Source organism: Bradyrhizobium sp. USDA 4461, from assembly GCF_054055655.1.
Genome location: NZ_JBSRXM010000001.1, coordinates 2,108,029 through 2,164,942, shown reverse-complemented (window position 1 = coordinate 2,164,942; position 56,914 = coordinate 2,108,029). Strand labels below are relative to the sequence as shown.

Genomic DNA, 56,914 nt, shown 5'->3' with positions numbered 1-56,914 from the left:
GTCCGAGACGTAGAGCTGGGTGATGCCGAGCGGCGGGCGCGCATCTTCGGCGCAGATCTGCCGGAACGCATGATAGGCGAGGTAGGCGCCGCCCTTCATGTCGTAGATGCCCGGACCGAACGCGCTGTCGCCTTCGATCTTGAATGGTAACCGTTCGATGAATCCCATCGGATGGACTGTGTCGAGATGGCTCAACACCAGAATGCCCGGCGTGTCCTGCCCCCAGGATGAGCGCGCGACCAGATGATCGCCGCAGCCGTCGCGTCCGGCAACGCGCTCGACCGTGGCCGGCAGCTCGCGATATCCAGCTGCGACGAGATCGGCCAGTTTGTTGACCTGATCCGGCCGCTCGGTCGGAGACTCGATCTCGACCCAGCGGCGGATGCCGTCGAGGATGTCGGCGGTTTCAAACGGATTGCTGGACATGCTGTTGTCGTCGCCTGTGAATTTGGCCTGTGAATTCGCTTTGTCATTCAGCGCACGCGCCGAAACCGGATCCGGAAACGCGTTAAAGCGGCTTTCCGAAAAGATCATGCTCAAACAAGGAGCTAAGCGCGAAGAAGCCCTAATCTGCCTGATCGCAAATTAGCCCGCGCTGGAATGACATATTCCAGATTTGACGATCGCTCAAACGGATATGGGGCTGAATCAGATCTGTTCGGAGGCCTCGCGTGCCGCGATCTGTTCGACCAGTTCGACGATGCTGCGGCGGAGCTTGGCGTCCGCGATCCGCGTGAAGGCGCGAGTCAGGGCCAGGCCTTCGGCGGTCGCCAGAAAATCCGAGACGTAGGTCGGCGAGGAGCCCTCGCCGAAGCCGTCGGCGGTCTTGACGCCGCTCGGGCCGCCGTCGAACAGGAAGGAGACCGGCACTTGCAGGATCTCGGAGATCTGCTGCAGCCGGCTGGCGCCGACACGGTTGGTCCCCTTCTCGTATTTCTGCACCTGCTGGAACGTCAGGCCTAACGCCTCGCCCAGTTTTTCCTGGCTCATGCCGAGCATGATGCGTCGCATGCGGACGCGGCTGCCGACATATTTGTCAACAGGATTGGGCGCTTTGGTGGACATCTCCAACTCTCCTAGGGGATTGCGCGCCCGTGGATGAGGCAAGTTGGAAGGGGAGTATGCCTCAGGCGCCGGTGCCGTCAAATCCTGCAGGGAGGATCGGGACAAAATGCGGACAATTTGCGCAAAGGGGCTGACTTGGCTTGTGATTTCGCGTGGACCCGTACAATGCGAAGTGCACGGTCGATCTGTCAACTAGTGGAATCGCGCAGAGGTAAATTTCGACGTTTTTTCGGGTTCGCGACAACCGGCGATATGCAGCGATCAGGCTTTTCGCCTGACAAAACGCCTTCGCAATACGATTGCGAGGGCAACCAACACAATTACAGCGGCGGGGACGTTGCCGACACGCGCATAGATCGTCGGCGCGATGGCCGCCGGCAGGCCGGCGTCGAGCACGCCTTCGATGCCGAGCCCGAGTTGCGCGACGATCCGGCCGAGCGGGTCGACGATGGCCGAGATGCCTGTATTTGCGGCGCGCACCAGCGGCAGGCCTTCCTCGATCGAGCGCATCCGGGCCTGTTGCAGATGCTGATAGGGGCCGGTCGAGATCCCGAACCAGCCGTCATTGGTGACGTTGACGATCCAGCCGGGACGATCGTCGCGGCTCACGACATTGCCGGGGAAGATCGCCTCGTAGCAGATCAAGGGCAGTGCGCGCGGCGCATTGGGAATGTCGAGCGTCCGGCGGATCGTCCCGGGAATGTAGCCGCCCTGCACCTTGGTGAGCTGCACGAAGCCAATCTTCTCCATCCAGTCCTGGAACGGCAGATATTCTCCAAAGGGGACAAGGTGAAGCTTGTCGTGGACCGCTAGCACACTGCCGTCGTGGTCGATGACATAGATGGAATTATATGCTCGTGTGATGCGGACATTGGGCGGCAGATCGGGCGCGCGCACCGAGCCGGTGATCAGCACGGTTCCCTTCGGCAAGAGGTCGGCGATCTGCGCCATCGCGTCGGCTTCCTTGGTCAGGAAGAACGGAAACGCGGATTCCGGCCAGATCAGGATGGTGGAATCGCTCACGCCGGTGGCGTGCGGCCCGGACGCACGATCCGACAATGTGAGATATTTCTGCATCACCGCCGCCTTGGCGGAGTAGTTGAACTTGGCATCCTGCTGCAGATCGGGCTGCATGATGCGGAGCTTGACGCCGTCGACCATGGTGGTCGGCTCTCGCGCCAGCCGGACTGTGCCGAACCCCAGCATCGCGACGAGAACCAGCGCCGCGGCGGCCGGCGCACGCCATGGCTTGCGGCCGCGCGAGGCGCCGTCGATCAGCACGGCCGGGCTTGCGAAGATCGCGACGGTCAGGAACGTCATTCCCCACAGTCCGATCAGCGACGCGGTCTGTGCCAGCGCCAGCGGTTCGGTCAGCGCATAGCCGAACGCATTCCACGGGAAGCCGCTCAAGAGATGGCCGCGCAGCCATTCCGAAATCGTCAGGCTGACCGCCAGCGCCAGCACGCGCGAGGCGTCGCGCGGCCAGATCAGCCGCGCCAGTGCGAAGCCGAACGCGGTGAACAGCGCGAGATAGGCCGGCAGGCCGAGCACCGCGAACGGCGTCAGCCAGGCGAACGTGTCGGCGTCGACGAAGAAGGCGTAGCCGATCCAGTACAGTCCCGGCACGAAATAACCGAGGCCGAACCAGAAGCCGCACAGCGCCGCGGCGGGCAGTCCGCGCCAGCGGCCGGCGGCGCTGCCGTCGATCAGCCAGACCGCGATGGAAAAGGTCAGGAACAGCACCGGCCAGGCGTTGAACGGCGCCATCGCCAGCGAGGACAGCGCACCGGCCGCGAGCGCGAGCACGGCGCGCTTCCATCCCCAGGTCAGGATGACGGCAAGGCCGATCGATCGGAGCCGGTCGGAGAGCCTCACTGCGGTCCGGCTCCCTCGCCGGGCGGCGGCATGTTGTCATTCGCCTGCGGGTTTCCGGAGTCGGGGGCCTGCTCGCGGCGCCGCTCGCGTTCCTTGCGCGGCGCCGGCCGCTCCTTGCGCGTCGTGATGCGGACGCGCTTGACCCGCCGCGGATCGGCGTCGAGCACCTCGACCTCGTAATTGCCGGGCCCCGAGATCACCTCGCCGCGCACCGGCAGGCGGCCGACGAACGATACCAGATAGCCGCCCAGCGTCTCGACCTCCTCGCCGGCCTCGCCGGTCACGAAATCCTCGCCGATCACCGAACGGACATCGTCGAGGCTGGCGCGCGCGTCGGCGATGAAGGAGTTGTCGGGCTGACGGACGATCGACGGCGGCTCGTCGGAATCGTGCTCGTCGTCGATCTCGCCGACGATCTGCTCGACAATGTCCTCGATCGAGACCAGCCCGTCGGTGCCGCCATATTCGTCGACCACCAGCGCGAGATGGATGCGCGAGGCCTGCATCTGCGCCAGCAGGTCGATCGCGCGCATCGATGGCGGGATGTAGAGCAGCTTGCGGATGATGTTGGCGTCCGCCAGCGGCAGCGCGAGATCGACGCTGCGCAGATCGAGGCCCGCGGGAAAAGGCTTCTTGCGCTTGGTCTTGGTCGCTTCGGTGACGCGCGCCTTCGCGGTCATGAAGGCGAGCAGGTCGCGGATGTGCACCATGCCCTCGGGGTCGTCGAGGGTTTCGTTGTAGACGACCAGCCGCGAATGCGCCGCGCTCTCGAACAGGCTCATCAATTCGCCGAGCGGGATGTCGCGCTTGACCGCGACGATGTCGGCGCGATGCACCATGACGTCGGCGATCCGCCGCTCGTTCAGCGACAGGATGTTGCGCAGCATGGTGCGCTCGATCGCCGAGAAGCCGACGTCGTCGGGCGTCGAGGCGTCGAGCACCACCTGCAGATCGTCGCGCACCGAGCCGGCCTTCCAGCCGAACAGGGTACGGATCGCGCGAACCAGCCAGCCCTCGGCCGCCGGGCGCTGCAGCTCGCCCTCATGCACCACCGCGGGCAGGTTGCTCACGTTGCGCGGATTGTCGTGGGTCGGTTCGGAGTCCGGCATGTCAGGCGGTCCGATCCGCATAGGGGTCGGGAATGCCAAGGGAGGACAGGATCTCGCGCTCGAGCGCCTCCATGTCCTCGGCATCGTCGTCGTTCTCGTGGTCGTAACCGATCAGGTGCAGGAAGCCATGCACCGCGAGATGGCTCAAATGATGGTCGAACGGTTTCTGTTCTTCATCGGCCTCCCGCCGCGTCGTCTGATAGGCGATCGCGATATCGCCGAGCATGCGCGGGGCGTCGTCGGGGCCGCCGGACCCCTCCGGCTGCAAGGCCGGGAACGACAGCACGTTGGTCGGCTTGTCGATGCTGCGCCAGTTGGCGTTCAGGGTGCGGATGCCGGCATCGTCGGTCAGCATCACCGCAAGCTCGGCGCCGGCGACATCGGCATCAGCGATCTCGGCGGCAGCCTCGATGGCGCGGTGAATCACCGCGTCGGCATGGGGCTCGGCCTGCCAGCATTCGGCGGTGACGAGAACCTCGGTTGCAGGAAAAGCAGACACGTTGGTTTCAAAATCTGCGTTATGGCCGGAATCCGCGTCGTGCGGGCTCGCGGCCGAAGCTATTGGGCTCAAGATCTGGCGTTTGCCGGCTTTTGCGGCAATCCCTCATAGGCGGCCACGATGCGTGCCACCAATTCGTGGCGGATGACGTCCTCGGCCTTGAAATGCACCTGCGCGATGCCCTCGACGCCGTCGAGCAGCTTCACGGCTTCCGTGAGCCCCGAGGCCTGGCCATGCGGCAGGTCGACCTGCGACGGGTCGCCGGTGACGATCATCCGGCTGTTCTCGCCGAGACGCGTCAGGAACATCTTCATCTGCATCGTCGTGGTGTTCTGCGCCTCGTCAAGGATGATGGCGGCGTTGGTCAAGGTGCGGCCGCGCATGAAGGCGAGCGGCGCGATCTCGATCTCGTTGCCCTGCAGCGCGCGCTCGACGACGCGGGCATCCATCAGATCGTACAGGGCATCATAGATCGGGCGCAGATACGGATCGACCTTCTCCTTGAGGTCGCCGGGCAGGAAGCCGAGCCGCTCGCCGGCCTCGACCGCGGGCCGCGTCAGGATGATGCGATCGACCTCCTTGCGCTCGAACAGCTGCGCGGCATGGGCGACCGCGAGCCAGGTCTTGCCGGTACCGGCCGGGCCGATGCCGAACACCAGCTCGTGCCGCTTCAGCGCGCGGATGTAGGAATCCTGCGCCGCGGTGCGGGCGCGCACCGGACGCTTGCGCAGATTGATCGTTTCAAACGTCGGCTTCGCGGTCTTGTTGTCGAACTCGAACAGCGAGCCCTGCGCGATCACGGCGCGGATCGCGCCCTCGACTTCGCCCTGATCGAGGTCGTGTCCCTCGATGGCCTGCGCATAGAGCGTCTCGAGCACGCGCCGCGCCGCGTCGCAGCCGTCGCGGGAGCCTGCGATGGTGAGATGATTGCCGCGGGAATCGACCACGACGCCAAGCCGGCGCTCGATCAGCGCGAGATTCTGTCCGTAGGGGCCGACCAGAGCGGATGCGGCACGGTTGTCGTCGAAATCGATAACGACCTGAGTTTCAGGGGGGCGGGTCTCAGGTGGCATTTGCATGTCGCGGTCAGGTTTGCGGCTGGGAGCGAGCGAAGACGAATCCGATGCGCTTTTTGGCAAGGATTTCAGGCTCCAATGGTCTGCGAAATGAGGCCAGGTGCTGCCGGCGTCGCAAGCTCGCCGATCAGGCTGTAGCGCTCGAGGCTGTCGACCCGCACCGAGCGGACCTGGCCGATAATGTCAGGCGAGGCCATCACATGGGCGGGCTGCAGATAGGCGGTGCGGCCGACGATCTGGCCCGGATTGCGCGCCGCGCGCTCGAACAGCACATCGACCGTTGTGCCAATCGCAGCCCGGTTGAAGGCCGATTGCTGGCTGTCGATCAATTCCTGAAGCCGCCCCAAGCGCTCGTCCATCTCGGCTGCTGACACCGTCTCCCGCATCTCCGCCGCCGGCGTGCCCGGCCGTGGCGAATACTTGAATGAATATGCCGCAGCGTACCCGATTTGCGTGACAAGCGCGAGAGTGGCGGAAAATTCTTCCGCGCTCTCTCCGGGGAAGCCCACGATAAAATCTGATGAAAAAGCAATGTCTTGCCGTGCAGCCCGGAACCGGTCGATGACGCGCCGGTAGTCATCGGCGGTATGCTTGCGGTTCATGGCGGCAAGGATCCGGTCCGACCCCGACTGCACCGGCAGGTGCACGAACGGCATCAGTCCGGGCAGGTCGCGGTGCGCCGCGATCAAATCGTCATTCACATCGCGCGGATGGCTGGTGGAATAACGCAGCCGGATGACGCCGGGAATTGCGGCAAGCCGCTGCAACAATTTGCCGAGCGACCAGATGCGGCCGTCGGGGCCTTCGCCGTGATAGGCGTTGACGTTCTGTCCGATCAGCGTGAACTCGCGCACGCCGTTGTCGGCGAGCTGCTTCACATCGTCGATGATCTTGCCGACCGGACGCGAGACTTCGGCGCCGCGTGTATAGGGCACCACGCAGAAGGTGCAGAACTTGTCGCAACCTTCCTGCACCGTGACGAAGGCGGAGATGCCGCGGGCACGGATCGCATCGGGCTTCGGCTGCGGCAGGAAGCCGAACTTGTCCTCGATCGGAAACTCGGTTTCGAGCGCGCGGCCGTTTTCCCTGGCGCGCTTCAACAGCTCCGGGAGATGATGATAGCTCTGCGGCCCGACCACGATGTCGACGGTCGGCGCCCGCTGGATGATCTCGGCGCCTTCGGCCTGCGCGACGCAGCCGGCGACCGCGATCTTCATCTCGCGGCCCGCCCGCGCCGCCTCCTCCTTGGCAACGCGGAGTCGGCCGAGTTCGGAATAGACCTTCTCCGATGCCTTCTCGCGGATGTGACAGGTGTTGAGGATCACGAGGTCGGCGTCTTCGGCGCTCGCGGTCTCGACAAAGCCCTCGCCGGCCAGCGTGTCGACCATGCGTTGCGCATCGTAGACATTCATCTGGCAGCCATAGGACTTGATGTGCAGCTTGCGCGGCGTCGTCATGGAACCCTGAGCGCGAAAATGGAAACGGCGCCATCCGGGCGCCGGGGCTCAAATATAGCCTAAACCGGCGAAAATCCAGCTTGTTGGGTGTCATTCCAGGATGGTCCGAAGGACCAGACCCGGAATCTCGAGATTCTCGGTGCGCAATTGCGCACCTGAGGGTTCGATGCTTCGCATCGCCCCGGAATGACGGGGGTGAGGCTCAGCCAGCGAGCGCCGTGGCACCAATCCGGGCGATCAAATCGGGCAATTGACGCATATCGGCGAAGGTCACGGTCGCGCCGGCCTGGCGCAGCATGGCCTCGTGTTCCGCCGTGCAATGGCTGCCGCCGTAAAAACCGAGCACGGTCATTTCGGCGGCGCAGGCGCCGGTGACGCCGGCCACGCTGTCCTCGATCACGACGCAGCGCGAAGGGCTCGCGCCCATCTGTTCGGCGGCGAACAGGAAGAGATCGGGCGCCGGCTTGCCGCGCTTGACCTGGGTGGCTGAGAAAATATGCGGCGCCAGCTGGTCGTATAGCCCGGCGCAGGTCAGGCCGTGATGGATCTTTTCCGGCGTGCCGCTGGAGGCCACGCATTTCGGCAAGGTCAGCGCGGCGATCGCGTCGCCGACATGCGCGATCGCATTGAGATCGTCTTTATATAAACTCAGTGTCGCGTGCTTGACCTCGGCCTCGAACGTCTCGGGCAGCGCGCGGCCGATCTCGCTCTCCACGAGCCGCCGCGCCTCGCGGTCGGACACGCCGAGGAAGCGCTTCAGCACGCCGTCGGGTGTGATCGGAAAACCGTGCCGCGTCAGCGTGTCCGCATGGGCGCGACAGGAGATCACCTCGCTGTCGACAAGCACGCCGTCGCAATCGAAGATGACGAGATCGAAGCTCATGGTGCGATGATGGGCAGCACGCGCCTACGGCTTGCTGTCGTCGTCGAGCGGCACGCAATACAGCTCGAGCCGGTGATCGACCAGCTTGTAGCCGAGCTTGCGTGCGATCTCGGCTTGCAGCTTCTCGATTTCCTCGGAGGTGAATTCGATCACCTTGCCGTCGCGCAGGTTGATCAGATGGTCGTGATGGCTCTCGGGCATCTGCTCGTAGCGGGCGCGGCCCTCGCGGAAGTCGTGGCGCTCGATGATCCCTGCATCCTCGAACAGCTTGACCGTGCGATACACCGTCGAGATCGAGATCTTGTCGTCGACCGCGACGCAGCGGCGGTACAGCTCCTCGACGTCGGGATGATCCATGGCCTCCGCCAGCACCCGCGCGATCACGCGGCGCTGTTCGGTCATGCGCATACCGGTCGCGGCGCAGCGCGCCTCGATGCCGGTATTCTTTTGCGCAGGCGTGATTTTCACCGTCGTCATTGGTCCAAGCCTTGGGTCCAAGCCTTGAGGGGCAGAGCAGGGCGCTGTTCTGCCATCGCGCCGATGTTACGACAAGTCGCGCCGCATCAGAAGCGCGTTCAAATGTTCCCCGCCCGGCTGCTTGTAATAGCGTTCACGGCGGCCGATCACGCCGAATCCGGCCCTTTCGTAGAGCCGTCGCGCCGGCGCATTGTTCTCTTCCACTTCGAGGAAGATGGTGCGGATGCCGCGGCCGGCAAGATGGCCGAGATGGGTCAGCAGCAGGTCGCGCGACAGGCCGCGCCCGCGCTGATTGGAATCGATCGCAATCGAGAGGATTTCGGCTTCGTCGGCGGCCATCCGCGACACCGCAAAGCCGATCACCTTGCGGCCCTGCCGCAGCCGGTGCACCAGCGTGTTGCGCTCGGTCAGCATCGCCTCGAATTCGCCTTCGCCCCAGCCGCGATGAAACGACGCGCCGTGCAGTTGCGCGAGCCGCGCCGCGTCACGCAACGATGCGGGCTCAACCGCGGGCGGACCGCCGCCCCACCATCGCGACAGAACGCCGATCATGTCGATGGCGGCGCGCTGATGACGAGGCGATCCTTCGGCGGCTTGGCGTCGGGCGCGCGCAGATAGAACGGCCGCGGCGGCGCGGTCTCGGGATCGACGGCGGCGCCGACCCAGGCGACCCAGGTAATGTCGGGCGCGGGTTGCCTGTCGACCTTCACCGGGGGAGCCGCATCCGCAGGCCAGCGCTCGGCGAGAATGTTGGCGGCGTTGCCGACCAGATGCAGCGCGCCGAATTGCGCGGCTTCGAGCGCTTCCGCGATCGGCGCCACCTTCGGCTTGAGCATCAGGCCGCCGTCGCCGCCGACCAACTGGAAATAGACGTGGTCATGCCGCGCATCGATCGCCGACAGGATGGCATGCTCGCCATTCTTGGCGACCACGGGCGCGGCGTAGGCGGCGAGCGTCGATAGCCCGACGATCGGCTTCGCGGCCGCGAGCGCAATGCCGCGCGCCGCAGAGAGGCCGACGCGCAGGCCGGTGAAGCTACCGGGACCGGTCGTGACCGCGATGCGGTCGAGCCCGGCAAAACCGATGCCGCTCTCTTTCATCACCCGCGCAATCAGCGGCATCAGCGCTTCGGCATGGCCGCGCGGCATCGGCTGCGATTCGCTCGCGATCGTATTGCCGGAGGTGGTGTCGAGCACCGCCGCGGAGCAGGCGTCGAGCGCGGTGTCGATGGCGAGAATCATCATGGGAGGGCGAATGGCGAGTGGCGAATAGCGAATGGACTATCAGGGTGGATCCCCATTCGCCATTCGCTACCCACCATTCGCCTCCATTACATCGGCCGGACTTCCTGCACGTCGGGCACGAAGTGCCGGAGCAGGTTCTGGATGCCGTGTTGCAGGGTGGCGGTCGATGACGGGCAGCCGGCGCAGGAGCCCTTCATGTTGAGATAGACGATGCCGTCCTTGAAGCCGCGGAAGGTGATGTCGCCGCCGTCATTGGCGACCGCCGGACGCACGCGGGTCTCGATCAGGTCCTTGATCTGCTCGACGGTTTCGGCGTCGGCCTCGTCGAAGAATTCGTCGCCCTCGTCGCGTGCATCATCGCTGCCGACGGTGCCGTCGGCGAGCAGCGGCGCGCCGGACATATAGTGCTCCATGATCGCGCCGAGGATCGCGGGCTTGAGATGCTGCCAGTCGCCGTCCGCCTTGGTCACGGTGATGAAGTCGGCGCCGTAGAACACGCCGGTGACGCCGGACACGGCGAACAGCCGTTCGGCGAGCGGCGAGCGGGCGGCGGATTCGGCCGAGGAGAATTCCATGGTGCCGGTGTCGAGCACCAGGCGGCCCGGAATGAATTTCAGGGTGGCGGGATTGGGCGTGGCTTCGGTCTGAATGAACATTTGCTGTCTCCGGCGTCGCCGGTTCAAGGCCGGCGCGTTGGGTTCCCCCTTCAAATGGCAACTAAAAAGCCCGCGATCAAGCTGCAAAACCGCGGTTCCACGGCCGCACCCATGCTCTGGCGCCGGTTTCGGGGCCGATAAGGCTTACGACAGGGCGTCGATCTCGGCGTCGGTCAGGCCGCCCGGCACAATGGTCACCGGGATCGGGAACGCGCCCATGGTCTTGGCCATGGTGGTGATGATCGGCCCGGGCCCCTCGGCCCCCGGATTGGCGGCCAGCACCAGCATGGCGATGTCGACGTCCTTGTCGATCACGTCGAGGATCTGCTCGGTCGGGTCGCCCTCCCGAATCACCCGCTCCGGGGTGATGGCGGCGATCCCGTTGGCGCGGCCGGCGGCGCGGTCGAGCGCCTCGTTGGCGGCCTCCTCGGCCTCCGCGCGCATGATGTCTGCGACCCCCAGCCATTGCTGGTTCTGGTCCTCGGTTTCGATCACCCGCAACATCAAGACGCCACCGCCGACCCGGATCGCCCACCGGCTGGCATAGTAGACCGCGCGGTCCCACTCCGCGGTGTCGTCAACGATGACGAGGCATTTCGGCTTGTGACCTTGCTCGTAGCTGCGTCGCTGGGTGGTCATGCATGTCCCGGTGCTGAACCAACAAGCATGATCCGGAAAAGTGCGCAGCGGCTTTCCGAAAAGATCATGCTCAAACGAGACCCATGCTGCCATACTCCCTCGCCGTTGGGGAGAGGGAGCGCGCAGGTCTGCCGGTGGTGTCAGCGCGGGCGGATGAAGCCGACGATGTCCTTGGTCATCCGCATGGTCTCGTCGGCGATGATCCGTGCACGGTTGGCGCCGTCGGCCAGGATCGCATCGACGTGGCCGGGATCGGCCACCAGCCGCTTCATTTCGCCGGCGATCGGCGCCAGCTTCGCGACGCAAAGCTCGACCAGCGCATTCTTGAAGCTGGAGAATTGCCCGCCGCCGAACTGGTTGAGCACCTCCTGCTTGGAGATTTCGGCGAGCGCCGCGTAGATGCCGACCAGGTTGTCGGCTTCGGGGCGGGTCTCCAGGCCCTTTTCCTCCGACGGCAGCGGTTCCGGATCGGTCTTCGCCTTGCGGATCTTCTGCGCGATGGTCTCGGCGTCATCAGTGAGGTTGATGCGCGAATTGTCCGACGCGTCGGACTTCGACATCTTCTTGGTGCCGTCACGCAGGCTCATCACCCGCGTCGCCGGACCCGTGATGAACGGCTCCGGCTGCGGGAAATAAAGGCCTTCATTGAAGCCGTGGCTGCGGATCGAATCGCCGAAATCGTTGTTGAACTTCTGCGCGATGTCGCGGGACAGCTCCAGATGCTGCTTCTGATCCTCGCCGACCGGCACGTGGGTGGCGCGGTACAACAGGATGTCGGCCGCCATCAGCACCGGATAGTCGTAGAGACCGACGGAAGCGTTCTCGCGGTCCTTGCCCGCCTTCTCCTTGAACTGGGTCATCCGGCTGAGCCAGCCGACGCGGGCCACGCAGTTGAATATCCAGGTCAGCTCGGCATGGCCGGCAACCTGGCTCTGGTTGAACACGATATGCTTCTTTGGATCGATGCCGGCAGCGATGAAGGCCGCGGTCACCTCGCGGGTGTTCCGCGCGAGCTCGGCCGGGCCGCCCCAGACATCGACGCCTTGCGTGATCGCGTGCATGTCGACGACGCAATAGATGCAGTCATGGGTCTGCTGCATCTTCACGAAGTTGACGATGGCGCCGAGGTAGTTGCCGAGGTGCAGATTGCCCGTCGGCTGGACGCCTGAGAAAACCCGTTCAACGAACGCCATGGTCTAATTCCCGGAAATAGGCTGCTTTTGCGGGCTCGTTTGCCACTTAAGCTCCGCGTGCGCAAGTCAGGCGCGCGTGCGCAAGTCAGGCGGGGCGTCTTTGCCTGACGGCGTTAACCGCCTCGCGCCACCCGGTGACGCCGAAAAGCTGCAACAGGAGCCCGTAACCGGCGATGCCGGCCGCGATCAGCACGAGCAGCGAGGCCGCCTGCACCAAACCGTGTGCTGCGGTGGGCAGGGCGCCCTCTGCGAGCCACAGCAGGGCGCCCATCGCGAGCGCCGCGGCCAGGATGCGCGGCAGCCGCCGGCGCGCCGCGGGATCGATCGAGAAGCCGAAGGTCGCGGCGCCCTTGCGGATCAGCGTCAGCGCGTTGCTCCAGGCGCCGAGCGCAATGCCGGCGGCAATTCCGCTGGCGCCGAAGATATGGCCGAGCAGGAAGGCCGCCGCGATCGCGACCACGATGGCCTTCAGCGTCGCGAATAAGGGCGTCAGCGTATCCTCGCGCGCAAAGAATGCCGGCGACAGCGCCTTCACCAGCACATGGGCCGGCAGCGCCAGCGTCAGCCAGATCAGCGCCTGCGCGGTCGCCGCGGTATCCTCCGCGGTGAACGCGCCATGCTCGAACAGCATCCGCACGATCGGCGTGCTCAGCACCATCAGGCCGAGCGTGGCCGGCAGCGCCAGCCCGACCGCGAGCTCGAGCCCGCGCGATTCCGCATGCGCGATCGCGGCGTGCTCGCCGCTGCGCACCGCGCGCGTCATCTCCGGAATCAGTACCGTGCCCATCGCGACGCCGACGATGCCGAGCGGCAGCTCGAGCAGGCGGTTGGCGAAATAGAGCCAGGACACCGCTGACGGCGAGGTCGACGCGATCACAGCGCCCGCCACGACAAGCCATTGCGGCGCGCTGCTGGCGACCATGCCGGGGACCGCGCGGCCGAGAAAGCCGCGCATCTCGGGATCGAACGAGACGCGCAGCGGCGAAGCAAGCTTTGCGCCGCGCAGCGCCAGCATCGACAGTTGCAGGAAGCCGGCGACGCCGATCGTCGCGGCCATGACAAGCGCGGCCTGCACAGAATCCTGCTGCCGGGCCAGCAGCACGGCCATCACAGCGATCAGCGCGATGTTGAACAGCAGCGGAGAGAACGCGGTCAGCGCAAAGCGTCCTTGCGCGTTGAGCAGCGCCATCATCACGGTGACCGGGCCGGCGAAGGCGAGATAGGGCAGCATCAGCCTTGCGTCGTCGGCCGCGAATTGCAGCGTGTCGCGGCCGACAAAGCCCGGCGCGATCGCCGCGATCACCAGCGGCATCGCGAAGCCGATCACGAGCGCAGCCGCGATCACGGCGGCGCTGACGGTGCCGAGCACGCGGCCGGCAAACGCGCGCGCCGCCGCTTCGCCATCGCCGTCGCGAACCCTGAGCCATGCCGGCACCAGGGCCGCATTCAGCCCGCCTTCGGCCAACAGCCGCCGCACGACATTCACAAGCTGGAATGCCGCCAGAAAGGCATCGGCCACCGGACCCGCGCCGAGCAGTGCCGCGATCACGGAATCGCGCACGAAGCCGAGGAGTCGCGAGGCCAGCGTTCCCGAGGAGACGGTGAGGAAGGAGCGGAACATCGGGCCTGTATAGCAGCCGCAGGTCTTGTCGCCAGCGGCACTGTACTAAACCCGTCATCCTGAGGCGCGAACGCAGCGAGCCCTCGAAGGGTGAATCGGCCACAATCCGGGCCGTACATCCTTCGAGACGCGCGTTCCGCGCTCCTCAGGATGGCGGAAGTAGAGCTTCCCTTGCTGCCCCAAGGCCTAACGTGATAGGTCGCGGCTCTTGTTGGGTGGCGTTAACACAGGGCAGGTCTATGGCTGACGCAAAATATGACGTTCTCGGGATCGGCAACGCGATCTTCGACATGTTGGTGCAGACCGACGAGGGATTCCTCGGCCGTCACGGCATGACCAAGGGCTCGATGCAGCTGATCGACGAGGCGCGCGCCAGCGCGATCTACAGCGACATGGGCGTGGCGACCAAGGTGTCGGGCGGCTCGGCCGCGAACACCATCGTCGGCGTCGGCAATCTCGGCGCCCGCGCCGCCTATGTCGGCAAGGTCAAGGACGACCAGATCGGCAAGCTCTACGTCCACGACATCCGCGCCGCCGGCGTCAGCTTCGACACCGCGCCGGCCAAGACCGGCCCGGCCACCGGCTGCTGCTACATCCTGGTGACGCCGGACGGCGAGCGGACCATGAACACCTATCTCGGCGCCGCGCAGGACCTGACGCCGGACGATATCGATCCCGCCCAGATCGCGTCCGCCAGCATCATCTATCTCGAAGGCTATCTCTGGGATCCGAAGAACGCCAAGGACGCCTTCGTGAAGGCGGCCACGATCGCGCATGGCGCGGGCCGCCAGGTCGCGCTGACGCTGTCGGATTCGTTCTGCGTCGATCGCTACCGCGACGAGTTCCTCGATCTGATGCGCAAGGGCATCGTCGACCTCGTGTTCGCCAACGAATCCGAGCTGCACTCGCTGTACCAGACCTCCGACTTCGACACCGCGCTGAAGCAGTTCGGCAAGGACACCAAGCTCGGCGTCGTCACCCGCAGCGAGAAGGGCTGCGTCGTGATCTCGGGGAATGACGTCACATCGGCACCGGCCTTGCCGATCGACAAGCTCGTCGACACCACCGGTGCCGGCGATCTGTTCGCCGCCGGCTTCCTGGTCGGCCTGGTGCGCAATATCGGCCACGAAAACGCCGGCCGTCTCGGCGCGCTCGCCGCCGCCGAAGTGATCCAGCACATCGGCGCCCGGCCGCTGGTGTCGCTGAAGGAGCTGGCGAAGCAGCAGGGGCTGCTGGTTTAGCCGCCTCTTACCTCGCCCCGCTTGCGGGGAGAGGTCGGAATGCATCGCGAGATCCATTCCGGGTGAGGGTGTACAGGTCTCACCCCCGTCGCAACTCGCGGAAGCAGCCCCTCACCCCGACCCGCTCCCCGCATCCGCCTTCGCCCGAAGGCGAGCTTCGGCGGACAAGAGAGCGGGGCGAGGGAGAAGAAAGAGCATCACGCCGTCTTCGCCGCCTTCAATCCGAGCCGCTGCTCGACCGCGTCGCGCATCACGAATTTCTGGATCTTGCCGGTCACCGTCATCGGGAATTCCTCGACGAACTCGACATAGCGCGGGATCTTGTTGTGGGCGATCTGGCCCTGGCAGAAGGCGCGCACTTCGTCCGCGGTCAGCGTCTCGCCCTGCCTGACCCTGACCCAGGCGCACAGCTCTTCGCCATAGCGGCTGTCGGCGACGCCGAAGATCTGCACGTCCTGGATCTTCGGATGGCGGTAGAGGAATTCCTCGATCTCCCGGGGATATAGATTCTCGCCGCCGCGGATCACCATGTCCTTGATGCGGCCGACGATGTTGCAATAGCCTTCGTCGTCGATCACAGCGAGATCGCCGGTGTGCATCCAGCCATTGGCGTCGAGCACGTCCGACGTCTTCTCCTTTTCGTCCCAATAGCCGAGCATGATGCTGTAGCCGCGGGTGCAGAGCTCGCCGCGTTCGCCGCGCGGCACCACACGGCCGTCGAGATCGACGACCTTGACCTCGACATGCGGATGGATGCGGCCGACGGTGGAGACGCGGCGCTCCAGCGGATCGTCGGTCGCGCTCTGGAAGCTCACCGGACTGGTCTCGGTCATGCCGTAGGCGATCGTCACCTCATCCATGTTCATCTCGGTGTTGACGCGTTTCATCACCTCGATCGGGCAGGGCGCGCCGGCCATGATGCCGGTGCGCAGCGACGACAGGTCGAAGCGGGAAAATTCCGGATGGTCGAGCTCGGCGATGAACATGGTCGGCACGCCGTACAGCGTCGTGCATTTCTCCTGCGCGACCGTCGTCAGCGTCGCCAGCGGATCGAAGCCTTCGCCGGGATAGACCATGGTGGTGCCGAGCGTGACCGACGCGAGGTTGCCCATCACCATGCCGAAGCAGTGATAGAGCGGCACCGGAATGCAGATGCGATCCTGCTCGGTCAGACGCATGGCGCGGCCGGTGAAGTAGCCGTTGTTGAGGATGTTGTGATGGGTCAGCGTCACGCCCTTGGGCGAGCCGGTGGTGCCGCTGGTGAATTGGATGTTGACCGGATCGTCGAATTGCAGGCTGGCGCCGAGCGCCGCGAGCTGCTCGCGATGGCGGTCCCCGCCCATCTGCGCGACCTGCTCGAACGGAATCGTGCCCGGTGCCGCCGGCCCGCCGATCTGGATCACGGCGCGCAGTTGCGGCAGCCGCGCCGATCGCAACTGGCCGGGTGTGGCGCTCGCAAGCTCCGGTAGCAGCGTGTTGATCATCTCCATATAGGCCGAGGTCTTGAACGCGGTCGCGGTCACGATCGCGGCGCAGCCGACCTTGCGCAGCGCGAATTCGAGCTCGCTCAAGCGATAGGCCGGATTGATGGTGACGAGGATCAGCCCGGCTTTCGCGGCGGCGAATTGCGTCAGCGTCCATTCCGGCCGGTTCAGCGACCAGATGCCGATCCGCTCGCCGCGTTGCAGGCCGAGTGCGAGGAAGCCTGCGGCGACCGCCTCGACACGCTCGGCGAACTCGTTCCAGGTCCAGCGCACATTGTGGCTCGGCGACACCAGCGCCTCGCGATCGCCCCAGCGCGCCCGTGCGCGGTCGAGGCTGTGGCCGATGGTTTCGCCGAGCAGCGGCGTGTCGGAAATACCGCAGACATAGCTGTCTGCCTTGGGGGTGGGTGCCAAGATCGGTGCCAAGATCGTCCTCCTCGTGGTCGTGTTCGTGTCGTCGCGCTTTTTTGCGCGATCTTAGTCGTTTGGTGCCGACGGGACAGGCCCGACCTATGGCGGGTACGAAAAATCCCTCCCCGCGAGGGGAGGGATTTCTCGGTGCTTGATTGGAACCTCAGGCCGCCCGCTGTCCGCTGCCGGCGTCGAGTCCGGCATAGATGCCCTTCTCGAAGCCCGCGAAGGCTTCCAGGCTGTGCTTGTCGGCGAACGGCAACAGCTGGGTCAGGATCACGCCGCAGACGTCGCGTGCCGGATCGATCCAGTAATAGGTGTTGGCAAGGCCCGCCCAGGCCAGACTGCCGGCGCTGCGGCCTTCCGGCGTCTTGGCGGTGTTGATCAGGAAGCTCAGTCCCCACTTCTTGACGATGTCGGGATAGAGGTCGACGTCATTGGTGTACATCGGCGCCGCCGTCGGCATCTTCCCGACAGTGAGCTCGCCGATGTGGTTCTGCCCCATCGTCGCGACGGTCTCGGCCTTCAGCACCTGGTTGCCGTTGCCTTTGCCCTTGTTGAGGATCATCTGGCAGAACTTGATGTAGTCGGCCGCGGTCGAATACAGGCCGCCGCCACCCATGTGGAATTCAGGGTTCTGCTCGAGCTCGAACGGGATCGCAGCCAGCGTGCCGTCCTCGCCGCGCGCATGCATGCCGACCAGCCGCTTGCGCATGTTGTCGGAGATCTTGAAGCCGGTGTCGCTCATGCCGAGCGGTGCGAACATGTTGTCGCGCAGATAGGCATCGAGCTTCTTGCCGGATGCCGCCTCCACGGCCTTGCCGACGAAATCAATATTGGTTCCGTATTCCCAGCGCGTGCCGGGGTCGGTCATGATCGGCGTCTTCAACGCGGCATTGAGGCAGGTGATGATGCCCGGCGTGCCGGTCTTCTCCAGATATTTGCCGAGATTGACGTCCCACATGTCGTAGGCGAAGCCGGCGGTGTGGGTCATCAGCTGGCGCAGCGTGATCGGCTTTTTCGCCGGGCGCAGCTGCGGCTCGCCCTTGGCATCGAAACCGTCGAGCACCCTAACCGCGGCGAGATCGGGCAACAGCTTGCCGATCGGCTCGTCGAGCGACAGCTTGCCCTGCTCGACCAGCTGCATCGCGCCCGCTGATGTCACCGCCTTGGTCATCGAGGCGATCCAGAACACGCTGTCGACGGTCATCGGATCGCTCTTGGCGAGATCGCGCTTGCCGAACGCGCCTTCGTAGATCACATCCGTGCCGGTGGCCGCGACGGCGACCACGCCGGGAATCTCCTTTGCCTCGCTCTTCTGCCGCAATACCTGATCAATCTGAGCTTTGCTCTGCATTGGGGGCGTCCTCCGGTGGGGTTTATTGTTTTGAAGTGGCGGGATCATCCTCCCGCTTTTCCGCTCCCGCAAGGCGGCCGCGATGCGGTGATGTCGCGATGTCGTGAAAGGCGGGCCGCACAGGAACGGCCATGCTGAGGAGGCGTTCACCACGCATGCAGATTTTGCGGTGGACTCCGCACAAGCCCGGATGACCCCGGACGGAGGCCACGGTAACGTGATCGGGAGGTTGATTTCCGTACCTGTTTATTTGCACTAACGCATTCAGATTGCTGCACAAAAGGTGCGGCGAATTGGGATGCATTTGACGAAAAGATTCGTCGTTTCGCGCCTTACGGGGACGCAGCAATGATTTCGACATGGAGTGAATGGAAGCGCTATCCGCGGCCGGGCCGCGGCGAGAACATCGAGGCGCCGATCAGCCCAGGCCTCTACGAAGTCCGCTACGCGGCTACCGGCGCGCTGCACTCATTCGAGGCAGTCGACAATGTCGCCCAGGCGCTGGCCCTGCTGCAGACCGGCACCAAGTCCTGGTTCGGCCGGCGCGATGCGAGGGCGCAGGCCGATCTCGAATACCGGACCTGCGCGACCTCGACCAAGGCGGATGCCAAGGCCGCGGCCGAACGCATGATCGGCCGTCGTGAAACCTACATGTCGGGCGGGGCGGTCTGACGAAAGCAATGTCATTCCGGGATGGTCCGGAGGACAGACCCTCAGGTGCGCAATTGCGCATCGAGAATCTCGAGATTCCCCGGGGCGCAGTTGCGCCCCTGAGGCTCGATGCTCCGCATCGCCCCGGAATGACGTGGAGAGGGCCGCATTTGCGGGCCAGCAGACTCGCGCCACTGACAATGCATCTCCACGCATTTCCGCTTATATAAGAGGCGAATACCCTTCCAAAGAAATTCAGGAGTAACGCCATGACCCCGCCCGTTGCCGCACGCGCCACGCTATCCGCAGCATCCTCGCTCGAAAGCCGCCTGAAGGACCCGTCGCTGCTGCGCGATCGCTGCTATATCGACGGCGCCTGGGTCGGCACCCCCGAATTCGCGGTCAACAATCCGGCCACCGGCGTCGAACTGATCAAGATCGCGCAGATGGGCGCCGATGATGCGACCCGAGCCGTCGAGGCCGCGCAGCGCGCGTTTCCGGCCTGGGCCAAGCTGACCGCGAAACAGCGCTCCAACATCCTGCGCAAATGGTTCGACCTGATCATCGCCAATCGCGAGGACCTCGCGCTAATCCTGACCTCCGAGCAGGGCAAGCCGCTGGCGGAGGCGCTCGGTGAGGTCGATATCGGCGCCGCCTATGTCGAATTCTTCGCGGAAGAGGCCCGTCGCGTCTATGGCGAGACGATTCCGACCCAGCGTCCGGATGCGCGGCTGCTCGCGATCCGGCAGCCGATCGGTGTCTGCGGCGCCATCACGCCGTGGAATTTCCCGAACTCGATGATCACCCGCAAAGTGTCGCCGGCACTGGCCGCCGGTTGCACCGTGGTGTTGAAGCCCGCCAACGAGACGCCGCTGTCCGCACTCGCGCTGGCGGTACTGGCCGAGAAGGCCGGCGTGCCGAAGGGCGTGCTCAATATCATCACCGGCGATGCACCGCCGATCGGCAAGGTGCTGTGCGAGCATCCGGCGGTGCGGTTCGTCGGCTTCACCGGTTCGACCAATGTCGGCAAGATCCTGTACCGGCAGGCATCGGTCGGCGTGAAGAAGCTCGGCCTCGAGCTCGGCGGCAACGCGCCCTTCGTGGTGTTCGACGACGCCGATATCGACGCCGCGGTCGAAGGCGCCATCGTCTCGAAATATCGCAACATGGGCCAGACCTGCGTCTGCGCCAACCGTCTCTACGCCCAGGACAAGATCTACGACCAGTTCGTCGAGAAGCTGTCGAAAAAGGTTGCGGCGATGAAGATCGGCGACGGCACAGAGCAAGGCGTGACGCAGGGACCGCTGATCAACATGAAGGCGATCGAAAAGGTCGAGCGGCACATTGCCGACGCCGTGAAGGGCGGCGCCAAGATCGTGACCGGCGGCAAGCGCTCGGCGCTCGGCCGCAGCTTCTTCGAGCCGACCGTGCTGTCGGATGTGCGGCCGGACGCGCTGGTGGCGCAGGAGGAAACCTTCGGCCCGCTCGCGCCGGTGATCCGCTTCAAGGACGAGGCCGACGTGATCGCGATGTGCAATGCCTCGCCGTTCGGCCTCGCGTCGTACTTCTACTCGCGCGACATCGGCCGGGTCTGGCGTGTCGCCGAGGCGCTGGAGTCGGGCATGGTCGGCGTCAACTCCGGCCTGATCACGACCGAAGTCGCGCCGTTCGGCGGCGTCAAGGAAAGCGGCCTCGGCCGCGAAGGCTCGCGCCACGGCATGGATGAGTATGTCGAGATCAAATACGTGATGATGGCCGGCGTCTGATCCCGGACATTATTTTCTGGCTCGAGCCCGGCTCTGATTGGATCAGGGCCGGGCTCGTTGCTCGGTCACACGCCCTTGTCGTTCGGATTGGCGACGGCGTCCTTCAGCGGCGCCGTCATCGGGAAATTCAGGTTTGCGTTCTTCGGCGGAATCGGCCGCGTGAACCATTTGGCGTAGAGCTCTTGGAATTCGCCGCTCTTCATCATCGCGACCAGCGTGTTGTCGACCAGCGCCTTGAACTCCGGATCGCCCTTGCGGATGATCAGCCCGTAGGGCTCGGTGCGCAGGCTGTCGTCGATGATGCGCCAGTCGGCCGGGTTGCGGCTGCCCGCGATCAGGCTCGCCAGCAGGATGTCGTCCATCACGAAGGCATCGCTGCGCCCGGTGGTCAGCGCGAGGAACGACGCGGCATGGTCCGCCGTCAGGATGTTCTTGGTCTGGAAGTTCTTCTCCTGGGCACGCGCGCTCAACAGGCCGATCGAGGTCGAGCCCGAGGTCAGCGCGACCGGCCGGCCGCCGAGGTCCTCGAAGGTCTTGATCGGCGCGTCCTTCTGCACGACAGCGCGGATGGTCGACACGAAGATCGTATTGCTGAAGGCGACGACCTTCTGCCGCTCCAGCGTGTTGGTGGCCGGCCCGCAGACGATGTCGATGGTGCCGTTCTCGATCAGCGGAATTTGGGTCGAGAGCTGGATCGGTTGCAGCCTGATCTGCAACGCCGGCAGCTTGAGTTCGCTTTTCACCGCGTCGACGATCCGCCCACAGAGGTCCATCGCGAAGCCGACCGGCTTCTGGTTGTCGTCGAGATAGGAGAATGGGACCGAAACGTCGCGGTGCCCGAGCCGGATCTCGCCGGCGTCGCGGATCTTGGCCAGCGTGCCACCCGGTGATTGGGCTTGCGCCGACGTGGATATCGCAGCTGCGAGAAACATGAAAAAGATCAATGACTTGATGGCTTGAATCATCAGTTTTCTCGTGGGCGGCTGCCATTGGATATGATCAAGCCAGATTTTATACACAACATTGCATAATCAGCAAATCGATTTTATACAATACCGATCAGATCGGATATCTGACCTCGGCCACCATCGAGAGAACCCGGATGGAACCCGTAATCACCACCAGTCATCGAGGAGCTGGACCTCACGGGTCCGCGCCGGACGCCGTGCGCGAGGCCTTGCGGGCGGCGATCAGTTCGGGCGAGCTCGCCCCCGGACTGCAGCTGCGCCAGGACGAGCTCGCTGCGCGGTTCGGGACCAGCCGCATCCCGGTGCGCGAAGCGCTGCGCCAGCTCGAGGCCGAGGGCTTTGTTACCTTCCTGCCCAACCGCGGCGCGGTGGTCTCCGACCTGTCGATCGACGAGGTGATCGAGCTGCTCGAGATCCGGATCGCGCTCGAGTGTCACGCGTTGCGATTGGCGATCCCCGCGATGGGCGAAATCGATCTCGAGGCGGCAACGAAAATCCTGCAGGCCTACGACGCCGAGCCCGATCCGGCGCAATGGGGCGCCTTCAACTGGAAATTCCACGCCACGCTCTACGCGCCGTGCAATCGCCCGCGGCTGCTGGCAATGATCCAGGCGAATTACGGCCATGTCGGCCGCTTCACCCGGGCGCTGGTGTCGCAGGCAACCGGCAAGGAGCGTCCGCAGCGCGAGCACTACCGGCTGCTCGAATTCTGCCGCGGCGGTGAGGTCAAGAAGGCGGTCCGCCTGTTGCGCGATCACATCGAGGAAACGCAGAAGACGTTGCGTTCGGCGCAGCGTCAGGCGTTGCGCGATGCCGGTCCAGAGCGGCCGGTCTGATCGCTCCAGCAATGTGAACCATCGCCGGCCCGCTGCGCGCCATGGAGAAATGTGTGTGAAGACCAATGACGTCGAAATCCTGGTGATCGGTGCCGGCATCGTTGGCATCGCCACGGCCTATTACCTCGCCGTCCAGCACAAGCGTTCGCGGCTGTTGATCGTCGATGAGGGCCAGCCGATGGCCTTGACGTCGGCGCAGTCGGGCGAGAACTACCGCAACTGGTGGCCGCATCCGACGATGGCCGACTTCACCAACCACTCCACCGACCTGATGGAGGAAATCGCGCGGCGCAGCGACAACCGCATCCACATGACGCGGCGCGGCTATCTCCTGGTCACGCGCGAAGCGAAGCCCGACGAGCTGTTGCAGCAACTCCATGCCGGCTATGGCGCACAGGCGGCAAAGCTGATCCGTCTGCATGAAGGATCGGGCCGCGGCTATGTGCCGCCGCATTCGGCCGACTGGCAGAGCGCGCCTGATGGCGTCGACGTTCTGCAGGGCCGCGATCTGATTCAGGCGCACTACCCGAGTTTCGACAGGGAAATCGCGACCGCGCTGCATATCCGGCGTGCCGGCGACATCAGCGGCCAGCAGCTTGGCCAATACATGCTGGAGACCATGCGTCCGCTGGGCGCGCAGTTCCAGCAGGCAAAGGTGGTCGGCATCGCGAAGACCGATCGCTTCACCGTCGAGGTGCTGGCCGATGGCGCGCGGCAGACCATCCAGGCCGACCTCATCGTCAACGCCGCCGGCCCGTTCGCGGCGCAGGTCGCGGCGATGCATGGCGAAGCGCTTCCGATCGTCAACGTGCTGCAGCAGAAGATCGCGTTCGCCGATCGCAACCGCGCGGTCGATCGCAAAATGCCGTTTGCGATCGATCTTGACGGCCAGACGCTGGCCTGGTCCGACGACGATCGCGAGGCGCTGTCCGCGGCGCCGGAGTTTGCGCGCCTGCTGGCGCCGATGCCGGGCAGCATCCATTGCCGGCCGGATGGCGGCGATCACGGCGAGTGGATTAAGCTGGGTTGGGCCTTCAACGCCGAGCAGATCACGGCGCCGGTCCGCGAGCCGGAGCTGAACCCGTATTTCCCCGAGGTCGTGCTGCGCGCGGCGAGCCGGCTGCAGCCGCGCCTTGCGCAATATCTCGGCGCATTGCCGCGCGAGCGCGTGCACTACGGCGGCTACTATCCGATGACGAAGGAAAACTGGCCGCTGATCGGAACTGCGAAAACGCCGGGTGTGTTCCTCGCAACCGCACTCTCCGGCTACGGCACGATGGGCGCCTGCGCCACCGGCGATCTCTGCGCCCGCGCCGTGGTCGGCGCGTCGGCGCCCGCCTTCGCGCGCAGTCTTTCGCTCGCACGCTATCAGGACCAAGCATTGATGGCCGAACTCGCGGCGAGCGAAAGCCGCGGGCTGCTGTAGCTTAACCTTGCTTCAGCTTAGCCGGATGAAGCGAAGCGAAATCCGGGGCCCCGCCGCCCGGCGACATTCCCGGATCGCGCTTTGCTTCATCCGGGTTACGCAGCCCTATCGCCGCAGCACCGCGATCGTTCGATTCGCAAACGTCAGCCGCTCCGCCATCACAGAGACGAAGTAAGTCAGCAGCTTGTGGCTGAGCTCGGGGGCCTCGTCGCGGATCGCGGCGAACTGGTGGGTGTTCAGCACATAGAGCACGCTCGCCATCTCAGCCTGGATGGTCGCGCTGCGCGGGGTGTGCGCGACGAGACCCATCTCGCCGATGGTGGTGTAGCGGCCGAGGCTGCGCACCCGCGTGGTGCGGCCGTCCTCGGCGGGGATCATGATGCCAAGTCGGCCGTCGAGGATGAAGTGCATGGAATCGGCGGCGTCGCCAGCGTGCACGATGATCTCGCCGGCGTCGACCTCGATGCGCTGGCAGCGCCGGATCAACGTGTCGGCGTCATCCTCGCTGTCGAGCATCTCCGTGAACCAGCCGCGCAGGTCGGCTTCTTCCTGCGCCAGCTCCTGGTGCTGCGCGATGATCTCGTTCTCGCACCACTCCAGCGCGCGGTCGAGCTCGTCGATCAAGGTCACACCCTCGGTGATGAAATCGCTGGAGCGCAGCACCTGCTCGGCCTTGGCCGACAAATGCACCAGCACCAGCTCGACGCCGACCTCGTGCGCGCTGCGCTTGATCTGCGCAAAGCTGTAGGCCGCCGACGAATCGACGCCGGTGACGAGCTTGAAGTCGAACAGCAGATAGCGGCACTCCGCCTGCTCGCGCAGCAGCGCCTTGACGTGCTGGTAGAGCCGGTTGGCGGAGCCGAAGAACAGATAGCTTTGCAGCGTCAGTCCCTGGATCTTGCCGCCATGGGCCGACAACACCTCGCGGTCGTCACGCGAGCGATCCAGCGAGCTGCGGTATTCCGAGCCGTCAAAGCCGTATTTGATCGCCTCGACCCGCGCCGCGCTGAGCGCAAAGGTGGCGCAGCCGATGATGACGCCGATCAGGATGCCGGGCACGAAGCCCCAGGTCACGATGATAACGATGATCGCGAGCAGCGACGCATATTCAGTCTTCGACAGCCGCTTGCGCGATTCGATCATCCATTTGTGCAGCTGGTCGGCGCCGAGATAGAGCAGCAGGCCGCCGAGCACGAATTTCGGCATGTAGCCGAGCAGCTGCGGCGCCACCGCCAGCATCAAGAGAGATATCGCCGCGACGGTGAGTCCCGACAGCGGGCCGCGCCCGCCGCTGGAGAAATTCAGGATCGAGCGGCTGACCGAGATGCAGCCGGCATAGCCGGCCAGCGCACCGGTCAGGATGTTGGCGAAGCCGGTGATGTTGAGCTCGCGCTCGAGATTGGCCTCGCGATGCACCGCGACCTCGATGCCTGTCGTGTTGAACAACGTGCTCGCCGCCGTCACGAACACGACTGCGATCATGTTGCCGAGCAGGTCCGGCACCGCCGACCATGGATATTGTGCCAGCTCGGCCGCGTGCCACGGCAGCATGAAGGTCGATGCCGGCGGAGGCTCGAAGGTCCAGCTGGTCAGGTGCGCTTCCTCCGGCGTGATTCCGATGATCCAAAATACAAGATGCGCCACGATCACGCCGCCGACCAGGATGATCGGCAGGCCGAACGGGGTGCGCGAGCGATGCCAGGTCAGATACAGCACCAGCGCCATGGCGCAGGCGGCGCTGAGCTCGGAGATCGTGATAATATTCGTAAAATGGAAGAGAGTGCTGAGCTGCACCGGGTAACCGGTGATCACCCGGATCGCGCCCAGCACGATCAGCAGGCCGGTTGCCCCAAGGAACCCGCCGACCACCGGGTACGGCACGTAGCGAATGGCACGGCCGAACCGCGTCAACCCCAGGCAACACAGCACGATGCCGGTGACGATGGTCGAGAGCCCGAGCGTGATCAGCACCGGCGCGAGTAGCGGCGCCGTCGGGCCGGCCGCGACGATGCGCTCGACCAGCGAGGCCATCAGGATTCCCGTCACCGCCGCGGTGGAACTGTCGGGGCCGGCCACCGCGAATGGCAGCGAACTGCCGAGTGCAATCAAGCTCGCGAGCACCGCCGAGGAGATGAATGTCGCCGCGACGCCGTATGACAGATAGGGTGACAATGGCCCGGCGAAGATCAGGAGCGCGTAGGACAGCCCGAATGTGATGCCGAGCACGCTGGCCGCACCGCCGCCGAGAATGTCATGCATCGCCCGCCGTGCCCGCGAGCCGAAATAAAGCGACCGACTAATCACGTTAAAAAATATCCTGAACTCTAGCCGCCAGTCGTAGACGAGCTCGGCGCAGGACGACAACAGGATTTTTGTGACAGCCGGTTCCCAACGCGCGCCCGCCGGGGAGCTCGTGACCGGCGATCGCGTCGTTATGAAGTCATCGCGCAAGATCAGCGCGTCGCGAAGTCTTCCCCGGGCGGGAAGTCATGTGCCGCTCATCGCTGATAGAATGCCTTGATGCGCCGTGCCGGCGTCCCAAGCAGGGCTGACAACGGCGTCCGCACTTTCTCCGGCACCTTGAGCCAGAGGTCACGCGCCCCGCCCGTGAGCAGGCGATCTGGCGGCGGCGGTGGGCGAATCGTAATCGGAGCAGTAAGCGGGAGGTGCGGCGTCACCGCCGACCAGCTCTTGCATTGCGCGTCGACGCGCACCAGAGCAAAGGTCGGCCGCCTTTCGCGCGGCGGGCCGAGCGTGCTGGCTTGCTCGATCGCGTCGTCGATATCGCCGACAAACCTGTCGTATCCATATGCGCCGCTCTCAATGACCTCGTGATAGGTGCGATCAACCATGTCTTGAAGGCCGGCCACGTCGGCGAGCCGTTTCAGCACGTCATCGAGATTCTTGTAGTCCTTTCGCAGCGGAATGTAGTGCTCGTCGGGCCTGATCACGTTGGAGTAGGAGCCTTCGAACAATACCAACCCGGTCTTCAGTCCAATCGCTTCGAAGAACTTTGGACTCATCTGGCCCATGCTGACGTTGTTCTCGTGCGGTGCCACGACATTGCTGTAGAGCTCGTCATCGCTGAGCTCCGGATGCTCTCTGGCCATGGTCTGGACTGCGTTGCGAATGTCGCCCCATGCATCCATGACATTGGCGCCGCTCTCCGTGCCGAGCATTGCCCTAGCATCCGTCATGAAGTTGAACCAGGCGGGCCCATTGACGCGCTTGTCTTCCTCCCATTCGATGTCATGTGGAACGTTGCGCGCAGCGCATTCGCTCTTCATGCGCTGCGCGATGGTCGATTTTTCCAATCCCAGTTGCCCGTACCAGATCGGAAGCTTGCGACCCCGATAGGCCAGCCAAAGTCGTCGCTCCGAAAGCGGTCTCGCTAGCTCGAACGGTAGTTCGTCGGGGACGTAGCCGGTCAAGCACGACCTGAACTTCACGTTCGGGAGTTCGTCGGGCGGATAGAACTTCTCGACAAGCGGTCGGGGCACGGTCGTGAAGATCGTGTCGACGCCAAGTTTTCTGATCAAGGCGCATGCCTTTCGCGGCATGTCGTATTCGTCCTGTATCAGCAGCACCTTCGGTCCGTCGAAGTTGGAGACGAGTTCGACGAAGGAAGGCGACATTGTCTCGAACGGCATGCGCACCGAAAAATGGATGACCAGCGCGTCGAACAGTTCGAGTGGAAAATCGGCCCTGCAGTCGAACGTCGCGGCAGCATAAGCTACGTCGTGCCTGGAATGGCGCTGGATCGCCATCAGGTGCTGACGGACGAATTCCGTCGCCAAGGCATTTGGGTCGTACAGAACGAGAATGCTGCGCGATCTGGTCTGAATAACGCTGTGCATCGGCCTTGATTGCCTCAACGATCTCCGGAATGCCGGTCTCGCAGGATGGAAATGGCCGGCGTCGGCCAATCGAACGGATTACCGTACCGGGTGAGATAGTCGTCGACGGTGGGGAAGTAGTACAGGAGATCGGATGGTCGAAACTGCCCCTCCAGCAAAGCTGTAACAAAGGCAACCCGCGAAGCGCTGAGTTGTTCCGTCGCGCCGATGATTGCAATCGCATCCGGTGGGATCGGCTTGCCGGATGCGATATCGTCAAAGCTCGCGATGCAGGCGATCCCGAGTGTCGGATCGATCGCCAGGTGCGGCGCCATGCCACGGTCGCTCAGGAACAGCATTTGATGATTTCCGACTTTTCCTCCGTCCCATCCGACGAAGCTGAGCGGCTTGCGATCAGCCTCACTGAGCAGCAGACGTGAAAAGTAATAGGCCAGCAGTCCGTAATTCGAGCAGTCGAGATACTCGGAATTCAGCAGTGCGCTGAACCCCTGCGACGGGCACCCTTCGCCGTAAGGCTTGAGATTGTGTGCGGCAGTTGAAGCAAAAACATATAAAAGATCAGTGCGGGTCAGGCCTGACCACGCTTTTGGTAAACGCCGCTGCATGTGTTCCAGCGCCGTCGCCGAAACATCGAGAAGAATATCTGGTCGCGCGGCCACTGCATCGCCGGTGACTGCATCGAGGTACGGCATTTCGACGCTGGTGATTTGAGACAGCGCACGCGTTGTCCGTAGCGATGATATTTTTTTTGTGAAACGAAGAAACATTTTGAAATTGAAGGCTGGCGAAAATAGTTCGCCTCGCCTTCTTAGCTCAACATACCGCTCCATGACAGTCGCCGCCCCGGGATTGTGTCATGTGAAGGATGCAATCCGCTGAGGGCGTTGTCAGGTTAAAATTCGGCAAAGCTTCTCATTGCGACGTGTGATCCTCGTTCGTCGGCGTCGTCACACTTCCGGTGCGCACGACGCAACGTGCTGATCGCTCGACCGAATCTGCGTCACGCAAGCTTCAGGCGATGCGGGGTCTGCTGTGGACCGCCTCGTCTGCGTGACGCAAATGGGCTATTCCTTGCCGAAGGCGCCGTGACGGCCGATGCCGGAGGCGAAGCGTGCCGCACCCGCCAGCGTCTCGCCCGATGCGATCACATCGAGCCCGCCGCGCATCTCGTTCCTGATCGCCTCTTCCTCCTCGAGGTCCCATTGCCGCAGCGCCGACAGGCGGTCGGCACGCATGCAGTTCTGCGGGAATTTTGCGATGTCCTTGGCGAGCGCGATGGCGTGCGCACGCGTCTCGCCCTTTGCAACCAGCCGGTTGGCGAGCCCCATGCGATGCGCTTCGGCGCCGCCGACCGGGCGCCCGGTGAGGATCAGATCGATCGCCTGCGAATGGCCGATCAGCCGCGGTAGGCGGATGGTGCCGAGATCGATCAGCGGCACGCCGAAGCGGCGGCAGAACACCCCGAAGGTCGCGTCCTCGGCGACCACGCGCATGTCGGCCCACAGCGCCAGCTCCATGCCGCCGGCGACCGCATAGCCCTCGATCGCGGCGATGACGGGCTTCGAGAGCCGCAGCCGGCTCGGTCCCATCGGCGCGATCGTGTTGTGGCCACCGATCTCGCGCTTCTTCTCGGGATCGCCCGCTGCCACCGCCTTCAGATCGGCGCCGGCGCAAAAAGTGCCACCGGTGCCGGTGAACACCGCGACCGATGCGCTCGTGTCGGCGTCGAAGGCGAGAAATGCTTCATACAGTCTGCGCGCTGTCGCGCCATCGACGGCGTTGCGGTTGTGCGGACGGTTGATCGAGATGATGGCGATGGGACCATCGCGCTCGACGAGCACGGAATCGGATTCGGTCACGGGGCGCTCCCTGGGCTGTTCTTGTGCCCGGAGAGTGACATCGATAGTGAGGTTCCGCGCAATCCCGCGGTCGTGACCCGTCATCCTGAGGAGCCGCCAACGGGTCCGCGCAAAGCGCGGCCGATGACAGCCGCCGCGCGGCTCGACGGATGCATGGCCACCGGCCGGGCCGTCGACCCTTCGAGACGGCCGCGTTGCGGCCTCCTCAGGGTGACGGTGATATAGCGAATGCGCCGACGGTGCCGCTAAACCTTCAGCTCCGTCCCCGTGACGCGGCGATACGCTTCCAGATATCGCTTGCTGGTTGCATCCACCACGCTCACGGGCAGCGGCGGAGCAGGAGCGTCGCCGTTCCAGCGGCCGGCGTGGCGCTCGACGTCGAGGTAGTCGCGCAGCGGCTGCTTGTCGAAGCTCGGCTGCGGCTGGCCCGGCTTGTAGGCGTCCGCGGCCCAGAAGCGCGACGAGTCCGGCGTCATCACCTCGTCGATCAGGATGATGCGGCCATCCTTGTCGCGACCGAGCTCGAATTTGGTATCTGCGATGATGATGCCGCGGGCGCGGCTGGTCTGTTCACCGTAAGCGTAAACATCGCGTGCCATCTTCTCCAGCGTCGCGGCAACGTCGGCACCGACGATCTCGCGCACCCGCTTAACCGTGATGTTCTCGTCATGGCCGGCCTCGGCCTTGGTCGCCGGGCTGAAGATCGCGGGCTCGAGCTTCTGGCTTTCCACCAGGCCCGTCGCCAGCTTCTCGCCGGCGAGGGTGCCCTTGGCGGCGTATTCCTTCCAGGCCGAGCCGGAGATATAGCCGCGGATCACGCATTCGATCGGAAACACGGTGGTGCGCTTGCACAGCATCGCGCGTCCCAAAATGTCGGTGCGATGATCCTTCAGTTCGGGCACCGCGCGGATGATCTCGTCGGCATCGGCGCTGATCATGTGATGCGGCACGGTGCCTTCGATCTGCCGGAACCACCAGGCGCTGATCTGGGTCAGCACCGCGCCCTTCATCGGAATGGTCTCCGCCATCACCACGTCGAACGCCGAGATGCGGTCGGTGGTGAGCAGCAGCACGCGATCGTCGCCGACGGCGTAGATGTCGCGCACCTTGCCGCGGCCGATCCGGGGCAGGGGCAAATCGCTGGATAGCATCGCGGTCATGGCGTGATCTTTCAGGCTGGCTTCAACGACGAGCGCCCGCACGAGCCGTGCGGGCGCGGGAGACTAGAGCATGATCCGGAAAAGTGTGCAGCGGTTTTCCGAAAAGATCATGCTCAAATCAAAGAGTCATACGAATTAGCTCACTCCGGCAGCGGAATGAACTCGTGTTCGTGCGGAACCTGCGCGAAACGGCCGGTTTTCCAGTCCTGTTTGGCCTGTTCGATCCGCTCCTTGGAGGAGGAGACGAAATTCCACCAGATGTGACGCGGCCCTTCCAGGGCGTCGCCGCCCAGGAACATCATGCGGGTCGGCCGCAGCGTCTTCACCGTGATGCGGTCGCCGGGCCGGAAGATAAGAAGCCGCGGTCCCTGGTGGCGGTCGCCCGCGATCTCGACCTCGCCGTCGACGAGATAGATCGCGCGCTCCTCATGATCGGGGTCGAGCGGCACCGAGGTGCCGGCCTGCGCAGTGACTTCAGTGTAGAACCAGGGCGAGACCATGCTGACCGGCGAGGAGATGCCGAACGCCGAGCCCGCGATGATGCGCGCGGTGAAACCGCGCTCGGAGATCATCGGCAGGTCGCCTGCGCCATAATGCTGGAACGAGGGCGCGATCTCTTCCTTGCCCGCAGGCAGCGCGATCCAGCTTTGCAAGCCCAGCATCTTCTGGCCATCGCGGCGCTGCACGTCGGGGGTGCGCTCGGAATGCGCGATGCCGCGGCCTGCGGTCATCAGGTTCATCGCGCCGGGCTGGATCTCCTGGATATTGCCCTCGCTGTCGCGGTGCATGATGCTGCCGTCGAACAGATAGGTGACGGTGGCGAGCCCGATATGCGGATGCGGCCGCACGTCCATGCCCTTGCCGGCGAGATATTGCACCGGGCCGAAATGGTCGAAGAAGATGAAGGGCCCGACCATCTGCCGCTTGCCATGCGGCAGCGCGCGCCGCACCGCAAAGCCGTCGCCGAGATCGCGGGTGCGCGGCACGATGATCAGATCCAGCGCGTCGCAAGTCTGGGGATCACCGAGTTCGGGATCGGTCGAGGGCTGCCAGCTCATTGCAATACTCCTTCTCGTTTGCCGCGACCGTAACAGGATTTGATCATTCCGTCGCGGCGATCATGACGCGGTCACGATGGTTTATTTGCCGCTCCTGTGCGATATCAGCGAGAGCAATCCTGGAAACTGGGGCAAGCGATGGTTTCCCTGATCAAGCCCGGTGCAAACCTGTTGCGTGTCGATGGCCCCGTGATCGAGACCGCGCGGCTTATCCTGCGGCCATGGCGCGCATCCGACATCGCCGACAACACGAAAATGCTGTCCGATCCAGAAACGGCGCGCTTCATCACGCCGGATCACCAGCCAATCACGTCGGAGCTGAAGGGCTGGCGCAATGCCGCGGTCATCTCGGGCCACTGGGCGCTGTACGGCTTCGGCATGTTCGCGGTCGAGGAGAGATCCTCCGGCCGTTACATCGGTCGCGTCGGTCCGTATTGTCCGCCTGAATGGCCGGGCTTCGAGGTCGGCTGGGGCATCGCCAAAGAGCACCGCGGCAAGGGCTATGCGGTGGAAGCGGCGCGCGCCGCGATCGATTTTGTGTTCGCCAACTTCACCATCGACCGCATCATTCATTGCATCGATCCGGACAACGCCGCCTCGCAGGCGGTGGCGCGGCGGCTCGATGCCGTGAACGAGGGACCGGGCAAGCTCGAGGGCGAGATCGTCGACATCTGGGTCACGGCACGTGCGCGGTGGCACCGCGATCCGGCTTGAAAATCCCCGCTTGAGCGACGATTGTTCGGCTGACCCGGAGATCCTTTCGACCGATGACATTGGCCGCAACCGAACTCTGCCTGCGCGCCGCCGCCGTGACGCTGCTGCTGGTGCTTGCCGCCTCGATGTTCGCGGATTTCCGCAAGGTGCTGGCGGGGCGGCTCGTGATCGCCTTCGCGCTCGGCGCGGCCGCGCATGCGGTGACCGCGTCGATCGGCGCCGGACCGCCGATCTCGGTCTGGCACGGGCCGCTGATTGCGCTGTCGACCGGCGACATCGTGGTGTTCTGGCTGTTCACCCGCGCGCTGTTCGATGAAGCCTTCGCGCTGCGCTGGTGGCACGGGCTGATCTGGATCGCGGTGGTCGCATACAGCTTCGTCACTTGCATGTGGATCGCGCCCGGCGGCCACGCGCAAGCGGCGATTACCACGGTCAATCTGCTCGCGCTCGTCTTCATCGCGCTAGCCGTGGCGCAGACCATCGGGTCATGGTCGGCAGACCTGGTCGAGCGCCGCCGCCGCGTCCGTGTCTTCATCGTCGCTGCGTCAGCGCTGTATGGCGGGATGAACGCGCTGTTGCAGATCGCGTATGCCGGCAGCCGCGTGACCGTGGAGTGGGCCAACGTGCTCAACGTGGCCGTGCTCGCCGCCATCGTCGCGGCCATCACCTGGACGATGATGCGCGTCGATGGCGCTGATCTGTTCACCGCGCCGGTCGAGCCCATCATAGCCAATGCGCAGCCGGCCGCGATGGAGGAGATAGCCGACCAGAGACTGGTCAATGCCCTGATGCGGCTGATGGCGGACGAGCGCATCTACCGCCAGGACAACGTCACCATCGGCACGCTGGCGACCCGGCTGAAAATCCCCGAGTACCGTTTGCGGCGGCTGATCAACCAGCGGCTCGGCTACCGCAATTTCAACGTCTTCCTCAACAACCACCGGATCGAGGAGGCCAAGGCCGCGCTTGCCGATCCGGCCCAGGCCGAAGTCCCCGTCATCACGATCGCCATGGATGCCGGCTTCCAGTCGCTCGGCCCCTTCAACCGCGCCTTCAAGGCGACGACCGGCGTGACCCCGACGGAGTATCGGAAGCTGAAGGCGACAGCGGCCTGATTGTTCTATTGCGTCGCGAGGGACGCCCCGGCCGTAGGGTTCCCTGCCCCCTTGCGGGGAAGAGGGTACCCCTCGGGTGGCCTCTCAATTTGAGTTTCGATGTTGTCCAGAAGGTTGAGGCGACGGTGTTTGCATCGATCGTCTCGCCCGGGGCCCACCCCCCAGCCCTCCTCCGCAAGGGGGGAGGGAGCCTTACTATTGTGCGCCTCTCATGATGAGGCGTTGTAATCACAAAGAAATTCCAGAATCGGCCAATCTTCCCCAATCCTCGGCTAGCCCGATTTCGAAATCCGGCGAGCGCTCTCCCGTCCCGCACGGCTTCCTCCAGGCTACGCGCCCAATACGCCATGCCGGAGGATCCCGTGACCCGTCGAAAGCTCGTCTTCATTCTCGCCGCTACCACCGCCTTCGGGGCGCTGGTGCTGTCCGCCGCCCGTGCCCGCGACGTTCCGAAGGTCGCGACCGGCTTCGTCGCCAACGTCATCTGCTCGGAAACGTTCGTCAGCGGACTGGACCCGAAGCGGGACTTCGCCGAGACCACCGACGCGATGCCCGGCACCGGCCTGATCACCTGGGCGATGGACACCGAGGTCGACCTCGACCGCAGGGACGTCACCGTGACGCTGCTCGGGTTCGGCCGCAGCCATGCGGTCTATCGCGAGGGCGTCGGCTGTACCCTCGAACATGGCGAGGCGTTGGCGGACATTGCGCTGCCGCCGGCACGGTCGCAGGCTGCGCTGCTGCCCGAGATCGCCGGCCCGGCCCTTGTCGCGCCGCAGAACCCGCAGCTCTCGGCCGCGCTCGATCGCGCATTTGCCGAACCGGCCGAGCCGCCGTTCCGCCACACCCGCGCGGTTGTCGTGATGAAGGACGGACGCATCATTGCCGAGCGCTACGCCGACGGCATCGGCACCGAGACGCCGTTGCTCGGCTTCTCCGCAACCAAATCGGTGATCTCGGCCCTGATCGGAATTCTGGTGCGCAACGGCAAGCTTGCCGTCGACCAGCCGGTGCCGATCGCGGCCTGGAGAAATCCCGACGATCCGCGCCACGCCATCACGGTCGATCAGTTGTTGCGTCACACCGCGGGCCTTGCGCTCGGCAGCTCGCTGCAGGCCTCGCTCGCCTCCGCGCTCGAACCGGTCAACCGGATGAAGTACATGGAATCCGACATGGCCGCCTACGCCGAGAGCATCCCGCTCGAGACCGCGCCCGGCGCCGCCTGGAATTATCACGACGGCAATTTCATCATCCTCTCGCATCTAATCCGCGACGCGACCGGCGGCCATGCCGCCGATGTGTTGCGTTTCGCGCGCCGCGAATTGTTCGATCCGCTCGGCATGCACGACGTCGTGATGCAGTTCGATGCGACGGGCACACCGGAAGGATCAGGCGCGATGATGGCGAGCGCGCGCGATTGGGCGCGGTTTGGCCAGCTCTATCTCGATGACGGCGTGGTCGGTGGCCGGCGTATCCTGCCCGCGGGCTGGGTGAGATATTCGGCGTCACCGACGCCGAACGGCTGGGTCGGCATCGGCGCGGGCTTCTGGACCAATCTCGGCGACAGTTTCGGCGCCAAGTATCGCGTCGAGCACGGCTGGCCGCGCGATGCGTTTTTCGCCAAGGGCACGATCGGGCAGTATGTGATCATTGTGCCGTCGCAGCGGCTGGTCATCGTGCGGCTCGGCCGTTCGCCGAACGCGCCGCCCAAGGCGGACGGCGTGTTCGATCTGGTCCGCGATGTCGTCACGGCGACGTCGAGCAATGCGACGTTCGCGCGAAGCGCGAACTCGGAAGCCATTTCACCGCCTGTTCCGTTGCGCGATGGATTCCGGGCTCTCGCTTCGCGGGCCCCGGAATGACGGAAGAGAATGCCGCGGCTCGATGCAACAAGCTCGTCGTCGTCCCGGCTTTCGCCGCGACGACGACTGCGGGCTTGGCGGCTAGCCCTGCGTTGTAACGATAACAGTCCGCTTACTGCCGTCCCAGCTGCGTTGCCTGTTCCACGCGCTCGAACCGCTCCAGCGTCAGGATCGCGTCGGCGAGTTGGTCGGCGCGCTTGTCGAGCACCGGGCGGGCCAGCGTCAGGAACTTCTGTTGCATCGCCTTGGCGTCGGGGAACGAGGTCGGCTCGCCGGAGGGATCGGCGTAGAGGCGCTCATGGGTGGCGTCATCCGTCGTGATCGAGACGCGGGCACCGAACGGATGGGTGCGGCCGACCTCGAGCCGATCGTCCTGCACCACGTCGAACTTGTCGGCGAGCGCGTCGATCGCCTTGTCGCCGAGCCGGTCGTAATCGTCCCAGCCGAAATGGCCCTGGTCGAGTGCAATCGCGCCGGTGAAGAACATCGAGAACTGGCCGCCGACCACCGAGGTCGGGTGGCGCTTGGTGGCGGCATCGCCGGTCAGCGTGATGCCGTTGCGGTGCAGGCCGATCTCGACCTTCCTGATCTGGTCAGGCGTCAGATTGTGCTCACGCCGCATCGCGATCAGCGCGTCGATCGCGGCATGGGTGTAGCGGCAGCTCGGATACGGCTTCACGCCGATCTTCAGCGTCTCATAGGTGTGGCCTAAGCCCGCAACGGCCTTGTCCGGATGCGCGTCATCGGTGTAGCCGACCAGGAGGCCATGCTTGCCTTCGACCGAATCGCTCGAGCCGATGAAATCGTTGCGCGCCAAGGTCGCGGCGATCACGCCGTTCATCGCGGCGGCGCCGACCTGGTAGCGCTTGTTCCAGGCGCCGTTGACCAGGAATTGCAGCGAGCCGGCGGCCTGGCTGCCGGAGACGCCGAACGCGGAGATGATCTGCTGCTTCGACAGGCCGAACAGCTTGGCCGCCGCGGCCGCAGCGCCGTAGGTGCCGGCGGTCGCGGTCGGGTGGAAGCCGCGGGCGTAATGCGAGGTCGGGTCGAGCGCGTTGCCGAGCCGGCAGCACACTTCATAACCGGCGACGATCGCCGTCAGCACGTCGCGGCCGGAGGCGCCGACCATCTCGCCGACTGCGAACGCGGCGGGCACCACCGGCGCGCTCGGATGCAGCGAGGAATCGGCGTGGGTGTCGTCGAAGTCGAGCGAATGGCCGAGCGCGCCGTTGAGCAGCGCCGCGACTGCCGGCGTCCAGGTCTTGGTGTCGCCGAACACGGTGGCCTCTCCCTTGCCGTCCAGCGCCAGCGCCTCCAGCATCTTCATCAATGAGGGCGTCGATTCCGCATCGCGGCGGGCGCGGATGGTGCTGCCGAGGAAATCCAGCGTCAAAACCTTGGCGCGCTCCAGCACCTCCGGCGGAATGTCGGAATATTTCAGGTCGGCGACATAGGCGGCGAGCGTTGCGGTTTCGTGGGCCATCGTGTTTCCTCATTTTTGCGGCGCAGGGTAGGCGGGCAGGTTTGGCCTTTCAAGCCACCTTGCCGCGGCGGGCAGCAGCCATGCTCGACGTCCTTTAACATAGGCCTTTCCATTGATTGCGGATCAGGGTGCATGAGGACCTTCGCAAAACGCATGTTCGACAAGCTTTGGACCCGCAAGACGCAGCTGGCGCTGGCGGTCCGGATCGCGTCCGCCGGCGTGGCGGCCTATACGATCGCGGTGGCGATGCACCTCATGCTGCCGCTGTGGGCGGTGCTGACCTCGCTGATCGTCACCCAAATGAGCGTCGGACGCTCGCTGAAGGCGACCCGCGACTACATGCTCGGCACCATCGGCGGCGCGGTCTATGGCGGCGCGATCGCGGTGCTGATCCCGCATTCCGGCGAGGGCAGCCTGCTGGCGCTCCTGGTGCTGGCGATCGTGCCGCTGGCCTTCATCGCCGCGCTCAATCCCAGCCTGAACTCGGCGACGGTGACGGCGGTCATCGTGCTGCTGTTGCCGACGATGCATCACTCCAATCCGCTGGATTCGGCGATCGACCGCGTCCTCGAGGTCACCGTCGGCGCGCTTACCGGGCTGGTGATCTCGTTCCTGGTGCTGCCGTCGCGCGCGGTCAGCCAGATCCGGGTCAATGGATCAAAGCTGCTGGAATTGCTTGCCGCGGCGTTCGCCGAATTGCTCGCCGGCCTGACCCGCGGTCTCGACAACGACGCGCTGCACCGGATCCAGGACGGCATCGGCACCGCGGTGACCAATCTGCACGCGACCGGGCTGGAGGCCGAGCGCGAGCGCTCGATGCATCTGTCATCGGGACCGGACACCGGTCCGTTGCTGCGGACCATCCAGCGGCTGCGGCACGACGTCGTGATGATCGGGCGTGCCTGTGTCGTGCCGCTGCCGGCCGAGATCCAGATCCGGCTGGCGCGGCCACTGGCCGACGTCAGCAAGGCGATCGTGACCTACATGGTGGCGGTCGCGACCGCCTTGCGCGCCGGCAGCGGGCCGGCCGACATGGCGCCAGTCGATGCCGCGCTGCATGCTTATAGCGAGGAGGTCGCCGCGGTTCGCAGGGACGGTCTGATCCGCGGCCTGCCGGTTGATGCCGCCGAACGCTTCTACGCGCTCGGCTTCTCGCTCGACCAGATGCGGCAGAACCTCAATGACCTCAAGCGCTGTCACGGCAATTGGTGCGCCAACGAGGATGCCGCGGAGAAGGCCGTCGCCGACACGCCGGAGAAGAGCCCGGCGTGAGACCAGAGCTGCTTGAGACCAGCGCTTTGTTCAGCCTACGGCCTTGCGCAGCATCGCCGGCACGATCAGGCGGTGGAACGGCATGATCACCGCGAGATAGGCGCGGCCGAACCAGTTGTGGGTGAGCACCAGCGTGGTCGCGGTGATGTTGCGCGCGGAGCCGGCGCTAGCGACGTCGACTGGCGCGATGTCGACGACCAGCCGGAAATCGAGATGCTTGTCGTTGAAGCCCGCGACCAGCCGTTCCGGCGTTTCGCTGACCACCGGAAAGATCCCGATCATGTCGCGTGCCACGCCCTCAGTTGCGCCCGAGGTCTTCAGGCCGAGCGGCGCGACCAGGAGATTGCGCAAGGCGATTAGCCATTCGGCCCAGCGCGGCTGTCGCGTCACCATCGCCTCGGCGGCGCGGCGCGCGTCGAGGTCGGCGCGCGTGGTCGCAATCCTGAACGCATCGGCAAACTGCGCGCCGGCAAGCAGCGCAACGGACTCCACGTTCGGCGTGACCTCGTCGACCCTCATGCAGCCAGTCTGCGTGCCAGCAGGCGAAAACGCAAGATCAGGAGGGTCGCATAGACCGCGGTCCCGAGCGACAGCCCGATCCAGACGCCGGCGGCGTCGAGCCTGGCCCCGAAGGCCAGCACGTAAGCCGACGCGAACCCGATCAGCCAATAGCTGATGGTCGCGAACAGCAGCGGCACCTGGGTGTCGTTCATGCCGCGCAGCGCACCGGCGCTGGTGGTCTGGATGCCGTCGGCGATGAAGAAGGTCGCGCCGATCAGCAGCAGCGTCGCAGTGAGCTGCGCGGTGGCGTCGGAGGCCTCGCCGAGGAACAGCGCTGCGATCTCGAAGCGCGCCAGGATCACCGCGAGCGTCATGACGCTCATGAATACCCCGCTGAGTCCGACCGCAACGAAGCCGGCGCGCTGCACTGCGTCGGGATCGCGGCGGCCGACCGCCTGGCCGACCCGCACGGTGGCGGCCATGCTGACGCCGAACGGCACCATGAACAGGATCGCAGCGATCTGCAGCGCGATCTGGTGCGCCGCCAGCGCGGTGGTGCTGATCAGCCCCATCAACAGGCCGGCCGCGCCGAACATGCCGTATTCCAGCAGGAAAGCGACCGAGATCGGCGCGCCGACCGCGACCAGCTTGCCCATCAGCGGCCAGTCGATCCGCCAGAGCCGGCTGAAGACGTGGTATTTGCGGAACGGGCGGCGGCGCGCCGCGAACCAGACGCCGGCGAGGAAGGTGCCGAGATTGACGATCGTGGTCGCAAGCCCGGCGCCGAACATGCCGAGCTCGGGCATGCCCCATGTGCCGTAGAGCAGCAGGTACACCATTAGCGCATTGGCCGGGATCGCCGCGAGTGTGATCCACAGCACCGGCTCCGGCCGGTTCACCGCGCTCATGAAGCCACGGATCGCGATGAACCACAGAGCCGGCAGGATGCCCCAGCCGAGCCCGAACAGATATTGTTGTGCGAGATGTGCAGTTGCCTTTGACTGGCCGAGCGCAAGCAGGATGCGCTCGCCCTGGAACGGCAGCGCCATCAGCGGCAGCACCATGAAGAATCCCGCCCACAGCCCGACGCGCAGGGCGCGCCGCATTACGCGCGGGTTGCGCGCCCCGAACGCCTGCGCGGCCAGCGGCGAGACCGCGGACATCATGCCCATGCCGATCGTGAAGCTGACGAAATACACGGTATGCGCCAGCGCAGCCGCGGCGATGCTTTCGCTGCCGAGCCGGCCGATGAAGGCGAGATCGGTCGTCATCATCGCGATCTGCCCGAGCTGCGTCAGCGCAAGCGGCACTGCGAGCTTCAGCGTCTCCGCGAGCTCGGCCGTGAGCAGCTTGCGGGGTACGGCAAATGCCGCCCCGGAGGGGACGACGGCCGCGCGCGACGCGGCCGGGTCGATCTTGTCGATGCAGGTCATGACCGCACGTCTAGCACGGCAAACCGGCCGGAAGCATGGCCAAGCTGCCGCAGGGAATTCGGGATCAGGATCGCGCGGGTATCCGCTTGATCTTGGCGCCGAGCGCGTTGAGCCGCTCGTCGATCCGCTCATAGCCGCGCTCGATCTGGTCGGCATTGTTGATGGTGGAGGTGCCGTTGGCGCACACCGCAGCCAGCAGCATCGCCATACCGGCACGGATGTCGGGCGAGTTCATCGGCGCGCCGCGCAGCCGGCTCGGGCCGGCCACGATCGCGCGATGCGGATCGCACAGCACGATCCGGCCACCCATCGCGATCAGATTGTCGACGAAGAACATCCGCGACTCGAACATCTTCTCGTGCATCAGGATGACGCCGTCGCATTGCGTCGCGGTGACGATTGCGATCGACATCAGGTCCGCCGGGAAGGCCGGCCACGGCTGGTCCTCGAGCTTCGGCACGTGACCGCCGAAATCGTCGTGGATCTTCATGGTCTGGTTCGACGGCACGACGAGATCGTCGCCCTCGACGCCGCAGACGATGCCGAGCCGCTCGAAGCCCATCCGGATCGAGCGCAGATGCTCGACGCCGGCGCGCGCGATGCGCAGCGGCGAGCGGGTCACCGCGGCCAGGCCGATCAACGAGCCGACCTCGATATGGTCGGGCTGGATCGCGAAACTCGTGCTGCCGAGCGTCGCCGGCCCGTGCACGATGATGGTGTTGGTGCCGACGCCTTCGATCTTGGCGCCGAGCGCGATCAGGAAATTGGCGAGGTCCTGCACATGCGGCTCGGAAGCCGCGTTGCGCAGATGGGTGGTGCCGCGGGCGGCGACGGCGGCGACCAGCGCGTTCTCCGTCGCAGTCACGCTGGGCTCGTCGAGGAACACATCGGCGCCCTTCAGCTTGGAGGCGCGGAATTCGAGCCGGTGTGTCGCGGTGACGGTGGCGCCGAGCTGCTCGAAGGCCAGAAAGTGCGTGTCGAGGCGGCGGCGGCCGATCACGTCGCCGCCGGGCGGCGGCAGCGCGACTTCGCCGCAACGGGCGAGCAGCGGACCGGCGAGCAGGATCGAGGCGCGGATGCGCGCGCACAGTGCCGGATCGAGATCGGCGGCGCGGATCTCCTTGGCGTGAATTTGCAGCGTGTTGCGCTCGGTCCATTCGGCGCTGGCGCCGACCGAGCGGCACAGCTCGACCAGCGTTTCGGTGTCGCGGATGCGCGGCACGTTGGTCAGCGTGACCGGGTGTTCGGTGAGCAGGGCGGCTGCGATGATCGGCAGCGCGGAGTTCTTGTTGCCCGACGGCTCGATGGTGCCCGAAAGGCGGCGGCCGCCTTCGACGATGTATTGGATCGGCGGCACGCGGATTGTCCCCTAACGCATCATGCAGACTTGGATTCAAACTCGGCCATTCAAAATTCCGCAACGGAATCAATGACTGCCCGGCACCGTAACACAGTTTCCGATGCAGCTTCCAGACGAAAGGTAGCCGCGCGGCGGTGCCGTCACGGATACGTCACTCCGTCAGGGTTTGCCGCCTCCGCGGTGATGGAATTGGTGCGCACGGTGCAACCCACGTCATTGCGAGCGAAGCGAAGCAATCCATCGTTCCGCAAGCTGAGAAATGGATTGCTTCGTCGCTTCGCTCCTCGCAATGACGGTGGTGCAAAGCGCCGCAGCACCTCAGATATCGATGGTGGCGCTGAGCGAGTTTTCCTGGATGAAGTCGCGGCGTGGCTCGACCACGTCGCCCATCAGCTTGGTGAAGATGTCGTCGGCCTCGTCGACCTCCTTGACCTTCACCTGGAGCAGCGAGCGTGCCTCGGTGTCCAGCGTGGTCTCCCACAACTGCTCCGGATTCATCTCGCCGAGGCCTTTGTAGCGTTGCAGCGAGATTCCCTTGCGGGCCGCGTCGGTCACGGCCTCGAACAGGTCGACCGGACCATGGATGACCTGCTCGGCGTCCTTGCGCCGCAGCTTTCCGGCCCGCACGTAGGTTTCCTGCAGCTTGGTCGCATATTCATCGAGCTTGCGTGCATCGGCCGAGCCCAGGAAGGCGTCGTCGATCACGGCCACTTCCTTGACGCCGCGTACGGTGCGCTCGAACTGGAAGCCATGGCCCTCCGTGAAGGTGCCGACCCAGCCGCGCTCGACCTCTTCGGCCACGGCATCGAGCCGCTTGGCGATGTATTCCGCCGCCGAGTTGGCGGTGGCGATCTCGCTGGTGATCCTCGGGCTCAGCACGCCCGCGATCGCGGCCTGCTCGATCACGGCGCGATTGTAGCGGCTGTGCAGGTTGCGCAGCACCGAGCGGATGACGCGGGCGTCCTCGACCAGCGACAGCAGATCGCGGCCCGAGCGGTCGTCGCCGGAGGCCGGCTTGAACACGCATTCGTCGAGCCCGGTCGAGATCAGATAGTCCTCGAGTGCGCGCTCGTCCTTCAGATACTGCTCGGACTTGCCGCGCGAAACCTTATAGAGCGGCGGCTGGGCGATGTAGAGATAGCCGCCATCGATGATCGAGCGCATCTGGCGATAGAAGAAGGTCAGGAGCAGCGTGCGGATATGGGCGCCGTCGACGTCGGCGTCGGTCATCACGATGATCTTGTGGTAGCGCAGCTTGTCGACCGAGAAGTCGTCGCTGATGCCGGTGCCGAGCGCGGTGATCAGGGTGCCGATCTGCTCGGACGACAGCATCTTGTCGGGGCGCACGCGCTCGACATTGAGGATCTTGCCGCGCAGCGGCAGCACCGCCTGGAATTCACGGTTGCGACCCTGCTTGGCGCTGCCGCCTGCCGAGTCGCCCTCGACGATGAACAGTTCGGATTTCGCCGGATCCTTTTCCTGGCAGTCGGCGAGCTTGCCGGGCAGCGAGGAGACGCTGAGCGGGTTCTTGCGCGTCAGCTCGCGGGCCTTGCGCGCAGCCTCGCGGGCTGCGGCGGCCTGGATCACCTTGCCGACGATTTCCTTGGCTTCCTTCGGGTTCTCCTCGAACCAGGCGGCGAGCGCCTCGTTCAGGACGTTTTCGACAACGGGTCGAACCTCCGAGGACACCAGCTTGTCCTTGGTCTGCGACGAGAATTTCGGATCGGGCACCTTCACCGACAGCACCGCGGTGAGGCCTTCGCGGCAATCGTCGCCGGTCAGCGCGATCTTTTCCTTCTTCGCATTGGCTTCGGCATAGCCGTTGACCTGGCGCGTCAGCGCGCCGCGAAAGCCGGCCAGATGGGTGCCGCCGTCACGCTGCGGGATGTTGTTGGTGAAGCACAGCACGTTCTCGTGGTAGCTGTCGTTCCACCACAGCGCGGCCTCGACGCCGATGCCGTTTGATTCCGAGCGCACCATGATCGGCGTCGGTACGATCGCCTTCTTGTTGCGGTCGAGATATTTGACGAACTCCTCGACGCCGCCGGAATAATGCATCTCCTCGCGCTTCTCGACCGCGTGGCGCATGTCTGACAGCACGATGTGGACGCCGGAATTGAGGAAGGCGAGTTCGCGCAGCCGGTGCTCCAGCGTCGCGAAATCATACTCGACGTTCTTGAAGGTCTCGGTCGAGGCCAGGAAGGTGACCTCGGTGCCGCGCTTGCCCGGCGCATCGCCGACCACCTTGAGCGGCGCCACGGCGTCACCGTGCGCGAATTCGATGTAGTGCTCTTTGTCGTCGCGCCAGATCCGCAAGCCCAGCTTGCTGGACAGCGCGTTGACCACGGAGACGCCGACGCCGTGCAGGCCGCCGGAGACCTTGTAGGAGTTCTGGTCGAACTTTCCGCCGGCGTGCAGCTGGGTCATGATGACCTCGGCCGCCGAGACGCCTTCGCCCTTGTGGATGTCGACCGGAATGCCGCGGCCGTCGTCGTACACGGTGACGGAATTGTCGGCGTTGAGGGTGACCAGGACGCGGCTCGCATGCCCTGCCAAGGCCTCGTCGATCGCGTTGTCGACGACCTCGTAGACCATGTGGTGCAGGCCGGAGCCGTCATCGGTGTCGCCGATATACATGCCGGGCCGCTTGCGGACGGCGTCGAGGCCCTTCAGCACCCGGATCGATTCCGCGCCATATTCAGCCGGAATGGGGTGCTCAGATTCGGCAGGGGTCTGCCGGGCAGGTTCAGTCATGTGAGGCCTTCGAGGATGTCCCGAATCAGCTGCGCAATATGAGGCGCTGATTCCGCTATTTGTGCCATGAAAGAGGGGTTGCGCCTAGCGCAAAGTCTCTCTCTACAAACTATTGAATAGATGGGATTTTTTAGGCCTTTTTCAAGGTCTCGGGAGGTCGATTCCGAACCCTCTGAAAAGCCCGATTCGAGGGCAGATTCGAGGCCCTCACGGAGCCGGCTCAGCGGCCTCAGCCGCGCCGCGTGGCGCGGCCGGATTCGACGTCGAAAATCTCGCCGCGCGGACCGATGTCGACGAAGGCCAAGGGATCGGCGCCGGTCATCCAGACCTGTGCGCCGAGCTTGCCGAGCTCGTCGAACAGCGCCCTGCGGCGGTTGGGATCGAGATGGGCGACGACCTCGTCGAGCAGCAGCAGCGGCACGATGCCGGTCATCTCCGCGACCATCGTGGCGTGCGCCAGCACCAGCCCGATCAGCAGTGCCTTCTGCTCGCCGGTCGAGGCGTCGCGCGCCGGCATGTTCTTCGGCGCGTAGACCACCTGCAGATCGGTCAGATGCGGGCCGTCCAGCGTGCGTCCGGCGGCGGCGTCGCGCGGGCGGCTGGCGCGCAGGATCTCGCGGTAGCGGTCCTCCACCGCGGTTGCGGGCTCCTGCAGCAGCGCATTCTCCATCCAGCCGTCGAGCATGATCTCGGCGGACGGGAAGGCCGAGGCGGCACCGCGCTCGCGCAGCATCACCGCGAGCTTCGCCGCGGTCTGACCGCGCGATGCGGCGACCGCGACCGCCAGCTCCGCGGTCTCGCGCTCGATCGCATCACACCAATGGTCGTCATAGTTGCGCACCTCGAGCAGCCGGTTGCGCGAGCGCAGCGAGCGCTCCAGCGCCGAGACGCGGCCGGAATGCTCGGAATCGATCGCCAGCACCAGGCGGTCGAAGAAACGCCGCCGTTCCGAGGCGGCGCCCATGAACAGGCCGTCCATTGCCGGTGTCAGCCAGACGATGCGCAGATGATCGCCGAATGCAGTTGCGGACCCCACCGGTTCGCGGTCGATCCGGCACCGCCTCGTGTTGCTTGCCTCGCCGGTCGGCGGATCGATGCCGGTGCCGAGCGTGGCGAGGCCGAGCGCGCCCTCGACTTCGGCCGACACCGCCCAGGAGCCGTCGCCCTGGTTGTCGGCGATATCGTCCAGGGTCGCGCGGCGCAGGCCGCGGCCCGGCGACAGGAACGAGACCGCTTCCATGCAATTGGTCTTGCCGGCGCCGTTCGGCCCGACCAGCACCACCATGTCGCCCGCAACCTGCAACGTCGCCGCCCGGTAATTGCGGAAATGCGTCAGCGACAGGCGATGAATGCGGGACGGGGTCATCTCTCTTCCTTCCCCTCTCCCCTTGTGGGAGAGGGTGGCGCCTCACGGAGTGAGGCGACGGGTGAGGGGTATCTCACAGCTCGGCAAGCTTGGCGACGATGTCTTCCAGCACCGCCGCGAGCATCCGCAATACGTCATTGTTCCAGTAGCGCAAGACCTGAAAGCCTTCCGCCACAAGCGCGTCAGTTCTGGATTCGTCACGGGGCGACGAAGCGTGCTGTCCGCCGTCGATCTCGATGACGAGGCGCTTCTCGAAGCACGCGAAGTCGAGAATGCAATTGCGAAATGGAACTTGCCTTCGGAATTTCAAGTGCGACAGGCGCCGATCTCGGAGCAGGCGCCACATCTTCGCTTCCGCATCGGTTGGCTGCTGGCGCATCTTCCTTGCGAAGCTGCGGAGGCGCTCGTCGGTCGGGCGATGGTGCGGCGTGCGCGGCACCAACCCCTCACCCGGCGCCTTTGGCGCCACCCTCTCCCACAAGGGGAGAGGATGCGGTTGCGCGTGCGGAGGAAATCATTACACCCGCATCGGCATCAGCACGTAGAGTGCGCCCTTGCTGTCCTTGTCCTGCACCAGCGTCGGCGAGCCGGGATCGGCGAGCTTGAGCACCGCGACTTCGCCCTCGATCTGGGCGGCGATGTCGAGCAAATAGCGCGAGTTGAAGCCGATATCGAGCGCGTCGGAGGCGTACTCGACCTCGATCTCTTCGGTGGCGCTGCCGGAATCCGGATTGGTGACCGACAGGATCAGCTTGCCGGCAGACAATGCGAGCTTCACGGCGCGGCCGCGCTCGCTGGAAATGGTCGAGACGCGGTCGACGGCGGCCTCGAAATCCTTCTTGTCGACGACCAGTTCCTTGTCATTGTTCTGCGGAATGACGCGGCCGTAATCCGGGAAGGTGCCGTCGATCAGTTTCGAGGTCAGCACCACATTGCCGAGCGTGAAGCGGATCTTGCCGTCCGACAGCTCGATCGAGATCTCGGCGTCGTCGCCCTCGATCAATCGCTGCACCTCGCCGACGGTCTTGCGCGGCACGATTACGCCGGGCATGCCGGTCGCGCCCTTGGGCAGCGCGAGATCGATCTGCGCCAGCCGATGCCCGTCGGTCGCAACCCCGCGCAGGGTCGCCGCCTGGGCGCTGCCGGCGGCGTGCAGATAGATGCCGTTGAGGTAATAGCGGGTCTCTTCGGTCGAGATCGCAAATTGGGTGCGGTCGATCAGGCGCTTGATGTCGGAGGCCGGCAGCGAGAACGAATGCGTCATGTCGCCGGCGGCAAGGCCGGGGAAATCGCTCTCGGGCAGGGTTTGCAGCGTGAAGCGCGAGCGGCCGGCGCGCACGGCGAGCACCGAGCGGTCGCCATCGGCCTCCAGCACGATCTGCGAACCGTCGGGCAGCTTGCGGACGATGTCGTAGAACATGTGCGCCGGCACCGTGGTCGAGCCGGCGGTTGCCGTCTCGGCAGCCAGGGTCTCCGTCACCTCGAGGTCGAGGTCGGTGGCCTTCAGCGACAATTTGGCGCCCTCGGCGCGGATCAACACGTTGCCGAGGATCGGGATGGTGTTGCGGCGCTCGACCACGCGGTGAACGTGACCCAGCGATTTCAGCAGTTGCGCGCGCTCGACGGTGACCTTCATTGCAATACCCGCCAGATCCCTCAGATGGAAAAGCCGGGCGGCCGTTGAGGCAGCATCGCGGCGTCGGAAACCCGATAAGTCGGATCAATACCGGATTTGATCAAACCCACGGGGGGACCGCAAGGTGGCGCGGATGGCCGGCTGGCGCAAGGGAGACGGCGTCTGTTCCCCACGTTTTGAGCCCGAAAATAGGTCGCCCTCCCCCTTGCAGCAAAGGGGAGGGCGACCGAACCGGCGAGGCTTGCGACGGAAGTCTACTCCTGAAGCTGACGCTTCAGCGATTCGACTTCCTCGGACAGCGTCGTGTCCTTGGCGACCAGTGCCTCAATCTTGCGCACGGCGTGCAGCACCGTGGTGTGGTCGCGGCCGCCGAAGCGCCGGCCGATCTCCGGCAGCGAGCGCAGGGTCAGCGTCTTCGCCAGATACATCGCAACCTGGCGCGGACGCACCACATTGGCGGTGCGGCGGGACGACAAGAGGTCGGAGCGGCTGACATTGTACTGCCGGGCGACCACGCGCTGGATGTCCTCGATCTTGATCCGCTTCGGTTCCTGCGGGCGGATCAGGTCACGCACCTCGCGCTCGGCCATCTCAAGCGTCACCGGCTGGTTGTTGAGCTTGGAGTGCGCCAGCAGGCGATTGATCGCGCCTTCGAGGTCGCGGCCATTATGGGTGATGGTGCGCGCCAGATAGTCGAGCACTTCCTCCGGCACGTCGAAGGTCGCATGGTGGGCGCGGGCCGCGGCGACGCGCGACTTGAGGATGCCGAGCCGCAGTTCCTCGCCGAGCGAAGCCATCTCGACCACGAGGCCGCCGGCGAGCCGCGAGCGAACGCGGTCGTCGAGGCTTTCCAGGTCGGACGGCGGACGATCGGCCGCGATCACGACCTGGCGGCCGGCATCGATCAGCGCGTTCAACGTGTGGCAGAACTCGGCCTGCGTCGACTTGCCCTGCAGGAACTGCAGATCGTCGATGACAAGCACGTCGATGCCGCGCAGCGCCTCCTTGAAGGCCAGCGCCGTCTGCGTCTTCAGCGCCGCGACGAAGCCATACATGAACTTCTCGGCAGTGAGATACAGCACCTTGCGCTCGCCACCGGAATTGCCGGCCCAGGTGACCGCCTGCAGCAGGTGCGTCTTGCCGAGGCCGACGCCGGCATGGATGTAGAGCGGGTTGAACATCACGGGATCGCCGCGGCGGCCTTCGGCGACCTGGCGCGCCGCCGCATGGGCCAGCGTGTTGGAACGGCCGACGACGAAGCTTGCGAAGGTCAGGCGCGGATCGAGCGGCGAGCCGCCGAGCGCGTCATGGCTCGCGGACACCGGCGCGGTCGCAACCGAGCGCAGTTCCGGCGCGGGACGACCGTCGTGGCGCTCGACACGGCGCACTTCGACCGGAGCAACCGCTTCCTTCGCGGGGGCCATCACGCGGATCGCGGAGCGCACGGTGAGGTCGATGCGATGCACTTCGGGCATCTCGGCCTGCCAGCAGGTGAGCACGCGGTCGGCGTAATGCGCCTGGATCCAGCTCTTCAGGAACCGGGTCGGAACCGACAGGTGCACGCTCTCGTCGTGCACGCTCTCCAGATCCATCCGTGCAAACCAGCTCGTGTAAACGTCCTCGCCAACGCTCGTCCGCAAACGTCCCTTCACCCGCGACCAGCGATCCTGTTCCGTGTTCGTCATTGCCTTCGTACTTTTCCAAATCTGAGAGAAGATAATTGCGAAAGCGCCGTGCAGGTTTCCTGCCACGACGCGACCTCCAGCGGGCGCGGTCTGCTCCGGACAAAGCTCTCCCGTGTGGCGATGATGCGCCACGCGACAGATCAGCTGTTTGGAGAAGATGCGTCCCGCGAGGTCAGCGCGTACTCGACGGTCTCTGCGGGTAAGAGCCGGCGTCCGAGGGGTTGATTACGGCACCACTGGAAATCTGCGCTTCGGCTGTCGTTGGTTCGACTGCAGTTATGATACCGTAAGGCATAAGTCCTCCCCCTCCCGCCGCGATGGATCGCGGCAAGGTGTCAGCTTGCTCGTGTCTTCAAATTCGAACTGCCGCTACCGAACACCGAAATGCCCGGCGCTTCGCCGCCGCGTGTCGTCGTCAACCCGTTCGCTTGCGCCGCGTTCCCGCTGCCAAGATTCCGACGGCAGGCCTGGTCTCTCTTGTTCGATCACCCAAATTGCCGGGGACATCGCCGGAGAAATTTTGACACAGGTCAACCATCCTCATATCGCTATGAGCCGTCAATCTAGCTTCGCTTGGAGAGCGTCGCTAACGCGCACACCGCCGCCGATTTGCACGTCCGCCCTTGGGTCTCAAACCGCGCTGATCTGGAGAGCCGTGGGCGTCGCGAACAAGAAATAAATACACCAAGCGCATTTCCTGACAATCCGTGGATTCGACGGGGATCGCGACTCTTCGCAACTGTTGCGGCGCTGCCGACGCTGAGTTGAGAAAGCAAGTTTTTGAATCACCGCGCAGATTCACGCGTGTCACAAACCATGGTGCAATACCAAAAATTTTTCATAGAAAATTTACATTTGGTCTCGCGCCGGTCATTTTTCCAATCGCTGTCCGGCACTATGTGCATAAGTAATTCGCGAAGCGTGATTTTTCACGATTGCTTTTGCAGGGTAACCCCGCGTCGCTTTTTTTGACGCGCGCTATTCCATCTATCCAGCTTAGCGAAGAACAATCTCTGCGCGAGTGCGCCGCATTAAGCATATTGAGCCGGTAGAACTACGGACGCGACGAAACATGACACGCGGTTCGTTGCGCGGCAATGCGCAGTCTTCTCGCGCTATGAAACTTCCACGACAAAAACTTCCACGACGAAAGACGAGACAAAAACAAAAAGCCCGGCGCGAGCCGGGCTTCGTGACAAATGTGTTTTTCAGTCAGCTCGCGCGGCGAGCGTCGCGAGCTCTACTTGGCAAGCTCTACTTGGCGAGCTTGGCGATGCTCTGCGTGAGACGCGACACCTTCCGGCTCGCGAGGTTCTTGTGAATGATGTTGCGCTGCGCCGCCTTCATCAGCTCGGGCTCGGCCTTGCGCATCGCCTTGAGTGCCGCCTCGCGATCGCCGCTCTTGATCGCTTCCTCGACGGTGCGCACCGCGCCACGCATCTGGGTGCGACGCGACTTGTTGACGATGGTGCGGCGGGCAATCTTGCGGGTCGCCTTCTTGGCGGAGGTGGTGTTGGCCATGGTTCTCTAACTGTCCTTCGGCGGTGATCGCTCAGTGGTCGGGCTTGCGCGCACCGGCCGGTTCAAATCTCAACTCTGATGTATTGGTCCAAGGTATCTGCTTGGGTGTCCTTGAGGCGGCCATCCGAAGAGCGCAAAATGCTGCCCCCGCATGCGGCACTGTCCAAAGAACAGCGGCGGCAGGATTGCGCCCGCCGCCATCGGCCGGTCTTATAGATGGCGCAAGCAGCAGCGTCAACGCTTTCGGGACCCAAAAAGGGCCGGAAATTGGGCCTCCGGGGACCGGATAAGCCGCTGAAGAGGTTGAATTTCCCGGGGGCGCCCGGTAAGGCCTGACGACGCCTGGGGCGCGACAGGGAGTTAGGGTGACGCATGATCCGCGGCTTTTTCCGTCTGATCGGCCTTTTGCTGCTGGCTGGCGGCTTCATCTTCATGGTCTATGACGGAGCGCGCTACGTCGCCGACCAGAGCCTGCGGTTCACCCAATTCGGCCAGTTCTGGAACGACATCCACCAGTCGAGCCAGCAGGCGTTTCATGCCTGGGTGGATCGCTTCGCACCGTGGCTCTGGAATGACGTGATTCGCCTGCTGCTGGAGCAGCCGGTGTTCGCGGTGTTCGGCATCGCCGGGATCCTGCTGATGGTCCTGTTCCGGCCGCGCAAGCCCCTGATCGGCTACGCGCGCGACTGACTATGGCCCTCTCGGGCCTGGCCCATCGTAACAGGGCTGCCATCGTCCACGTAACGACATATATAGGTGACAGTCGGCCCGCAGGCCGTTTGCCGCGTCGGCCGATGTCCCGCCCGGAGGTATCCATGTTGTTCATGCGCAAGACCACCGCGTTGCCGAGTGCCGCCGAGGCGCTGCCGGGCCGCGCGACGCCGATTCCGACTGCGACCACGCATTTCGTCAATGGCAGCAAACTGACGCCGCCTTATCCGCAAGGCCTCGAGCAGGCGGTGTTCGGGCTCGGCTGCTTCTGGGGCGCGGAGCGCAAGTTCTGGGAGCTCGGCGACGGAATCCATACCACCGCGGTCGGCTATGCCGGCGGCCACACGCCGAACCCGACCTATGAGGAAGTCTGTTCGGGGCGCACCGGCCACACCGAAGTGGTGCTGGTCGTGTTCGACCCGAAGAAGATCTCCTATGAGAAGCTGCTGAAGACGTTCTGGGAGAACCACAACCCGACGCAGGGCATGCGCCAGGGCAACGATATCGGCACGCAATATCGCTCCGCGATCTACACGTTCGGCGATGCGCAGCGCAGAGCCGCCGAGCAGTCGCAGGCGATGTATCAGAAGGCGCTTGCCGCCAAGGGGCTCGGTGCGATCACCACCGAGATCGCCCCCGCGGGCGAATTCTACTTCGCCGAGGACTACCACCAGCAGTACCTTGCCAAGAATCCGGCAGGCTATTGCGGGCTCGGCGGCACCGGCGTGTCGTGCCCGATCGGCGTCGGCGTCACCGCCGCCTGATCTTGCAGTTCGATGGGAAGCCGGGTTTTCCGGCTTCCCCACCGATCCTCGAAAACCCTTTATTAACCATAAGTGGTGCAAGACTGGGCCTGTCTCGTAGTTGAGGGATAGGTCCGGTGCCGGTTGCACGCGCGTTACGATTGCCGATCACTGCCGTTGTGGCTGCGCTCGCGCTGTCTGGCTGCATGAGCACGTCCGGTCCCGTTGCCGTCGGCCCGCAAGGCGTCGATGCCGTCACCTACGGCCCGGCCTACGCGCCCGCTCCGGTTGCTGACGGAGGCGGCGGTGCAATCAGCGCATTGCGATCCGCCTTCGCCAGCGCTTCTCCCGGTTATGGCTATGCCGCCCCGGTCGTTTACGCCGCCGCCCCGGGTGGGCCCGCTGGCTACGACAATTCCTATCATCTCGGCCCGGGCGACAAGCTCCGCGTCGTGGTCTACGGCCAGGAAGGCCTCACCAACTCCTATGCGATCGACGCCGCCGGCGCGATCACCATGCCGCTGATCGGCTCGGTGCCGGCGCGCGGCCGCACACCGGCCGGCCTCGCCGGCGAGATCTCGGCGCGGCTGCGCAACGGCTTCATCCGCGAGCCTTCGGTGGCGGTCGAGATCGAGTCGTATCGTCCGTTCTTCATTCTCGGCGAGGTCCAGGCTCCGGGCCAATATCCCTATGTGCCGAACATGACCGTCGAAAGCGCGGTCGCGATCGCCGGCGGCTTCTCGCCCCGCGCCCGCCGCGACAGCGTGACGTTGACGCATACCGACGCGTCCGGCGCCGGCCGCTTCGTGGTGCCGCTGGGCACGCCGATGAGCCCGGGCGATACGGTGTTCGTTGGCGAGCGCTGGTTTTAGTGGACTCTCTCCGCCGTCATTCCGGGATGCGCCGCAAGGCGCAGGCCCGGAATCCATTTCACCACAAATGATGCCGGCAGATGGATTCCGGGCTCGCGCTTTCGCGCGTCCCGGAATGACGAGTTGGGAAAAAGCGGCGCCCTATTTCCGCAAATGCTTCGCGAAAAACTCCATGCTGCGCGGCCAGGCGATGTCGGCGCTGGCCTTGTCGTAGCTGGCGCGCTCGTCGCAATGGAAGCCGTGCTGCGCACCGGGATAGATGAAGACCTCGACCTCGGGCCGTTTCGACTTGATGGTCTCGACGTCGCTCAAGGGAATGCCGGCATCCTTCTCGCCGAAGTGCAGTTGGGTCGGCACCGTCGGCTTGTCGTCGGCGAAGCGGATGATGGCGCCGCCATAATAGCCGATCGCGGCCGACAGGCCGGTCAGCTTGGTGGCGGCCGCATAGGCGATGCTGCCGCCGAGGCAGAAGCCGATGATGCCGACAGGTCCGACCGACTTCACCGCGTCGATCGCCGCCTGGCTGTCGCGCAGCATCGCGGGAAAGTCCGGACTGGCGACGAACTTGCGCGCCTCGGCGACCTCGTCGGGTGAATAGCCGCTCTGGAAGTTCGGCGTGATGCGGTCGAAGATCGAGGGCGCAACCGCGACATAGCCTTCTTTCGCCAGCCGGTCGCAGACCGAGCGGATGTGGTGGTTGACGCCGAAGATCTCCTGGATCACGACGACGGCGCCCTTCGGCGCGCTGGTGGGATCGGCGCGATAGGCGCCGAGTTCAAATCCGTCGGAGGCCTTCAGCTTGATGTCTTGTCCCATGGTCCGTCCTTGTCATGTTGGGGGTTGCATGAAGTTCTTTGACGAGGGTTAGCGCCACATCCAGTTCTCGCCCCAGTCGGCCTTCCAGCCAGTCAGCCGGTGCTTGCGGAACTGGAGAAAGAGGCGGTCGTGATGCGGGAACAGCCCGCTGCCGCCGATGTCGCGGAAGGTGAGGAAGATCTCGTTGCCGGGCCGGCCGCTGACATACGTCAAGGGTGTGCCGAGCGCGCGCTGCGCGTCCTCTTTGCCCATGCCGAACACCAGCGGCGTGCTGTTCGACAGCGTCGCGGTGAAGGTCGACGGGGCTGTCACGAACGGCAGCTTCTGCGCGTTCGCCTCTGTCGCAGCGGCAGTCAGCAGCAGTGCGACGGCGATCGTCTTCATGGCGTGTCCCTGATCGTTACTTGCACTCGATCCCTTACTTGGCCTCAAGGCCGTCCAGGAATGGCAACACAGCGGCAATGAAGGCCTGCGGCTGGTCGATGTTGACGGCGTGGCCGGCGTTCGGGATCACCGCCTTCTGCGCGCCCGGGATCTTCGCTGCCATGTAGTCGGACGCCGCCAGGAACAGTGTGTCGTCGGCGCCGACCACAACCAGCGCGGGCACCTTGATTCCCGGCAGTGACTGGATCACCCGCGCATCGCGCTGCGCCAGCATGCCGCGCGCGGCGAGCGCGAGGCCCCTGGCGTTGCGATGCGAGACTGAGGCGCGCTCGGCGCTCAGCGATTTCAGCACGTCGAGCCCTTCGCGGTCGAACCGGTCGCCGGTGTCGCGGGCTCGCTGGTTCCAGACCTCGCGGGCGTCGTCCTTCTTGAAGCCGGGGCCGGTGTCGATGATCAGGAGCGCGCGCACCCGCTCCGGATGGGCGCGATGGAAGGCCAGCGACATGTAGCCGCCGAGCGACAATCCGCCGACGATCGCCTGGTCGGCGCCGGCGGCATCAAGCAGGGCGGCGATGTCGCCCACGGTCAGGGCCTCACCATAAGCATCCGGATCGTCGGGATAGTCGGACTGGCCGTGCCCGCGCATGTCCCAGAGAATGAGCTTGTGCCGCTTCGACAGTGCCTCGATCTGGCCCTGCCACATCGCCGTGGTCGACGAATAGCCGTGGGTGAGAATCAAGGGCGGGCCCTCGCCGTGAATCTCATAATAGATGTCGACGCCGCTACGGTTGAGCTTGGCCATTGACGGGCTCCTTCTGTTGTCGACCTCAGGTCCGGCGAATACCGACCTTGGTAGGAGTGATCGATACGGCATCAATACTGGCATTTCAAAAGCTTCATGCCGTTGCCGCATTGCACAACAAGCAGTTTCCGAAATTTATTCTTTTCGAGCAATTCCAAATTGGATTGCCTCCAGCCGGGAACCGGATCATTGTTTCGGCAACTGTCGCTTACCCGGTGGGCGCCAGCCATGACCCAACAGTGAGTTGCCGCCGTAAGCGGCTTCCGACACCGGAAGGGGAGAGAGATGCCAAATCTCAATATCAACGGACGGAGTATGTCCGTCGAGGCGGCCAATGACACGCCGCTGCTTTGGGTCATCCGCGAGCAATTGCAGATGACGGGCACCAAATTCGGTTGCGGCGCCGGTCTCTGTGGCGCCTGCACGGTTCACGTCAACGGCGAAGCGGTGCGGTCCTGCCAGACCTCGGTCGCCGACGCCGTCGGCAAGAAGATCACCACCATCGAAGGCCTGTCGCCCAAGGGCGATCATCCCTTGCAGAAGGCCTGGGTCGCCGAGCAGGTGCCGCAATGCGGCTACTGCCAGTCCGGCCAGATCATGCAGGCGGCCGCGCTGCTGTCGAAGAACACCAATCCGACCAAGGAAGAAGTGGTCGCGCATATGGACGGCAATCTCTGCCGCTGCATGACCTATTCACGAATCCAGAAGGCGATCATGCGCGCTGCGTCCGACATGCGCACCGCATCGGCCACCGGATCCGAGCGGAGGGCCACATGAACAAGCACGTGAAGAACCTCGCTCCCGAGACGACCGATCTCAGCCGCCGTTCCTTCCTGGTCGGTACCGCTGCGACCGGTCTCGTGCTCGGCTACGCCGCGTCCGGCATCGACCAGGCGCTCGCGGCGCCCGCACCCGCCAATTTCGAGCCGAGCGTCTGGTATGCGATCGCGCCCGATGGTGTCGTCACCGTGACCTGCGGCAAGGCCGATATGGGCCAGCACGTCGCCTCGACCATGGCGCAGATCGTCGCCGAAGAGCTCGGCGCGAACTGGAAGGACATGCGGGTCCAGCTCGCCTCCAACGATCCGAAGTACAACGATCCCGTGCTCGGCGCGCAGATCACCGGCGGCAGCTGGTCGACGATGATGAATTTCGACGCAATGAGCCGCGCCGGCGCCGCCGGCCGGATCGCATTGACCGAGGCGGCGGCCGCCTCGATGGGCGTGCCGGCCAGCGAGCTGGTGGTGCGCGCGTCGACGATCAGCCATCCGAAGTCGAAGAAGTCGATGTCGTTCGCCGAAATCGTGAAGAGCGGCAAGGCGACCAAGACCTTCACGGCTGACGATCTGAAGGCGATCAAGCTGAAGACGCCGGATCAGTACACAATGATCGGTGTCTCGGTGCCGCAGCTCGACATCCCGTTCAAGGTCAACGGCACGGCGAAATACGGCATCGACACGATGCTGCCGGGCATGGTCTACGGCGCGCTGGTTACCCCGCCGGTGCGCTACGGCGCCACCGTGAAGTCGGTCGACGACAGCGCGGCCAAGAAGGTGCCGGGCTTCATCAAGGCCGTCACCCTCGACGACAAGACCACCACCACGACCGGCTGGGTCGTCGCGGTCGCCAACACCTACGCCAATGCCAAGAAGGCGGCCGAGGCGCTGAAGATCAGCTATGACGGCGGTCCGAACGCCAAGCTGTCGAGCGAGTCGCTGCTCGCCGAGGCCAAGCGGCTTCAGGGATTGAGCGATTCCGGCCAGTTCTTCGTCAAGGACGGCGATCCGGATGCGGCCTACGGCTCGGCGGCCAAGGTGCTGGAGGCGGAGTACACCACCAACATCAACATCCATGCGCCGATGGAGCCGATGAACGCCACCGCGGAGTTCAAGGGCGACATCCTGCACATCTATTCCGGCAACCAGTTCGCGACGCGCTCCGGTGCGATCGCAGCCGGCGCCGCCGGGATCGATCCGAAGTTCGTGGTGATGCATCAGGCCTGGCTGGGCGGCGGCT

52 protein-coding genes (2 of these 52 running past the window's edge) are annotated in these 56,914 nt (G+C 64.9%); 15 read left to right on the top strand and 37 right to left on the bottom strand.

The annotated features are described in order from the left end of the window. A protein-coding gene (locus ACVINW_RS10145; RefSeq protein WP_456751167.1) for a M20 family metallopeptidase crosses the window boundary here: on the bottom strand, positions 1 to 426 show its 5' portion. The gene continues 699 nt to the left of window position 1, outside the view; 426 of the gene's 1,125 nt are visible here — the first part of the coding sequence; the start codon lies at positions 424 to 426; its stop codon lies off the left edge, out of view. Between ACVINW_RS10145 and ACVINW_RS10140 the strand changes: the two genes are divergently transcribed. After that, a complete protein-coding gene (locus tag ACVINW_RS10140; RefSeq protein ID WP_456751166.1) occupies positions 425 to 589 on the top strand; it encodes a hypothetical protein in 165 nt (54 codons plus the stop codon). The genes ACVINW_RS10145 and ACVINW_RS10140 overlap by 2 nt on opposite strands. A 59-nt stretch (positions 590 to 648) precedes the next feature. On the opposite strand, the gene ACVINW_RS10135 is transcribed toward ACVINW_RS10140, so the two are convergent. The 14 genes from ACVINW_RS10135 to murJ form a co-directional block, all read right to left on the bottom strand. Next, a complete protein-coding gene (locus ACVINW_RS10135; RefSeq protein ID WP_456751165.1) occupies positions 649 to 1,065 on the bottom strand; it encodes a helix-turn-helix domain-containing protein in 417 nt (138 codons plus the stop codon). 261 nt (positions 1,066 to 1,326) lie between these two features. Beyond that, complete coding sequence (gene lnt / locus ACVINW_RS10130) at positions 1,327 to 2,940, bottom strand: apolipoprotein N-acyltransferase (protein ID WP_456751164.1); 1,614 nt, start codon at positions 2,938 to 2,940, stop codon at positions 1,327 to 1,329. Continuing rightward, complete coding sequence (locus ACVINW_RS10125) at positions 2,937 to 4,049, bottom strand: hemolysin family protein (RefSeq protein WP_456751163.1); 1,113 nt, start codon at positions 4,047 to 4,049, stop codon at positions 2,937 to 2,939. Before ACVINW_RS10125 ends, lnt begins: the two co-directional genes overlap by 4 nt. 1 nt (position 4,050) lies before the next feature. Continuing rightward, positions 4,051 to 4,548 carry an rRNA maturation RNase YbeY gene (gene ybeY, locus ACVINW_RS10120; RefSeq protein WP_456751162.1) on the bottom strand — a complete coding sequence of 166 codons (498 nt, stop codon included), beginning with the start codon at positions 4,546 to 4,548 and terminating at the stop codon, positions 4,051 to 4,053. A gap of 68 nt (positions 4,549 to 4,616) precedes the next feature. After that, entirely contained in the window at positions 4,617 to 5,687 is a 1,071-nt protein-coding gene (locus tag ACVINW_RS10115) for a PhoH family protein (RefSeq protein ID WP_456751161.1), read from the bottom strand. 5 nt (positions 5,688 to 5,692) lie between these two features. Next, complete coding sequence (gene miaB, locus ACVINW_RS10110) at positions 5,693 to 7,081, bottom strand: tRNA (N6-isopentenyl adenosine(37)-C2)-methylthiotransferase MiaB (protein ID WP_456751160.1); 1,389 nt, start codon at positions 7,079 to 7,081, stop codon at positions 5,693 to 5,695. A gap of 202 nt (positions 7,082 to 7,283) precedes the next feature. Next, positions 7,284 to 7,964, bottom strand: coding sequence for an HAD family hydrolase (locus ACVINW_RS10105; RefSeq protein ID WP_456751159.1), 681 nt, complete (start codon positions 7,962 to 7,964; stop codon positions 7,284 to 7,286). A gap of 24 nt (positions 7,965 to 7,988) precedes the next feature. Beyond that, positions 7,989 to 8,441, bottom strand: a complete 453-nt coding sequence (locus ACVINW_RS10100) for a Fur family transcriptional regulator (RefSeq protein ID WP_456751158.1) — start codon at positions 8,439 to 8,441, stop codon at positions 7,989 to 7,991. 66 nt (positions 8,442 to 8,507) lie between these two features. After that, positions 8,508 to 8,993, bottom strand: a complete 486-nt coding sequence (gene rimI, locus ACVINW_RS10095; RefSeq protein WP_456751157.1) for a ribosomal protein S18-alanine N-acetyltransferase — start codon at positions 8,991 to 8,993, stop codon at positions 8,508 to 8,510. Beyond that, complete coding sequence (gene tsaB / locus ACVINW_RS10090) at positions 8,990 to 9,685, bottom strand: tRNA (adenosine(37)-N6)-threonylcarbamoyltransferase complex dimerization subunit type 1 TsaB (RefSeq protein ID WP_456751156.1); 696 nt, start codon at positions 9,683 to 9,685, stop codon at positions 8,990 to 8,992. Before tsaB ends, rimI begins: the two co-directional genes overlap by 4 nt. Positions 9,686 to 9,771: 86 nt before the next feature. Then, positions 9,772 to 10,341 carry a NifU family protein gene (locus tag ACVINW_RS10085; protein ID WP_456751155.1) on the bottom strand — a complete coding sequence of 190 codons (570 nt, stop codon included), beginning with the start codon at positions 10,339 to 10,341 and terminating at the stop codon, positions 9,772 to 9,774. A 144-nt stretch (positions 10,342 to 10,485) separates the two neighbouring features. Continuing rightward, the gene (locus ACVINW_RS10080; protein WP_456751154.1) at positions 10,486 to 10,980 is read right to left on the bottom strand and encodes a universal stress protein; all 495 of its coding nucleotides are present in this window, start codon (positions 10,978 to 10,980) and stop codon (positions 10,486 to 10,488) included. Between the two features lie 140 nt (positions 10,981 to 11,120). Then, positions 11,121 to 12,173, bottom strand: coding sequence for a tryptophan--tRNA ligase (trpS, locus tag ACVINW_RS10075; protein WP_456751153.1), 1,053 nt, complete (start codon positions 12,171 to 12,173; stop codon positions 11,121 to 11,123). 85 nt (positions 12,174 to 12,258) lie between these two features. Continuing rightward, positions 12,259 to 13,794 carry a murein biosynthesis integral membrane protein MurJ gene (gene murJ / locus ACVINW_RS10070; protein ID WP_456751152.1) on the bottom strand — a complete coding sequence of 512 codons (1,536 nt, stop codon included), beginning with the start codon at positions 13,792 to 13,794 and terminating at the stop codon, positions 12,259 to 12,261. Positions 13,795 to 14,033: 239 nt separating this feature from the next. Between murJ and ACVINW_RS10065 the strand changes: the two genes are divergently transcribed. Beyond that, complete coding sequence (locus ACVINW_RS10065; RefSeq protein WP_456751151.1) at positions 14,034 to 15,035, top strand: adenosine kinase; 1,002 nt, start codon at positions 14,034 to 14,036, stop codon at positions 15,033 to 15,035. 197 nt (positions 15,036 to 15,232) lie between these two features. Here ACVINW_RS10065 and ACVINW_RS10060 read toward each other — a convergent pair whose 3' ends face one another. After that, the gene (locus ACVINW_RS10060) at positions 15,233 to 16,936 is read right to left on the bottom strand and encodes an AMP-binding protein (RefSeq protein ID WP_456756357.1); all 1,704 of its coding nucleotides are present in this window, start codon (positions 16,934 to 16,936) and stop codon (positions 15,233 to 15,235) included. Positions 16,937 to 17,093: 157 nt separating this feature from the next. Beyond that, a complete protein-coding gene (locus ACVINW_RS10055) occupies positions 17,094 to 18,287 on the bottom strand; it encodes a serine hydrolase domain-containing protein (protein WP_456751150.1) in 1,194 nt (397 codons plus the stop codon). Positions 18,288 to 18,635: 348 nt separating this feature from the next. On the opposite strand from ACVINW_RS10055, the gene ACVINW_RS10050 reads away from it, so the two are divergent. Beyond that, positions 18,636 to 18,959 carry a hypothetical protein gene (locus ACVINW_RS10050; protein WP_456751149.1) on the top strand — a complete coding sequence of 108 codons (324 nt, stop codon included), beginning with the start codon at positions 18,636 to 18,638 and terminating at the stop codon, positions 18,957 to 18,959. Between the two features lie 248 nt (positions 18,960 to 19,207). Continuing rightward, positions 19,208 to 20,704, top strand: a complete 1,497-nt coding sequence (locus ACVINW_RS10045) for an NAD-dependent succinate-semialdehyde dehydrogenase (RefSeq protein WP_456751148.1) — start codon at positions 19,208 to 19,210, stop codon at positions 20,702 to 20,704. Between the two features lie 65 nt (positions 20,705 to 20,769). Here the strand turns inward: ACVINW_RS10045 and ACVINW_RS10040 are convergent, their stop codons facing one another. Then, a complete protein-coding gene (locus ACVINW_RS10040; protein ID WP_456751147.1) occupies positions 20,770 to 21,669 on the bottom strand; it encodes an amino acid ABC transporter substrate-binding protein in 900 nt (299 codons plus the stop codon). 137 nt (positions 21,670 to 21,806) lie between these two features. Here ACVINW_RS10040 and ACVINW_RS10035 point away from each other — a divergent pair, with 137 nt between their 5' ends. Then, entirely contained in the window at positions 21,807 to 22,508 is a 702-nt protein-coding gene (locus ACVINW_RS10035) for a GntR family transcriptional regulator (protein WP_456751146.1), read from the top strand. Positions 22,509 to 22,557: 49 nt separating this feature from the next. After that, positions 22,558 to 23,934 (top strand): NAD(P)/FAD-dependent oxidoreductase, encoded by a 1,377-nt coding sequence (locus tag ACVINW_RS10030; RefSeq protein WP_456751145.1) that lies wholly within the window; start codon positions 22,558 to 22,560, stop codon positions 23,932 to 23,934. 105 nt (positions 23,935 to 24,039) lie between these two features. On the opposite strand, the gene ACVINW_RS10025 is transcribed toward ACVINW_RS10030, so the two are convergent. The 6 genes from ACVINW_RS10025 to ACVINW_RS10000 form a co-directional block, all read right to left on the bottom strand. Beyond that, positions 24,040 to 26,193, bottom strand: a complete 2,154-nt coding sequence (locus ACVINW_RS10025) for an SLC26A/SulP transporter family protein (protein WP_456756356.1) — start codon at positions 26,191 to 26,193, stop codon at positions 24,040 to 24,042. Positions 26,194 to 26,432: 239 nt separating this feature from the next. Further along, a complete protein-coding gene (locus tag ACVINW_RS10020) occupies positions 26,433 to 27,731 on the bottom strand; it encodes a hypothetical protein (protein ID WP_456751144.1) in 1,299 nt (432 codons plus the stop codon). A gap of 74 nt (positions 27,732 to 27,805) precedes the next feature. Next, positions 27,806 to 28,621 carry a hypothetical protein gene (locus tag ACVINW_RS10015; RefSeq protein WP_456751143.1) on the bottom strand — a complete coding sequence of 272 codons (816 nt, stop codon included), beginning with the start codon at positions 28,619 to 28,621 and terminating at the stop codon, positions 27,806 to 27,808. Positions 28,622 to 28,855: 234 nt separating this feature from the next. Continuing rightward, positions 28,856 to 29,650, bottom strand: a complete 795-nt coding sequence (locus tag ACVINW_RS10010; protein ID WP_456751142.1) for a crotonase/enoyl-CoA hydratase family protein — start codon at positions 29,648 to 29,650, stop codon at positions 28,856 to 28,858. Between the two features lie 245 nt (positions 29,651 to 29,895). Beyond that, positions 29,896 to 30,810, bottom strand: a complete 915-nt coding sequence (locus tag ACVINW_RS10005) for a phosphoribosylaminoimidazolesuccinocarboxamide synthase (protein WP_456751141.1) — start codon at positions 30,808 to 30,810, stop codon at positions 29,896 to 29,898. A 140-nt stretch (positions 30,811 to 30,950) separates the two neighbouring features. Beyond that, a complete protein-coding gene (locus tag ACVINW_RS10000) occupies positions 30,951 to 31,868 on the bottom strand; it encodes a pirin family protein (protein WP_456751140.1) in 918 nt (305 codons plus the stop codon). 138 nt (positions 31,869 to 32,006) lie between these two features. Between ACVINW_RS10000 and ACVINW_RS09995 the strand changes: the two genes are divergently transcribed. The 3 genes from ACVINW_RS09995 (at position 32,007) to ACVINW_RS09985 (ending at position 35,559) form a co-directional block, all read left to right on the top strand. Then, entirely contained in the window at positions 32,007 to 32,582 is a 576-nt protein-coding gene (locus ACVINW_RS09995) for a GNAT family N-acetyltransferase (protein WP_456751139.1), read from the top strand. Positions 32,583 to 32,635: 53 nt separating this feature from the next. After that, positions 32,636 to 33,697, top strand: coding sequence for a helix-turn-helix domain-containing protein (locus tag ACVINW_RS09990; protein ID WP_456751138.1), 1,062 nt, complete (start codon positions 32,636 to 32,638; stop codon positions 33,695 to 33,697). 362 nt (positions 33,698 to 34,059) lie between these two features. Continuing rightward, positions 34,060 to 35,559: a serine hydrolase domain-containing protein gene (locus ACVINW_RS09985; RefSeq protein ID WP_456751137.1), complete on the top strand. Its 1,500-nt coding sequence runs from the start codon at positions 34,060 to 34,062 to the stop codon at positions 35,557 to 35,559. Positions 35,560 to 35,671: 112 nt separating this feature from the next. Here ACVINW_RS09985 and ACVINW_RS09980 read toward each other — a convergent pair whose 3' ends face one another. Then, positions 35,672 to 37,042, bottom strand: a complete 1,371-nt coding sequence (locus tag ACVINW_RS09980; RefSeq protein ID WP_456751136.1) for an MmgE/PrpD family protein — start codon at positions 37,040 to 37,042, stop codon at positions 35,672 to 35,674. A 132-nt stretch (positions 37,043 to 37,174) separates the two neighbouring features. On the opposite strand from ACVINW_RS09980, the gene ACVINW_RS09975 reads away from it, so the two are divergent. Continuing rightward, complete coding sequence (locus ACVINW_RS09975; RefSeq protein WP_456751135.1) at positions 37,175 to 38,314, top strand: FUSC family protein; 1,140 nt, start codon at positions 37,175 to 37,177, stop codon at positions 38,312 to 38,314. A gap of 30 nt (positions 38,315 to 38,344) precedes the next feature. Here ACVINW_RS09975 and ACVINW_RS09970 read toward each other — a convergent pair whose 3' ends face one another. The 9 genes from ACVINW_RS09970 to rpsT form a co-directional block, all read right to left on the bottom strand. Next, complete coding sequence (locus ACVINW_RS09970) at positions 38,345 to 38,833, bottom strand: DUF2867 domain-containing protein (RefSeq protein ID WP_456751134.1); 489 nt, start codon at positions 38,831 to 38,833, stop codon at positions 38,345 to 38,347. After that, on the bottom strand, positions 38,830 to 40,248 hold the full coding sequence (locus ACVINW_RS09965) for an MATE family efflux transporter (protein ID WP_456751133.1): 1,419 nt from the start codon (positions 40,246 to 40,248) through the stop codon (positions 38,830 to 38,832). The genes ACVINW_RS09970 and ACVINW_RS09965 overlap by 4 nt, the downstream gene beginning before the upstream one ends. Positions 40,249 to 40,312: 64 nt before the next feature. Further along, positions 40,313 to 41,605: a UDP-N-acetylglucosamine 1-carboxyvinyltransferase gene (gene murA / locus ACVINW_RS09960; protein ID WP_456751132.1), complete on the bottom strand. Its 1,293-nt coding sequence runs from the start codon at positions 41,603 to 41,605 to the stop codon at positions 40,313 to 40,315. A 321-nt stretch (positions 41,606 to 41,926) separates the two neighbouring features. After that, entirely contained in the window at positions 41,927 to 44,362 is a 2,436-nt protein-coding gene (gyrB, locus tag ACVINW_RS09955; RefSeq protein WP_456751131.1) for a DNA topoisomerase (ATP-hydrolyzing) subunit B, read from the bottom strand. A gap of 229 nt (positions 44,363 to 44,591) precedes the next feature. Next, positions 44,592 to 45,728, bottom strand: coding sequence for a DNA replication/repair protein RecF (recF, locus tag ACVINW_RS09950; protein WP_456751130.1), 1,137 nt, complete (start codon positions 45,726 to 45,728; stop codon positions 44,592 to 44,594). Positions 45,729 to 45,801: 73 nt separating this feature from the next. Next, complete coding sequence (locus tag ACVINW_RS09945; protein WP_456751129.1) at positions 45,802 to 46,167, bottom strand: endonuclease domain-containing protein; 366 nt, start codon at positions 46,165 to 46,167, stop codon at positions 45,802 to 45,804. Between the two features lie 78 nt (positions 46,168 to 46,245). Then, entirely contained in the window at positions 46,246 to 47,364 is a 1,119-nt protein-coding gene (gene dnaN, locus ACVINW_RS09940; RefSeq protein ID WP_456751128.1) for a DNA polymerase III subunit beta, read from the bottom strand. Between the two features lie 254 nt (positions 47,365 to 47,618). Continuing rightward, positions 47,619 to 49,049 carry a chromosomal replication initiator protein DnaA gene (gene dnaA / locus ACVINW_RS09935; protein ID WP_456751127.1) on the bottom strand — a complete coding sequence of 477 codons (1,431 nt, stop codon included), beginning with the start codon at positions 49,047 to 49,049 and terminating at the stop codon, positions 47,619 to 47,621. 1,254 nt (positions 49,050 to 50,303) lie between these two features. Continuing rightward, positions 50,304 to 50,570: a 30S ribosomal protein S20 gene (gene rpsT, locus ACVINW_RS09930; RefSeq protein ID WP_021077661.1), complete on the bottom strand. Its 267-nt coding sequence runs from the start codon at positions 50,568 to 50,570 to the stop codon at positions 50,304 to 50,306. 372 nt (positions 50,571 to 50,942) lie between these two features. On the opposite strand from rpsT, the gene ACVINW_RS09925 reads away from it, so the two are divergent. The 3 genes from ACVINW_RS09925 to ACVINW_RS09915 all read left to right on the top strand — a co-directional run bounded on the left by ACVINW_RS09925 (position 50,943) and on the right by ACVINW_RS09915 (position 52,896). Next, a complete protein-coding gene (locus ACVINW_RS09925; RefSeq protein WP_456751126.1) occupies positions 50,943 to 51,260 on the top strand; it encodes a hypothetical protein in 318 nt (105 codons plus the stop codon). Between the two features lie 125 nt (positions 51,261 to 51,385). Beyond that, positions 51,386 to 52,045 (top strand): peptide-methionine (S)-S-oxide reductase MsrA, encoded by a 660-nt coding sequence (gene msrA / locus ACVINW_RS09920; RefSeq protein ID WP_456751125.1) that lies wholly within the window; start codon positions 51,386 to 51,388, stop codon positions 52,043 to 52,045. A 116-nt stretch (positions 52,046 to 52,161) separates the two neighbouring features. After that, positions 52,162 to 52,896, top strand: coding sequence for a polysaccharide biosynthesis/export family protein (locus ACVINW_RS09915; protein ID WP_456751124.1), 735 nt, complete (start codon positions 52,162 to 52,164; stop codon positions 52,894 to 52,896). Positions 52,897 to 53,037: 141 nt separating this feature from the next. On the opposite strand, the gene ACVINW_RS09910 is transcribed toward ACVINW_RS09915, so the two are convergent. Genes ACVINW_RS09910 through ACVINW_RS09900 form a run of 3 tightly spaced genes read right to left on the bottom strand, consistent with a single transcriptional unit; the run spans position 53,038 to position 54,898 of the window. Next, entirely contained in the window at positions 53,038 to 53,712 is a 675-nt protein-coding gene (locus ACVINW_RS09910) for a dienelactone hydrolase family protein (RefSeq protein ID WP_456751123.1), read from the bottom strand. A 48-nt stretch (positions 53,713 to 53,760) separates the two neighbouring features. Further along, a complete protein-coding gene (locus ACVINW_RS09905; RefSeq protein ID WP_456751122.1) occupies positions 53,761 to 54,096 on the bottom strand; it encodes a hypothetical protein in 336 nt (111 codons plus the stop codon). A 34-nt stretch (positions 54,097 to 54,130) separates the two neighbouring features. Beyond that, positions 54,131 to 54,898: an alpha/beta fold hydrolase gene (locus tag ACVINW_RS09900; protein ID WP_456751121.1), complete on the bottom strand. Its 768-nt coding sequence runs from the start codon at positions 54,896 to 54,898 to the stop codon at positions 54,131 to 54,133. Positions 54,899 to 55,183: 285 nt separating this feature from the next. On the opposite strand from ACVINW_RS09900, the gene ACVINW_RS09895 reads away from it, so the two are divergent. Both ACVINW_RS09895 and ACVINW_RS09890 read left to right on the top strand, forming a co-directional pair. Next, positions 55,184 to 55,675, top strand: a complete 492-nt coding sequence (locus ACVINW_RS09895) for a (2Fe-2S)-binding protein (RefSeq protein WP_456751120.1) — start codon at positions 55,184 to 55,186, stop codon at positions 55,673 to 55,675. Continuing rightward, positions 55,672 to 56,914, top strand: partial view of a molybdopterin cofactor-binding domain-containing protein gene (locus ACVINW_RS09890; protein ID WP_456751119.1) — the 5' portion only. The gene runs 1,043 nt beyond the window's last position; only the first 1,243 of its 2,286 coding nucleotides appear in the window; its start codon is at positions 55,672 to 55,674; its stop codon lies beyond the right edge, outside the window. Before ACVINW_RS09895 ends, ACVINW_RS09890 begins: the two co-directional genes overlap by 4 nt.

Excerpts from the sequence above, each read along its gene's own strand:
- ACVINW_RS10140 (WP_456751166.1), top strand. The coding sequence starts at position 425 with ATGCTGTTGTCGTCGCCTGTGAATTTGGCCTGTGAATTCGCTTTGTCA.
- ACVINW_RS10135 (WP_456751165.1), bottom strand. The coding sequence starts at position 1,065 with ATGTCCACCAAAGCGCCCAATCCTGTTGACAAATATGTCGGCAGCCGC.
- ACVINW_RS10125 (WP_456751163.1), bottom strand. The coding sequence starts at position 4,049 with ATGCCGGACTCCGAACCGACCCACGACAATCCGCGCAACGTGAGCAAC.
- miaB (WP_456751160.1), bottom strand. The coding sequence starts at position 7,081 with ATGACGACGCCGCGCAAGCTGCACATCAAGTCCTATGGCTGCCAGATG.
- ACVINW_RS10105 (WP_456751159.1), bottom strand. The coding sequence starts at position 7,964 with ATGAGCTTCGATCTCGTCATCTTCGATTGCGACGGCGTGCTTGTCGAC.
- ACVINW_RS10100 (WP_456751158.1), bottom strand. The coding sequence starts at position 8,441 with ATGACGACGGTGAAAATCACGCCTGCGCAAAAGAATACCGGCATCGAG.
- rimI (WP_456751157.1), bottom strand. The coding sequence starts at position 8,993 with ATGATCGGCGTTCTGTCGCGATGGTGGGGCGGCGGTCCGCCCGCGGTT.
- tsaB (WP_456751156.1), bottom strand. The coding sequence starts at position 9,685 with ATGATGATTCTCGCCATCGACACCGCGCTCGACGCCTGCTCCGCGGCG.
- ACVINW_RS10085 (WP_456751155.1), bottom strand. The coding sequence starts at position 10,341 with ATGTTCATTCAGACCGAAGCCACGCCCAATCCCGCCACCCTGAAATTC.
- ACVINW_RS10080 (WP_456751154.1), bottom strand. The coding sequence starts at position 10,980 with ATGACCACCCAGCGACGCAGCTACGAGCAAGGTCACAAGCCGAAATGC.
- trpS (WP_456751153.1), bottom strand. The coding sequence starts at position 12,173 with ATGGCGTTCGTTGAACGGGTTTTCTCAGGCGTCCAGCCGACGGGCAAT.
- murJ (WP_456751152.1), bottom strand. The coding sequence starts at position 13,794 with ATGTTCCGCTCCTTCCTCACCGTCTCCTCGGGAACGCTGGCCTCGCGA.
- ACVINW_RS10065 (WP_456751151.1), top strand. The coding sequence starts at position 14,034 with ATGGCTGACGCAAAATATGACGTTCTCGGGATCGGCAACGCGATCTTC.
- ACVINW_RS10055 (WP_456751150.1), bottom strand. The coding sequence starts at position 18,287 with ATGCAGAGCAAAGCTCAGATTGATCAGGTATTGCGGCAGAAGAGCGAG.
- ACVINW_RS10050 (WP_456751149.1), top strand. The coding sequence starts at position 18,636 with ATGATTTCGACATGGAGTGAATGGAAGCGCTATCCGCGGCCGGGCCGC.
- ACVINW_RS10045 (WP_456751148.1), top strand. The coding sequence starts at position 19,208 with ATGACCCCGCCCGTTGCCGCACGCGCCACGCTATCCGCAGCATCCTCG.
- ACVINW_RS10040 (WP_456751147.1), bottom strand. The coding sequence starts at position 21,669 with ATGATTCAAGCCATCAAGTCATTGATCTTTTTCATGTTTCTCGCAGCT.
- ACVINW_RS10035 (WP_456751146.1), top strand. The coding sequence starts at position 21,807 with ATGGAACCCGTAATCACCACCAGTCATCGAGGAGCTGGACCTCACGGG.
- ACVINW_RS10030 (WP_456751145.1), top strand. The coding sequence starts at position 22,558 with ATGTGTGTGAAGACCAATGACGTCGAAATCCTGGTGATCGGTGCCGGC.
- ACVINW_RS10025 (WP_456756356.1), bottom strand. The coding sequence starts at position 26,193 with ATGCATGACATTCTCGGCGGCGGTGCGGCCAGCGTGCTCGGCATCACA.
- ACVINW_RS10015 (WP_456751143.1), bottom strand. The coding sequence starts at position 28,621 with ATGGAGCGGTATGTTGAGCTAAGAAGGCGAGGCGAACTATTTTCGCCA.
- ACVINW_RS10005 (WP_456751141.1), bottom strand. The coding sequence starts at position 30,810 with ATGACCGCGATGCTATCCAGCGATTTGCCCCTGCCCCGGATCGGCCGC.
- ACVINW_RS10000 (WP_456751140.1), bottom strand. The coding sequence starts at position 31,868 with ATGAGCTGGCAGCCCTCGACCGATCCCGAACTCGGTGATCCCCAGACT.
- ACVINW_RS09995 (WP_456751139.1), top strand. The coding sequence starts at position 32,007 with ATGGTTTCCCTGATCAAGCCCGGTGCAAACCTGTTGCGTGTCGATGGC.
- ACVINW_RS09990 (WP_456751138.1), top strand. The coding sequence starts at position 32,636 with ATGACATTGGCCGCAACCGAACTCTGCCTGCGCGCCGCCGCCGTGACG.
- ACVINW_RS09980 (WP_456751136.1), bottom strand. The coding sequence starts at position 37,042 with ATGGCCCACGAAACCGCAACGCTCGCCGCCTATGTCGCCGACCTGAAA.
- ACVINW_RS09975 (WP_456751135.1), top strand. The coding sequence starts at position 37,175 with ATGAGGACCTTCGCAAAACGCATGTTCGACAAGCTTTGGACCCGCAAG.
- ACVINW_RS09970 (WP_456751134.1), bottom strand. The coding sequence starts at position 38,833 with ATGAGGGTCGACGAGGTCACGCCGAACGTGGAGTCCGTTGCGCTGCTT.
- ACVINW_RS09965 (WP_456751133.1), bottom strand. The coding sequence starts at position 40,248 with ATGACCTGCATCGACAAGATCGACCCGGCCGCGTCGCGCGCGGCCGTC.
- gyrB (WP_456751131.1), bottom strand. The coding sequence starts at position 44,362 with ATGACTGAACCTGCCCGGCAGACCCCTGCCGAATCTGAGCACCCCATT.
- recF (WP_456751130.1), bottom strand. The coding sequence starts at position 45,728 with ATGACCCCGTCCCGCATTCATCGCCTGTCGCTGACGCATTTCCGCAAT.
- dnaN (WP_456751128.1), bottom strand. The coding sequence starts at position 47,364 with ATGAAGGTCACCGTCGAGCGCGCGCAACTGCTGAAATCGCTGGGTCAC.
- dnaA (WP_456751127.1), bottom strand. The coding sequence starts at position 49,049 with ATGACGAACACGGAACAGGATCGCTGGTCGCGGGTGAAGGGACGTTTG.
- rpsT (WP_021077661.1), bottom strand. The coding sequence starts at position 50,570 with ATGGCCAACACCACCTCCGCCAAGAAGGCGACCCGCAAGATTGCCCGC.
- ACVINW_RS09925 (WP_456751126.1), top strand. The coding sequence starts at position 50,943 with ATGATCCGCGGCTTTTTCCGTCTGATCGGCCTTTTGCTGCTGGCTGGC.
- msrA (WP_456751125.1), top strand. The coding sequence starts at position 51,386 with ATGTTGTTCATGCGCAAGACCACCGCGTTGCCGAGTGCCGCCGAGGCG.
- ACVINW_RS09910 (WP_456751123.1), bottom strand. The coding sequence starts at position 53,712 with ATGGGACAAGACATCAAGCTGAAGGCCTCCGACGGATTTGAACTCGGC.
- ACVINW_RS09905 (WP_456751122.1), bottom strand. The coding sequence starts at position 54,096 with ATGAAGACGATCGCCGTCGCACTGCTGCTGACTGCCGCTGCGACAGAG.
- ACVINW_RS09900 (WP_456751121.1), bottom strand. The coding sequence starts at position 54,898 with ATGGCCAAGCTCAACCGTAGCGGCGTCGACATCTATTATGAGATTCAC.
- ACVINW_RS09895 (WP_456751120.1), top strand. The coding sequence starts at position 55,184 with ATGCCAAATCTCAATATCAACGGACGGAGTATGTCCGTCGAGGCGGCC.